General features: G+C 62.1%; 50 protein-coding genes and 2 pseudogenes (1 of these 52 only partly in view). 39 read left to right on the top strand and 13 right to left on the bottom strand.

Annotated features, from left to right (window positions below):
* Positions 1-411 carry the 3' end of a membrane protein insertase YidC gene (gene yidC / locus ACTV8E_RS00260; protein ID WP_443198107.1) on the top strand. 1,266 nt of this gene lie to the left of the window's left edge, so the window shows 411 of its 1,677 coding nt (coding positions 1,267-1,677); its start codon lies off the left edge, out of view; its stop codon occupies positions 409-411.
* Positions 412-486: 75 nt separating this feature from the next.
* A complete protein-coding gene (gene mnmE / locus ACTV8E_RS00255; RefSeq protein ID WP_443198106.1) occupies positions 487-1,854 on the top strand; it encodes a tRNA uridine-5-carboxymethylaminomethyl(34) synthesis GTPase MnmE in 1,368 nt (455 codons plus the stop codon).
* Positions 1,855-1,908: 54 nt separating this feature from the next.
* On the opposite strand, the gene ACTV8E_RS00250 is transcribed toward mnmE, so the two are convergent.
* Entirely contained in the window at positions 1,909-2,910 is a 1,002-nt protein-coding gene (locus ACTV8E_RS00250; protein ID WP_443198105.1) for a GlxA family transcriptional regulator, read from the bottom strand.
* A 128-nt stretch (positions 2,911-3,038) separates the two neighbouring features.
* On the opposite strand from ACTV8E_RS00250, the gene ACTV8E_RS00245 reads away from it, so the two are divergent.
* The 26 genes and pseudogenes from ACTV8E_RS00245 (at position 3,039) to ACTV8E_RS00120 (ending at position 31,745) form a co-directional block, all read left to right on the top strand.
* Positions 3,039-3,917 carry an MBL fold metallo-hydrolase gene (locus ACTV8E_RS00245; RefSeq protein ID WP_443198104.1) on the top strand — a complete coding sequence of 293 codons (879 nt, stop codon included), beginning with the start codon at positions 3,039-3,041 and terminating at the stop codon, positions 3,915-3,917.
* 575 nt (positions 3,918-4,492) lie between these two features.
* Positions 4,493-6,385, top strand: a complete 1,893-nt coding sequence (gene mnmG / locus ACTV8E_RS00240) for a tRNA uridine-5-carboxymethylaminomethyl(34) synthesis enzyme MnmG (RefSeq protein ID WP_443198103.1) — start codon at positions 4,493-4,495, stop codon at positions 6,383-6,385.
* Positions 6,385-7,032: a 16S rRNA (guanine(527)-N(7))-methyltransferase RsmG gene (rsmG, locus tag ACTV8E_RS00235; RefSeq protein ID WP_443198102.1), complete on the top strand. Its 648-nt coding sequence runs from the start codon at positions 6,385-6,387 to the stop codon at positions 7,030-7,032. The genes mnmG and rsmG overlap by 1 nt, the downstream gene beginning before the upstream one ends.
* A gap of 17 nt (positions 7,033-7,049) precedes the next feature.
* Positions 7,050-7,829: a ParA family protein gene (locus tag ACTV8E_RS00230; RefSeq protein WP_251835416.1), complete on the top strand. Its 780-nt coding sequence runs from the start codon at positions 7,050-7,052 to the stop codon at positions 7,827-7,829.
* Positions 7,830-7,838: 9 nt separating this feature from the next.
* The gene (locus tag ACTV8E_RS00225; protein WP_273538592.1) at positions 7,839-8,708 is read left to right on the top strand and encodes a ParB/RepB/Spo0J family partition protein; all 870 of its coding nucleotides are present in this window, start codon (positions 7,839-7,841) and stop codon (positions 8,706-8,708) included.
* 118 nt (positions 8,709-8,826) lie between these two features.
* The gene (locus ACTV8E_RS00220; RefSeq protein ID WP_443198101.1) at positions 8,827-9,225 is read left to right on the top strand and encodes a F0F1 ATP synthase subunit I; all 399 of its coding nucleotides are present in this window, start codon (positions 8,827-8,829) and stop codon (positions 9,223-9,225) included.
* Between the two features lie 15 nt (positions 9,226-9,240).
* Complete coding sequence (atpB, locus tag ACTV8E_RS00215) at positions 9,241-10,095, top strand: F0F1 ATP synthase subunit A (protein WP_251835413.1); 855 nt, start codon at positions 9,241-9,243, stop codon at positions 10,093-10,095.
* Between the two features lie 56 nt (positions 10,096-10,151).
* Positions 10,152-10,379: a F0F1 ATP synthase subunit C gene (gene atpE, locus ACTV8E_RS00210; RefSeq protein WP_037024880.1), complete on the top strand. Its 228-nt coding sequence runs from the start codon at positions 10,152-10,154 to the stop codon at positions 10,377-10,379.
* A 93-nt stretch (positions 10,380-10,472) separates the two neighbouring features.
* The gene (locus tag ACTV8E_RS00205; RefSeq protein WP_251835412.1) at positions 10,473-10,943 is read left to right on the top strand and encodes a F0F1 ATP synthase subunit B; all 471 of its coding nucleotides are present in this window, start codon (positions 10,473-10,475) and stop codon (positions 10,941-10,943) included.
* Between the two features lie 12 nt (positions 10,944-10,955).
* Positions 10,956-11,492, top strand: a complete 537-nt coding sequence (locus ACTV8E_RS00200; RefSeq protein WP_251835411.1) for a F0F1 ATP synthase subunit delta — start codon at positions 10,956-10,958, stop codon at positions 11,490-11,492.
* A gap of 15 nt (positions 11,493-11,507) precedes the next feature.
* A complete protein-coding gene (atpA, locus tag ACTV8E_RS00195; RefSeq protein ID WP_251835410.1) occupies positions 11,508-13,052 on the top strand; it encodes a F0F1 ATP synthase subunit alpha in 1,545 nt (514 codons plus the stop codon).
* A 50-nt stretch (positions 13,053-13,102) separates the two neighbouring features.
* Positions 13,103-13,969 (top strand): F0F1 ATP synthase subunit gamma, encoded by an 867-nt coding sequence (atpG, locus tag ACTV8E_RS00190; protein WP_251835409.1) that lies wholly within the window; start codon positions 13,103-13,105, stop codon positions 13,967-13,969.
* Positions 13,970-13,999: 30 nt separating this feature from the next.
* Complete coding sequence (gene atpD / locus ACTV8E_RS00185) at positions 14,000-15,376, top strand: F0F1 ATP synthase subunit beta (RefSeq protein WP_251835408.1); 1,377 nt, start codon at positions 14,000-14,002, stop codon at positions 15,374-15,376.
* Between the two features lie 74 nt (positions 15,377-15,450).
* A complete protein-coding gene (locus ACTV8E_RS00180; protein ID WP_251835407.1) occupies positions 15,451-15,879 on the top strand; it encodes a F0F1 ATP synthase subunit epsilon in 429 nt (142 codons plus the stop codon).
* Positions 15,880-16,022: 143 nt separating this feature from the next.
* Entirely contained in the window at positions 16,023-17,393 is a 1,371-nt protein-coding gene (gene glmU / locus ACTV8E_RS00175; RefSeq protein WP_443198100.1) for a bifunctional UDP-N-acetylglucosamine diphosphorylase/glucosamine-1-phosphate N-acetyltransferase GlmU, read from the top strand.
* A gap of 168 nt (positions 17,394-17,561) precedes the next feature.
* A complete protein-coding gene (locus tag ACTV8E_RS00170) occupies positions 17,562-18,344 on the top strand; it encodes a DeoR/GlpR family DNA-binding transcription regulator (protein WP_443198099.1) in 783 nt (260 codons plus the stop codon).
* A gap of 11 nt (positions 18,345-18,355) precedes the next feature.
* Entirely contained in the window at positions 18,356-20,191 is a 1,836-nt protein-coding gene (gene glmS, locus ACTV8E_RS00165; protein ID WP_251835404.1) for a glutamine--fructose-6-phosphate transaminase (isomerizing), read from the top strand.
* A 195-nt stretch (positions 20,192-20,386) separates the two neighbouring features.
* Positions 20,387-21,382, top strand: a complete 996-nt coding sequence (gene ubiU / locus ACTV8E_RS00160; protein ID WP_443198098.1) for a ubiquinone anaerobic biosynthesis protein UbiU — start codon at positions 20,387-20,389, stop codon at positions 21,380-21,382.
* A gap of 13 nt (positions 21,383-21,395) precedes the next feature.
* Complete coding sequence (locus ACTV8E_RS00155) at positions 21,396-22,286, top strand: U32 family peptidase (RefSeq protein ID WP_443198097.1); 891 nt, start codon at positions 21,396-21,398, stop codon at positions 22,284-22,286.
* On the top strand, positions 22,280-22,783 hold the full coding sequence (gene ubiT / locus ACTV8E_RS00150) for a ubiquinone anaerobic biosynthesis accessory factor UbiT (RefSeq protein WP_443198096.1): 504 nt from the start codon (positions 22,280-22,282) through the stop codon (positions 22,781-22,783). The genes ACTV8E_RS00155 and ubiT overlap by 7 nt, the downstream gene beginning before the upstream one ends.
* A gap of 314 nt (positions 22,784-23,097) precedes the next feature.
* A pseudogene (locus tag ACTV8E_RS00145) lies at positions 23,098-25,302 on the top strand (ribonucleoside triphosphate reductase).
* Positions 25,295-25,990, top strand: coding sequence for an anaerobic ribonucleoside-triphosphate reductase activating protein (locus ACTV8E_RS00140; protein ID WP_251835400.1), 696 nt, complete (start codon positions 25,295-25,297; stop codon positions 25,988-25,990). Before ACTV8E_RS00145 ends, ACTV8E_RS00140 begins: the two are co-directional and overlap by 8 nt.
* A gap of 69 nt (positions 25,991-26,059) precedes the next feature.
* Positions 26,060-27,244 carry a C17 cyclopropane fatty acid synthase CfaB gene (gene cfaB / locus ACTV8E_RS00135; protein ID WP_443198095.1) on the top strand — a complete coding sequence of 395 codons (1,185 nt, stop codon included), beginning with the start codon at positions 26,060-26,062 and terminating at the stop codon, positions 27,242-27,244.
* A gap of 223 nt (positions 27,245-27,467) precedes the next feature.
* On the top strand, positions 27,468-29,297 hold the full coding sequence (locus ACTV8E_RS00130) for an ATP-binding protein (RefSeq protein WP_443198094.1): 1,830 nt from the start codon (positions 27,468-27,470) through the stop codon (positions 29,295-29,297).
* Positions 29,266-30,618: a sigma-54-dependent transcriptional regulator gene (locus ACTV8E_RS00125; protein ID WP_443198093.1), complete on the top strand. Its 1,353-nt coding sequence runs from the start codon at positions 29,266-29,268 to the stop codon at positions 30,616-30,618. The genes ACTV8E_RS00130 and ACTV8E_RS00125 overlap by 32 nt, the downstream gene beginning before the upstream one ends.
* A 167-nt stretch (positions 30,619-30,785) precedes the next feature.
* Positions 30,786-31,745 carry a TAXI family TRAP transporter solute-binding subunit gene (locus tag ACTV8E_RS00120; RefSeq protein WP_251835396.1) on the top strand — a complete coding sequence of 320 codons (960 nt, stop codon included), beginning with the start codon at positions 30,786-30,788 and terminating at the stop codon, positions 31,743-31,745.
* Here the strand turns inward: ACTV8E_RS00120 and ACTV8E_RS00115 are convergent.
* Complete coding sequence (locus tag ACTV8E_RS00115; RefSeq protein WP_443198092.1) at positions 31,735-32,040, bottom strand: hypothetical protein; 306 nt, start codon at positions 32,038-32,040, stop codon at positions 31,735-31,737. The two genes, ACTV8E_RS00120 and ACTV8E_RS00115, sit on opposite strands and share 11 nt — an antisense overlap.
* Positions 32,041-32,230: 190 nt before the next feature.
* Here ACTV8E_RS00115 and ACTV8E_RS00110 point away from each other — a divergent pair, with 190 nt between their 5' ends.
* From ACTV8E_RS00110 to ACTV8E_RS00085, 6 genes are all read left to right on the top strand, one after another.
* Positions 32,231-33,187, top strand: coding sequence for a TAXI family TRAP transporter solute-binding subunit (locus ACTV8E_RS00110; protein WP_251835394.1), 957 nt, complete (start codon positions 32,231-32,233; stop codon positions 33,185-33,187).
* 77 nt (positions 33,188-33,264) lie between these two features.
* Positions 33,265-35,289, top strand: a complete 2,025-nt coding sequence (locus ACTV8E_RS00105; protein ID WP_443198091.1) for a TRAP transporter permease — start codon at positions 33,265-33,267, stop codon at positions 35,287-35,289.
* The gene (locus tag ACTV8E_RS00100; RefSeq protein ID WP_443198090.1) at positions 35,286-35,675 is read left to right on the top strand and encodes a DUF1850 domain-containing protein; all 390 of its coding nucleotides are present in this window, start codon (positions 35,286-35,288) and stop codon (positions 35,673-35,675) included. The genes ACTV8E_RS00105 and ACTV8E_RS00100 overlap by 4 nt, the downstream gene beginning before the upstream one ends.
* 49 nt (positions 35,676-35,724) lie before the next feature.
* The gene (locus ACTV8E_RS00095) at positions 35,725-36,261 is read left to right on the top strand and encodes a DUF3617 domain-containing protein (RefSeq protein ID WP_443198089.1); all 537 of its coding nucleotides are present in this window, start codon (positions 35,725-35,727) and stop codon (positions 36,259-36,261) included.
* A gap of 69 nt (positions 36,262-36,330) precedes the next feature.
* Entirely contained in the window at positions 36,331-37,296 is a 966-nt protein-coding gene (locus tag ACTV8E_RS00090; protein WP_443198088.1) for a CobW family GTP-binding protein, read from the top strand.
* 52 nt (positions 37,297-37,348) lie between these two features.
* Entirely contained in the window at positions 37,349-38,224 is an 876-nt protein-coding gene (locus ACTV8E_RS00085) for an alpha/beta fold hydrolase (protein ID WP_443198087.1), read from the top strand.
* Between the two features lie 143 nt (positions 38,225-38,367).
* Here the strand turns inward: ACTV8E_RS00085 and ACTV8E_RS00080 are convergent, their stop codons facing one another.
* Positions 38,368-38,781, bottom strand: a complete 414-nt coding sequence (locus ACTV8E_RS00080) for a DUF3301 domain-containing protein (RefSeq protein ID WP_273538611.1) — start codon at positions 38,779-38,781, stop codon at positions 38,368-38,370.
* A 155-nt stretch (positions 38,782-38,936) separates the two neighbouring features.
* Between ACTV8E_RS00080 and pdxY the strand changes: the two genes are divergently transcribed.
* Positions 38,937-39,803, top strand: coding sequence for a pyridoxal kinase PdxY (pdxY, locus tag ACTV8E_RS00075; RefSeq protein ID WP_443198086.1), 867 nt, complete (start codon positions 38,937-38,939; stop codon positions 39,801-39,803).
* An 82-nt stretch (positions 39,804-39,885) separates the two neighbouring features.
* Positions 39,886-40,671 (top strand): N-acetylmuramoyl-L-alanine amidase, encoded by a 786-nt coding sequence (locus ACTV8E_RS00070; protein WP_443198085.1) that lies wholly within the window; start codon positions 39,886-39,888, stop codon positions 40,669-40,671.
* A 17-nt stretch (positions 40,672-40,688) separates the two neighbouring features.
* Here ACTV8E_RS00070 and ACTV8E_RS00065 read toward each other — a convergent pair whose 3' ends face one another.
* Both ACTV8E_RS00065 and algB read right to left on the bottom strand, forming a co-directional pair.
* Positions 40,689-42,470 (bottom strand): ATP-binding protein, encoded by a 1,782-nt coding sequence (locus ACTV8E_RS00065; protein WP_443198084.1) that lies wholly within the window; start codon positions 42,468-42,470, stop codon positions 40,689-40,691.
* A 5-nt stretch (positions 42,471-42,475) separates the two neighbouring features.
* Entirely contained in the window at positions 42,476-43,822 is a 1,347-nt protein-coding gene (gene algB / locus ACTV8E_RS00060; protein WP_251835384.1) for a sigma-54-dependent response regulator transcription factor AlgB, read from the bottom strand.
* A gap of 353 nt (positions 43,823-44,175) precedes the next feature.
* Here algB and ACTV8E_RS00055 point away from each other — a divergent pair, with 353 nt between their 5' ends.
* The 3 genes from ACTV8E_RS00055 (at position 44,176) to ACTV8E_RS00045 (ending at position 46,593) form a co-directional block, all read left to right on the top strand.
* Complete coding sequence (locus ACTV8E_RS00055; protein ID WP_443198083.1) at positions 44,176-44,442, top strand: hypothetical protein; 267 nt, start codon at positions 44,176-44,178, stop codon at positions 44,440-44,442.
* 203 nt (positions 44,443-44,645) lie between these two features.
* A complete protein-coding gene (locus ACTV8E_RS00050) occupies positions 44,646-44,813 on the top strand; it encodes a DUF1328 domain-containing protein (protein WP_251835382.1) in 168 nt (55 codons plus the stop codon).
* Between the two features lie 550 nt (positions 44,814-45,363).
* On the top strand, positions 45,364-46,593 hold the full coding sequence (locus tag ACTV8E_RS00045) for a nucleoside recognition domain-containing protein (RefSeq protein WP_443198082.1): 1,230 nt from the start codon (positions 45,364-45,366) through the stop codon (positions 46,591-46,593).
* Positions 46,594-46,662: 69 nt separating this feature from the next.
* Here the strand turns inward: ACTV8E_RS00045 and ACTV8E_RS00040 are convergent, their stop codons facing one another.
* From ACTV8E_RS00040 to ACTV8E_RS00005, 8 genes and pseudogenes are all read right to left on the bottom strand, one after another.
* On the bottom strand, positions 46,663-47,838 hold the full coding sequence (locus tag ACTV8E_RS00040) for a methyl-accepting chemotaxis protein (RefSeq protein WP_443198321.1): 1,176 nt from the start codon (positions 47,836-47,838) through the stop codon (positions 46,663-46,665).
* 81 nt (positions 47,839-47,919) lie between these two features.
* A pseudogene (locus tag ACTV8E_RS00035) lies at positions 47,920-48,249 on the bottom strand (PAS domain-containing protein); the annotation flags it as partial.
* A 128-nt stretch (positions 48,250-48,377) separates the two neighbouring features.
* Positions 48,378-50,642: a putative bifunctional diguanylate cyclase/phosphodiesterase gene (locus tag ACTV8E_RS00030; RefSeq protein WP_443198081.1), complete on the bottom strand. Its 2,265-nt coding sequence runs from the start codon at positions 50,640-50,642 to the stop codon at positions 48,378-48,380.
* 266 nt (positions 50,643-50,908) lie between these two features.
* Positions 50,909-52,648, bottom strand: a complete 1,740-nt coding sequence (locus ACTV8E_RS00025) for a Na/Pi cotransporter family protein (RefSeq protein ID WP_443198080.1) — start codon at positions 52,646-52,648, stop codon at positions 50,909-50,911.
* A 195-nt stretch (positions 52,649-52,843) separates the two neighbouring features.
* A complete protein-coding gene (locus ACTV8E_RS00020; protein ID WP_443198320.1) occupies positions 52,844-53,737 on the bottom strand; it encodes an AEC family transporter in 894 nt (297 codons plus the stop codon).
* Positions 53,738-53,861: 124 nt separating this feature from the next.
* Positions 53,862-55,808: a DUF7844 domain-containing protein gene (locus ACTV8E_RS00015; RefSeq protein ID WP_443198079.1), complete on the bottom strand. Its 1,947-nt coding sequence runs from the start codon at positions 55,806-55,808 to the stop codon at positions 53,862-53,864.
* A gap of 118 nt (positions 55,809-55,926) precedes the next feature.
* On the bottom strand, positions 55,927-56,244 hold the full coding sequence (locus ACTV8E_RS00010; RefSeq protein WP_251835376.1) for a DUF2388 domain-containing protein: 318 nt from the start codon (positions 56,242-56,244) through the stop codon (positions 55,927-55,929).
* A 159-nt stretch (positions 56,245-56,403) separates the two neighbouring features.
* Positions 56,404-57,066 (bottom strand): NAD(P)(+) transhydrogenase (Re/Si-specific) subunit beta (locus ACTV8E_RS00005; RefSeq protein WP_443198078.1); only part of this gene is annotated, 663 nt, incomplete at its 5' end.

The raw sequence follows: 57,066 nt of genomic DNA, 5'->3' as shown, positions 1-57,066 counted from the left end.
CAGGCGATGATGGAGCTGTACAAGAAAGAGAAGATCAACCCGCTGGGCGGCTGTCTGCCGATCCTGGTGCAGATGCCGGTGTTCCTGGCGTTGTACTGGGTGCTGCTGGAAAGCGTTGAAATGCGCCAGGCGCCGTGGATGTTCTGGATCACTGACCTGTCGATCAAGGATCCGTTCTTCATCCTGCCGATCATCATGGGCGCGACCATGTTCGTGCAGCAGATGCTCAACCCGACGCCGCCGGATCCCATGCAGGCCCGGGTGATGAAGCTGATGCCGATCGTCTTCACCTTCTTCTTCTTGTGGTTCCCTGCGGGCCTGGTGCTGTACTGGGTGGTTAACAACCTCCTGTCCATCGCCCAGCAGTGGTACATTACCCGGCAGATCGAGGCTGCGGCCAAGCAAGCCTGAGCCTAGCCGTTACACAAAACGCCCCTTGACTGGGGCGTTTTGCTATCTACTGTTTGCACTTCGGAGAGCACGTTCATGAACAGCCCACGCGACACCATCGCCGCTATCGCCACCGCCCAAGGCCGTGGTGGCGTCGGCATCGTGCGTGTCTCCGGTCCGGCGGCCCGAGTGATCGCCTTGCAACTGGGTGAGGGTGAGCCAAAGCCTCGCTATGCGCACTATGGCGCCTGGCATGACGCTCAAGGCGAGGTGCTCGATGAAGGACTGCTATTGTTCTTTCCCGGCCCGAACTCGTTCACAGGCGAAGATGTGCTGGAATTGCAGGGCCATGGCGGCCCGGTGGTCCTTGATCTTCTGCTGCAACGTTGCGTCGAGCTGGGTGCACGGCTGGCCCGCCCTGGCGAGTTCAGCGAGCGGGCATTCCTCAATGACAAGCTGGATCTGGCCCAGGCCGAAGCCATCGCCGACTTGATTGAGGCCAGTTCGGCCCAGGCCGCACGCAACGCGGTGCGCTCGCTACAAGGCGAGTTTTCCCGGCGCGTGCACGCGCTCACTGAACAACTGATCCAGTTGCGCATCTACGTCGAAGCCGCCATTGATTTTCCCGAGGAAGAGATCGACTTCCTCGCCGACGGTCATGTGCTGCAGCAACTGGAAGCCGTGCGCGATCGGTTATCCACAGTGTTGCGCGAAGCCGGGCAGGGCGCCTTGTTGCGCGATGGCATGACCGTGGTGATCGCCGGTCGGCCCAATGCCGGCAAGTCCAGCCTGCTCAATGCCCTGGCCGGACGCGAAGCGGCGATCGTCACCGACATCGCCGGCACCACCCGTGATGTGCTGCGCGAACATATCCACATTGATGGCATGCCGTTGCATGTGGTGGATACCGCAGGCCTGCGCGCTACCGAGGACCAGGTGGAGCGCATCGGCGTAGAGCGCGCCCTTAAAGCCATAGCCGAGGCCGACCGTGTCTTGCTGGTGGTCGATGCCAGCGCTCCCGAAGCCGATGATCCCTTCGCCCTCTGGCCTGAGTTTCTCGATATCCGACCGCAACCGGACAAGGTGACGTTGATCCGCAACAAGGCCGACCTCAGCGGCGAGACTGTTGAAATGCACAGCAATGCCGATGGCCACGTGACTGTCAGCCTGTCAGCACGCAACGGCGATGGACTGGACCTGTTGCGGGACCATCTGAAAGCCTGCATGGGCTTCGAGCAGACCGCGGAAAGCGGCTTCAGCGCCCGCCGCCGCCATCTGCAAGCGCTGCACCAGGCTGCTGCGCACCTCGACCATGGCCACGCTCAGCTGACACTGGCGGGCGCCGGTGAACTGCTCGCCGAGGACCTGCGACAGGCCCAGCAAGCACTCGGCGAGATTACCGGGGCGTTCACGTCCGATGACTTGCTGGGGCGGATTTTTTCCAGTTTCTGCATCGGCAAATGAATGGGGCCTGAACCCAAGGACGTTTCCTGCAACGTCAGCGCGCAGCCACCCCTTTTAGCGCGCGCAATAATCGCCCTTGTCTGAGCTGCCTCGTTCAAGCAGGCGCGTACAGAAGGTGCGCCGGTAATCCGAGGGCGTGATCCCCATGTGAGCGGCGAACTGCTGACGCAGCGACAAGGGCGTACCAAAACCGACTTCAGAAACGATGGCCTCAATGGGCATCTGGGTGGTTTCCAGCAACTGCTGCGCTCTGGCTACGCGTTCGGCATTCAGCCATTTTACGAACGTCGTGCCGGTGGTTTCCCGAAAGCGCCGGGTGAAGGTGCGGCGGCTCATACAAGCCACCTCGGCGAGCATGTCGAGCGTCAAAGGCTCGGCCAAATGCTCATGTGCCCATTCCAGCACAGCGGCCAGCCGGCTCTCGCTAGGCAGTTGCGGTACGGGTTGCTCGATGTACTGTGCCTGCCCACCCTGCCGGTGCGGTGGGGTGACCAGCAGCCTGGCCATTCGGTTTGCGGCATCGGCACCGTGGCGCTGACGCAGCAGGTACAGACAGCAATCGATGGCGGCGACCGTACCGGCTGAGGTCACGATGTTGTTGTCCGCAACATACAGCACATCTGGCCGAAAGTGGCTGCGCGGAAAGCGCTTGGCGAATACCTCGCGGGCAAGCCAATGGGTGGTGGCTTCTCGGCCATCGAGCAGGCCGGCATCGCCAAGCACGAAGGCGCCGAGGCATAAGCCAACAATCATGGCGCCCTGCGCATGGGCTCGACGCAAGGCGTCGCTCAGCTCGGCGGGTGCGGGCTGGCTAGGGTCGTTCCAGGCCGGCACGATGATCATGTCCGCGTGGTGCATGACTTCCAGGCCGTCCGTCACCTCGATGATGAGGCCCTGGTCGCTGCGGATTCTGCCGGGGGCAACCGCGCAGTAGCGAACCTCGTAACTCGGTAGGTCCGGCAACTCCTTGGCTGCCGCAAGCACCATACCCGGCACGGAGAGATGGAACAGGCTCACTCCATCAAAAGCCAGAGCGACAACACGAAGCGTGGTCATGATCAGGGTCCAACCGTCGATATTGGCCCGATACTATCGAAGACTGGCATTCGGGTCACTGTTGCGGTCGTCCCCACCCCGCCAGAATGGGCGCTATTGTCCGATCCATGCAACACAGGAGATGCTTCATGCAGATCAGAACGCTCGTCAGCTCTCTGGCGCTGGCCTTGAGCCTTACCACCAGCGGTGTATTCGCCCAGTCAACGTCAGTACCGTCGGAGCCGCTGCAGTTGCAGCAAATCCGAAATGCCACCGTAAAGATCACGTACGCGGACACCACGTTTCTGATCGATCCGATGTTGGCGAAGAAGGGCAGCTACCCAGGATTCGAGAACACCTACCGCAGTGAGCTGCGCAATCCCCTGGTCGATCTGCCGATGTCGGCAGACGAGGTCATTGCCGGGGTCGATGCGATAATCGTCACGCATACCCATCTTGACCACTGGGACGACGCAGCCCAGCAATTGCTGCCCAAGGATCTTCCGCTGTTTGTGCAGAACGCAGCCGATGCCGAACTCATCCGCAAGCAAGGCTTTCGCGATGTACGCATCCTCAACGATCACACCGAATTTGGCGGCGTGACGCTGAGCAAGACCGGCGGCCAGCATGGCACCGATCAGATGTATGCCTTGCCTCAGGTGGCGGAGGCTCTTGGCGCGGCCATGGGCGTGGTTTTCCAGGCGCCCCGGCATAAGACTCTCTATCTTGCAGGCGATACCATCTGGCGTGATGAAGTCGACCAGGCCCTGGCCCAGTACCGTCCGCACGTGGTAGTGCTGAATGCCGGTTATGCACAACTCAGCGGCTTCGAAGGTGCCATCATCATGGGCAAGGATGACGTACTGCGTGCTGCCCAAGCTGCGCCCAGCGCAACCGTCGTCGCGGTCCATCTGGATGCCATCAATCACATGGCTCTAAGCCGTGAACAGCTGAGCGAGTTCGTTGACGAAGCGGGTATCCAGGATCGAGTCGAAATTCCTCAAGATGGCGCCTTGCTGAGGTTCTGAATTACTCGGGTGCGGCTTCAGCCTTGCAATTGACGCATCGGTACGACCCCCTTGCAGCCGAAGGCTCCAAGGGGTTTTTCCTGTCCGAGGGTTACCAACCCGAGACCCATCTGAGCATTTACCCGGCAAAGCAGCCCGTACCTGCATTCTTTTATTGGCGCTTTTCAGCGAGTTGGTACGCCTGAACCCTGTGGAGAACCGGGCCTGAACCCGGTCCGTAACCACGGGACAACCCAGGGCATAAACGCCCCTGTGGACAAACGGCTGATTCATCCACAGCTTGCCTACCGGCTATGCCGAGCTTCCGCGCATCTTCGCCACACGCTTATCATTCGCTGTAACCTAGGCTGCACATGGCGTACAGCTCCTTATCCACAGAAAACGTCCCAACCATTAATAACATTAAAAATAATCTCTTTAAAAAGATTCTTATCTTTATCTATATCTAAGCAATGTGGAAAAAACGGCTGGCCGAACGGCTGATCGTTTTTTGTCCAAGCGCTTCTTTCGCAACGTTGGAGGGCCTATACTTGCCGGCTCTCCAGAATTCCCTGAACACAGGCACGAGGTGCGTGGTGGACTTCCCTTCCCGTTTTGATGTGATCGTGATCGGCGGCGGCCATGCCGGTACCGAAGCTGCGCTGGCAGCCGCACGGATGGGCGTGAAGACCTTGTTGCTGAGCCACAACGTCGACACCCTGGGCCACATGAGCTGCAACCCGGCCATTGGCGGCATTGGTAAAAGCCATCTGGTCAGGGAGATCGATGCGCTGGGCGGTGCCATGGCGACCGCCACCGACCTGAGCGGCATCCAGTTCCGCGTCCTCAATGCCCGCAAGGGGCCGGCGGTGCGCGCCACTCGCGCCCAGACCGATCGCGCCCTGTACAAGGCGGCTATCCGCAGCGTGCTGGAAAACCAACCCAACTTGTGGATATTCCAGCAATCTGCTGATGATCTGATCGTCGAACAAGACCAGGTACGCGGTGTCGTCACCCAGATGGGCCTGCGTTTTCTGGCTGATAGCGTTGTGTTGACCACTGGAACCTTTCTCGGCGGACTTATCCACATTGGCCTGCAGAATTATTCCGGTGGCCGTGCGGGTGACCCGCCGTCAATCGCACTGGCCAAACGCCTGCGCGAGTTGGCGCTACGTATTGGTCGCCTGAAGACCGGCACACCGCCGCGCCTGGACGGGCGAAGCATCGATTTCACCCTGATCACCGAGCAGGCCGGCGATACCCCGGTGCCGGTTATGTCGTTCCTGGGCGATGCAGAGCAACATCCGCAGCAGGTCAGTTGCTGGATCACCCATACCAACACGCGCACCCATGAAATCATCGCCAGCAACCTCGATCGCTCACCGATGTATTCGGGCGTGATCGAAGGTATTGGTCCGCGTTACTGTCCCTCCATCGAGGACAAGATCCATCGCTTCGCCGACAAGGACAGCCATCAGGTATTTCTTGAACCCGAAGGGTTGTCCACAAACGAGTACTATCCGAACGGGATATCCACATCGCTGCCGTTCGATGTACAACTCGACCTCGTGCGCTCCATTCGGGGCCTGGAAAACTGCCATATCGTGCGGCCTGGCTACGCCATCGAATACGATTACCTTGACCCACGTGATCTGAAATACAGCCTTGAAACCAAGGTGATCGGCGGCCTGTTCTTCGCCGGACAGATCAATGGCACCACGGGTTACGAAGAGGCCGGGATCCAGGGCTTGCTGGCCGGGGCCAATGCGGCGTTGCGTGCCCAGGACAAGGACGCCTGGTGCCCGCGCCGTGACGAAGCCTACCTGGGCGTGCTGATCGATGACCTGATTACACTTGGCACCCAGGAGCCGTACCGCATGTTCACCTCGCGCGCCGAATACCGGTTGATTCTGCGCGAAGATAACGCTGACCTGCGCTTGACCGAAAAAGGCCGCGAATTGGGCCTGGTGGACGATGCGCGCTGGGCTGTCTTCGAGGCCAAGCGCGAAGGCATAGCCCGCGAAGAGCAGCGCCTGAAAAGCACCTGGGTACGCCCCGGCACGCCGCAAGGCGATGCAGTGGCCGCCCGCTTCGGCACGCCGTTGACCCATGAGTACAACCTGCTCAACCTGTTGGCCCGGCCGGAAATCGATTACGCCGGCCTGATCGCCGTCACCGGTGGCGGCAGCGAGAATGCGCAGGTGGCTGAGCAGGTCGAAATACGGACCAAATATGCCGGTTATATCGATCGTCAGCAGGACGAAATTGCCCGTCTGCGAGCCAGCGAGAACACACGGCTGCCGGCCGATATCGACTATGCAACGATTTCCGGCCTGTCCAAGGAAATTACCCACAAGCTGAGCCTGGCCCGGCCCGAAACCCTGGGACAAGCATCGCGCATCCCCGGCGTTACCCCGGCGGCCATTTCCCTGCTGTTGATCCACCTGAAAAAACGTGGCGCCGGCCAGAGCCTGGAGCAAACTGCTTGATGTCCCCCTTTTCCCTCCGCCATGCCGAAGAGTTGCAGCAGGGCGCTGCACAACTGGGCGTCACGCTCAGTGACCAGCAACAGGCGCTGCTGCTGGCCTACCTGGCCCTGCTGATCAAATGGAACAAGGCCTACAACCTCACGGCCGTGCGTAACCCTGATGAAATGGTGTCGCGCCACCTGCTTGACAGCCTGTCGGTGGTGCCGCAGGTCGCCAAGGCTGGGGATAACTGGCTGGATGTCGGCTCTGGTGGTGGCATGCCCGGGGTGCCGCTAGCCGTACTGTTTCCCGAGCGACGCTTTACCTTGCTGGACTCCAACGGCAAGAAAACCCGCTTTCTGACTCAGGTGAAGTTGGAATTGGAACTGGCCAACCTGCAAGTTGTCCACAGCCGGGTCGAAGCATTCCAGCCAGCCCAGCTGTTTGAGGGCATCTGCTCGCGAGCCTTTAGCTCCCTGGAAGATTTTGCTAACTGGACACGTCACCTGGGGACTGCGGAAACCCGCTGGCTGGCCATGAAAGGCGTGCATCCGGATGATGAACTGCAGGCGCTGCCGACGGATTTTCGCCTCGAAAGCTGTGAAGTCCTCAAGGTTCCCGGTTGCCAAGGTCAGCGGCATCTGTTGATACTGCGCCGCACGATCTAAGGGAGAGCGCGACAGTCATGGCCAAGGTACTTGCCATTGCGAACCAGAAAGGCGGGGTGGGTAAAACCACCACTTGCATCAACCTCGCCACGTCGCTGGTGGCGACCAAGCGCAAGGTGTTGTTGATCGATCTTGATCCACAGGGTAATGCCACCAGTGGCAGCGGTGTGGATAAGTCCAGCCTGGAACTTTCAATCTATGACGTTCTGGTGGGGAGCAGTGAGCTTGAGCAAGCTCTGCAGTTTTCCGAGCACGGCGGTTATCCACTGCTGCCGGCCAACCGCGACTTGACCGCCGCGGAGGTTGAACTGCTCAAGGTGCCGAACAAGGAGCTGCGCTTGCGCGACGCACTGGCACCGGTGCGTGATCACTACGATTACATCCTCATCGATTGCCCGCCGACCTTGTCAATGCTCACCGTCAACGCCCTGGCGGCGGCCGATGGCGTGATTATTCCCATGCAATGCGAGTACTACGCCCTGGAAGGGCTGAGCGACCTGGTCAATTCCATTCAGCGCATTGCTGCCGCACTCAATCCGGGGCTGAAGATCGAAGGCCTCCTGCGCACCATGTATGACCCGCGCAACGGGCTGACCAATGATGTTTCCGAGCAGCTCAAGGCACACTTCGGCGATCGCCTCTACGATACGGTGATCCCGCGCAATGTGCGTCTGGCCGAAGCACCCAGTTACGGCATGCCGGCACTGGCATATGACAAGCAATCCCGAGGGGCGCTCGCCTACCTGGCGCTGGCGGGCGAACTGTCGCGCCGGCAGAGTCGCCCCGCAAACGCATAAGGACACTCCATGGCGATCAAGAAAAAAGGCCTCGGCCGCGGACTCGACGCCTTGCTCGGTGGCGGCGTGGCCGCCATGCAGGAGGAGGCTGCGCAGGTCGATCAGCGCGAGTTGCAATACCTGCCGCTGGACCTGATTCAGCGTGGTAAATACCAGCCGCGCCGTGACATGGATGCAACCGCCCTGGAAGAACTGGCCCAGTCGATCAAGGCCCAGGGTGTGATGCAGCCGATCGTGGTGCGTCCGATTGGCGAGGGTCGCTTTGAAATCATTGCGGGCGAGCGCCGTTGGCGCGCCAGTCAGCAGGCAGGTCTGGAGAGCATTCCGGCCATGGTTCGCGAGGTGCCCGACGAGGCAGCCATCGCCATGGCACTGATCGAGAACATCCAGCGTGAAGACCTCAACCCCATTGAAGAGGCTGTTGCGCTGCAGCGCTTGCAGCAAGAGTTCGAGCTGACCCAGCAGCAAGTCGCCGATGCGGTGGGCAAGTCGCGGGTCACCATCAGTAACCTGCTGCGCCTGATCGGCCTGCCCGAAGAAATCAAAACGTTACTGTCCCACGGTGATCTGGAGATGGGCCATGCCCGTGCCTTGCTCGGGTTGCCCGCCGAGCGACAAGTCGAAGGTGCGCGACATGTTGTCGCACGTGCTTTGACCGTTCGTCAGACTGAAGCCCTGGTGCGCCACTGGCTGAATCAACCCGACCACACTCCAGAGGCCGCCAAGCCCGATCCGGACATCAGTCGCCTGGAGCAACGGCTGGCAGAGCGTCTGGGCTCACCGGTACAGATCAAACATGGCAGCAAGGGCAAGGGACAGCTGGTGATCCGCTATAACTCGCTGGACGAGTTGCAAGGCGTCCTGGCGCATATTCGTTGATACAAATGCGCACATAAAGGGCGCCAAAAAGGCAATTAGGCGGTTGAGTGCCAAAGGGGAGCGCCCTATACTCGCCACCGCATTTTTTCGGTGGGCTACCGGAGGCGTTGGACATCCGGTGAACATCCGCAACAAGACACCACTGCATCGCTTACCGGTTTTTCGGTTATTGCGAGCCCAGGCGCTCGTAGCAGTGCTGATGGCCGCAACATGCGCGGGTGTGTTTGGTGGGGTGGCGGGGTATTCCGCGCTGTTAGGCGGTCTGATCGCCTTGGTAGCCAACCTGTATTTCGCGTATAAGGCCTTTCGTTTTTTTGGCGCGCGTTCGGCCCAGGCTATCGTCCAGTCATTCTGGGCGGGAGAAATGGGCAAACTGATTCTGACGGCAGCGCTGTTTGCGCTGGTGTTCGTAGCAGTTCACCCGCTGCAGCCGCTTGCCTTGTTTGCCGGCTACGTGCTGGTACTGGGCACCGGAGCGAGTGCGCTGCTGCTGATGAAAAGCAATCCGAAGCATTGAGCATTTGAGGCGTTTATGGCAAATACCCCGGCTGAGTATATCCAGCACCACCTGCAGAATCTGACCCTGGGTAAGTTGCCTGAGGGCTATGTTCGCGCAGACGGTTCTGTTGTTGATCAAGCGACCTGGACCATTGCCCAGACTGGCCTGGAAGCTCGCGACATGGGCTTCATGGCCGTGCACCTGGATACCCTGGGTTGGTCGTTGTTGATGGGCTTCATCTTCATTTTCCTGTTCCGCATGGTGGCCAAGAGCGCGACCAGTGGCGTGCCGGGCAAGCTGCAGAACCTGGTGGAAATGACCGTGGAGTTCGTCGAAGGCATCGTCCGCGACACGTTCCATGGCCGCAATGCGCTGATCGCCCCGCTGGCCTTGACGATTTTTGTCTGGGTGCTGCTGATGAACAGCCTGAAGTGGATTCCGGTCGATTACATCCCGGGTCTCGCGACGCTGATTGGCCTGCCGGCGTTCAAAATCGTGCCGACCACCGACCCGAACGGCACCTTCGGTCTGTCCCTGGGCGTGTTCCTGCTGATCATCTTTTACAGCATCAAGGTCAAGGGTGTCGGCGGTTTTACGAAGGAACTGACGCTCAGCCCGTTCAACCACTGGTCGCTGATCCCGTTCAACCTGTTTCTCGAAGTCCTCGGTCTGCTGACCAAGCCGCTCAGCCTGGCGCTGCGTCTGTTTGGCAACATGTACGCCGGCGAGGTGGTGTTCATCCTCATCGCGCTGCTGCCGTTCTACGTGCAGTGGACCCTGAACGTGCCTTGGGCGATCTTCCACATTCTGATCATCCCGTTGCAGGCCTTCATCTTCATGGTTCTGACGATTGTTTACCTCAGCTCGGCCCACGAAGAACACAACTAACAGTGTTTTAACGCTTTATCGCAAACCTTAACCCCCCTTAGCTTCAGGAGCTTTACATGGAACTCGTCTACATTGCCGCCGCTATCATGATCGGTCTGGGTGCTCTGGGCACCGGCATCGGCTTCGCCATTCTCGGCGGCAAGCTGCTGGAATCCACCGCTCGTCAACCGGAGCTGGCTCCCCAGCTGCAAACCAAGACCTTCCTGATGGCCGGCCTGCTCGACGCCGTGCCGATGATCGGTGTTGGTATCGCGATGTACCTCATCTTCGTTGTCGCCGGCTAAGCATTCACCGGCTTGAGATGGGGTTCGCCGGGCGAACCCCGTTGCCGTGGAAGTGACTCCCGCGTTGAACGAGATAGCACGAGGTAAACCGCTGTGAACATTAACTTGACGCTGTTCGGTCAAACGCTCGCCTTCGCTCTCTTCGTCTGGTTCTGCATGAAGTTCGTCTGGCCGCCGGTAACGGCCGCCATGAGTGCACGTCAGAAGAAGATCGCTGAAGGTCTGGATGCAGCCGGCCGTGCGCAGCAAGATCTGAAATTGGCTCAAGACAAGGTGTCCAACACCCTGCGTGAGACCAAGGAGCAAGCCGCCCAGATTCTCGAGCAGGCGAACAAGCACGCCAACTCGATCATCGAGGAAGCCAAGCAGCAAGCACGCGCCGAAGGCGAACGACTGGTTGCCGGCGCGCGCGCCGAAATCGAGCAGGAAGTGAATCGTGCCAAGGATCAACTGCGCAATCAGGTAGCGGCTCTTGCCGTCGCCGGTGCGGAGAAAATCCTGGAGTCCCAGGTGGACGCCAAGGCACACAACGATCTGGTCGAAAAACTGGCCTCCCAACTCTAAGCGAGGCGAGCGATGATCAATACCCAGACGCTTGCTCGGCCTTACGCCAAAGCTGCTTTCGAGTTCGCCAGTGCCGCCAAGCAGACTGATGCCTGGTCGGCGATGCTGAACCTGGCTGCCGTCGCCGTTGAAGTTCCTGAAGTCGCTGCGTTGCTGAACGACCCGCGCCTGACCAGCGAAAGCAAGGTTCAGGCCGTCGTGCGTCTGTTCGGCAACGACATTGACGACGCCTTTCGCAACTACGTGCTGACCTTGGGCGAAAACGATCGCCTGGCGGTTCTGCCGACCGTGCGCGAGCTGTACGAGGAACTCAAGGCGCAAGCCGAGAAAACGCTTGATGCGCAGGTCGAAACTGCCTTCGAGCTCAGCACCGAACAACTCCAAACTTTGGCTGCCGCCCTATCGAAGCGGCTAGATCGCACCGTCAACCTCCAGCAGGCCGTGAATCCTGCTCTGATCGGCGGCGTAGTGATTCGCGCCGGTGATGTGGTTGTCGACGGTTCGGTCCGCGGCAAACTGAGCCAGTTGGCCGAATCGTTGAAATCCTGATTTGAGGGTCATGGCATGCAGCAACTGAATCCTTCCGAGATTAGTGAAATCATCAAGCAGCGCATCGAGAAATCCGATGTGACTGCCCAAGCCCGTAATGAGGGCACCGTCGTCAGCGTATCTGACGGTATCGTGCGTATCTTCGGCCTGGCCGATGTGATGTACGGCGAAATGATCGAATTCCCTGGCGGCATCTACGGGATGGCACTGAACCTGGAGCAAGACTCCGTAGGTGCAGTGATCCTGGGTGGCTACCTGGGGCTGTCCGAAGGCATGAGCGCCAAGTGCACCGGCCGCATCCTGGAAGTCCCGGTTGGTCCGGAACTGCTGGGCCGCGTGGTCGACGCCCTGGGCAACCCGATCGATGGCAAAGGCCCGGTCAATGCCAAGCTGACCGACGCTGTGGAAAAAGTGGCACCGGGCGTGATCTGGCGTAAGTCGGTCGACCAGCCGGTACAAACGGGCTACAAGTCCGTTGACGCCATGATTCCGGTTGGCCGTGGCCAGCGCGAGCTGATCATCGGTGACCGTCAGATCGGTAAGACCGCTCTGGCCATCGACGCCATCATCAACCAGAAAGACAGCGGCATTAAGTGCGTCTATGTGGCCATCGGCCAGAAGCAGTCCACTATTGCCAACGTCGTGCGCAAGCTGGAAGAGCACGGTGCACTGGCCAACACCATCATCGTTGCCGCCTCCGCCTCCGAGTCCGCTGCACTGCAGTACCTGGCTCCCTACGCTGGCTGCACCATGGGCGAATACTTCCGTGACCGCGGTGAAGACGCGCTGATCGTGTATGACGATCTGTCCAAGCAGGCAGTGGCGTATCGCCAGATTTCCCTGCTGCTGCGTCGTCCGCCGGGACGTGAAGCCTACCCGGGCGACGTGTTCTATCTCCACAGCCGCCTGCTGGAGCGCGCTTCCCGCGTGTCCGAGGAATACGTAGAGCAGTTCACCAAGGGTGAAGTGAAGGGCAAGACCGGTTCTCTGACCGCCCTGCCGATCATCGAAACCCAGGCCGGTGACGTTTCCGCGTTCGTTCCGACCAACGTGATTTCCATCACCGACGGTCAGATCTTCCTGGAATCGGCCATGTTCAACGCTGGCCTGCGTCCGGCGGTCAACGCCGGTATCTCCGTATCCCGTGTAGGTGGTGCCGCGCAGACCAAGATCATCAAGAAGCTGTCCGGTGGTATCCGTACCGCCCTGGCTCAGTACCGTGAACTGGCGGCTTTCGCCCAGTTCGCCTCTGACCTGGACGAAGCCACTCGCAAGCAGCTCGAGCATGGTCAGCGCGTTACCGAGCTGATGAAGCAGAAGCAGTACGCGCCGATGTCCATCGCTGACATGGCAATCTCGCTGTACGCAGCTGAGCGTGGCTTCCTGACCGACGTTGAAGTGGCCAAAGTGGGTGCCTTCGAGCAAGCGCTGATTGCTTATTTCCACCGTGAAAAAGCCGATCTGGTAACCAAGATCAACGTCAAGGGCGACTTCAACGACGAAATCGACGCAGGCCTGAAGGCCGGCATCGAGTCGTTCAAAGCGACCCAGTCCTGGTAAGCCGCAGCGGGAGCCGCAAGGCTCCCGCCTGCTAACCCGATAGGTGTCAAATGGCAGGCGCAAAAGAGATTCGCAGCAAGATTGCGAGCATCAAAAGCACGCAGAAGATCACCAGCGCCATGGAAAAGGTGGCGGTCAGCAAGATGCGCAGGGCACAAATGCGCATGGCTGCAGGCCGTCCCTATGCGGAGCGGATCCGGCAGGTGATTGGCCATCTGGCCGTCGCCAACCCGGAATACCGTCACCCGTTCATGGTGGAGCGTCCGGTCAAGCGTGTCGGCTATATCGTCGTATCCTCCGACCGTGGTCTGTGCGGTGGCCTGAACACCAACCTGTTCAAGGCCCTGATCAAGAGCATGAAGGAGTGGCACGACCAGCAGGTCGAGGCCGACCTGTGCGTGATCGGCAACAAGGGTGCAAGCTTTTTCCGCAGCTACGGCGGCAACGTCGTCGCGGCAATCGGCAACATCGGCGAAACACCGTCGATCAATGATCTGATCGGCAGCGTCAAGGTCATGCTTGATGCCTTCCACGCCGGTCGCATCGATCGCCTGTACCTGGTGTCGAACAAGTTCATCAATACCATGACCCAGAAGCCGACGCTCGACCAGCTGCTGCCCCTGGCAGCCGATGCGAACGCTGAGCCGGTGAAGAAAGGTCAGTGGGACTATCTCTACGAGCCCGACGCCCAGGTTCTCCTGGATGCGCTGCTGGTTCGTTTCATCGAGTCCCAGGTATATCAGGCCGTGGTCGAGAACGGTGCAGCCGAACAGGCCGCGCGGATGATCGCCATGAAGAGTGCAACTGATAACGCCGGTGAGCTGATCAGCGATCTGCAACTTGTGTACAACAAGGCTCGTCAGGCGGCGATCACGCAGGAAATTTCGGAAATCGTCGGCGGCGCTGCCGCGGTTTAAGAACGGTTCAAATATTCTGAGGAACCAAACATGAGTAGCGGACGTATCGTTCAAATCATCGGCGCCGTTATCGACGTGGAATTTCCGCGCGATCAGGTACCGAACGTTTATGACGCGCTGAAAGTACAAGGCGCGGAAACCACCCTGGAAGTCCAGCAGCAGCTGGGCGACGGCATTGTCCGTACCATCGCCATGGGTTCCACCGAAGGCCTCAAGCGTGGCCTGGACGTGAACAACACTGGCGCCGCCATTGCTGTTCCGGTTGGTGCCGGCACGCTGGGCCGCATCATGAACGTCCTGGGTGAGCCCATCGACGAAGCCGGTCCGGTTGCCTGCGACGAGCAGTGGGGTATCCACCGCGCGGCGCCGACCTATGCCGAACAGGCTGGCGGCACTGACCTGCTGGAAACCGGTATCAAGGTCATCGACCTGGTCTGCCCCTTCGCCAAAGGCGGCAAGGTAGGCCTGTTCGGCGGCGCCGGTGTCGGCAAGACCGTGAACATGATGGAGCTGATCAACAACATCGCCAAGGCGCACAGCGGTCTGTCCGTGTTTGCCGGTGTGGGCGAGCGTACTCGTGAAGGTAACGACTTCTATCACGAGATGAAGGACTCCAACGTTCTCGACAAAGTGGCCATGGTGTACGGCCAGATGAACGAGCCGCCAGGAAACCGTCTGCGCGTGGCACTGACCGGCCTGACCATGGCTGAGAAGTTCCGTGAAGAAGGCAAGGACGTTCTGCTGTTCATCGACAACATCTACCGCTACACCCTCGCCGGTACCGAAGTGTCCGCGCTGCTGGGTCGTATGCCGTCCGCGGTGGGCTACCAGCCGACCCTGGCCGAAGAGATGGGTGTTCTGCAAGAGCGCATCACCTCCACCAAGACCGGTTCGATCACCTCGATCCAGGCCGTCTACGTTCCTGCGGACGACCTGACCGACCCGAGCCCGGCGACCACCTTCGCCCACTTGGACGCCACTGTCGTTCTGTCCCGTGACATCGCTTCCCTGGGTATCTACCCGGCCGTTGACCCGCTGGACTCCACCAGCCGTTCGCTGGACCCGCTGATCGTCGGTCAGGAGCACTACGACGTCACCCGCGGTGTGCAGTACGTTCTGCAGCGCTACAAGGAGCTGAAGGACATTATTGCCATCCTGGGTATGGACGAGCTGTCCGAGCAGGACAAGCAACTGGTGGCCCGCGCGCGTAAGATCCAGCGCTTCCTGTCCCAGCCGTTCCACGTGGCCGAAGTGTTCACTGGCGCCCCGGGCAAGTACGTGCCGCTCAAGGAAACCATCCGTGGCTTCCAGGGCATCCTCAATGGCGATTACGACGACCTGCCGGAACAAGCGTTCTACATGGTCGGCACCATCGACGAAGCCATCGAGAAAGCCAAGAAACTGTAATGGGTCGCGCCTGGCAACAGGCGCATATCCAGGGCGGGGTTTACCCCGCCTGACCTGACTACTGAGGCATTTGTATGGCTATGACAGTCCATTGCGACATCGTCAGTGCGGAAGAAGAGCTCTTCTCCGGGTTGGTGGAAATGGTCATCGCCCATGGTCATCTTGGTGACCTGGGTATCCTGCCGAATCACGCGCCGCTGCTCAGTGACCTCAAGCCGGGTCCGGTGCGGGTGATCAAGCAGGGTGGCGACGAGGAAATCTTCTACATTTCCGGCGGCTTCATCGAAGTGCAGCCGAACATGGTGAAGATCCTCGCTGACACGGCTACCCGCGCCAAGGATCTGGACGAAGCCGCTGCTCAGGCCGCCGTCAAGGCAGCCGAGAAGGCCCTGAACGAGAAGGGAGCGGAGTTCGACTACGGTTCCGCCGCCGCTCGTCTGGCCGAAGCCGCAGCCCAGCTGCGCACCGTGCAGGCACTGCGCAAGAAGTACGGCCGGGGCTGATCCGACCGCTTCATGGCGAATGAGTAAAAGGGTAGCTTGGGCTACCCTTTTTCTTTTTCAGAATCAGCAAAGGCTTCGCCGGCGGGATGCCAGCAGGCGAGGCAACGCCGGGATTGCCGGCTTACGACTTTCAGGATCTCTCCATGTCCCTCGATATCGTCATTCTCGCCGCCGGCCAGGGCACCCGCATGCGTTCCGCCTTGCCCAAGGTGCTGCACCCACTGGCCGGCAACTCCATGCTCGGCCATGTCATCGACACCGCCCGCAGCCTCAATCCACAGGGCATTCATGTGGTGATCGGCCATGGCGCCGAGTTGGTGCGTGAGCGTTTGGCCGCAGACGACCTGAATTTCGTGGTGCAGGAACAGCAACTGGGCACTGGCCATGCGGTGGCCCAGGCCCTTCCTGTGCTCAAGGCCGAACGGGTGCTGATCCTGTACGGCGACGTGCCGTTGATCGAGGCCGACACCCTGCAGCGTCTGCTGGCCCTGGTCTCCAACTGCCAGCTGGGGCTGCTCACCGTGAACCTGGCCGATCCTACCGGTTATGGACGCATCATCCGTGACTCCAGCGGCGCGGTAAGCGCCATCGTCGAGCACAAGGACGCCAACGAGGCGCAGCGGGCGATCCGCGAGGGCAATACTGGCATTCTCGCCGTGCCGGGTCAGTGCTTGGGCGACTGGCTGGGCCGCCTGTCCAACAGCAATGCCCAGGGCGAGTACTACCTCACCGACGTGATCGCCATGGCGGTGGCCGATGGCCTGACCGTGGCCACCGAACAGGCGCAAGACGAGATGGAAGTGCTCGGCGCCAACGACCGCATCCAGCTCGCCCAGTTGGAACGCCACTATCAGTACCGCGCGGCGCGCAAGCTGATGGCCCAGGGCGTTACCCTGCGAGATCCGGCGCGCTTCGACCTGCGCGGCGAGGTTACGGTTGGCCGCGATGTGCTGATCGACGTCAACGTGTTGCTCGAAGGCCGCGTGACGATCGAGGACAACGTCGAGATCGGCCCGAATTGCGTGATCAAAAACAGCATCCTGCGCGCCGGTGCGATCATCAAGGCCAACTCGCACCTGGAAGGCGCCGAGGTGGGCGAAGGCGCTGACTGTGGTCCGTTTGCCCGCCTGCGCCCCGGCGCGGTGTTGGGCAAGAAAGCCCACGTCGGCAATTTCGTCGAACTGAAAAACGCCGTGCTGGGCGAGGGTGCCAAGGCCGGACATCTGAGCTACCTGGGCGATGCCCAGATCGGCGCGCGCACCAACATCGGTGCCGGCACCATCACGTGCAACTATGACGGCGCCAACAAGTTCAAGACCATCATGGGCGAGGACGTGTTTATCGGTTCCAACAGCTCGCTGGTCGCACCGCTGAACCTGGGGGATCGTTCCACCACCGGTGCCGGCTCGACCATTACCCAGGATGTGCCCGCGGATGCCTTGGCAGTTGGGCGCGGCAAGCAGCGCAACATCGACGGCTGGAAGCGCCCGGAAAAGATCAAAAATAACCAGTAAATGGCTGGCAGCGGCGCAACCCCCGTTCTTGAGCGGAGCGGGGTGGTGCCCAGCTTGCCAAGGCACACTGACCGCTGGATTTTTTTGAGTATTTTTTATCCAGATCTGCTTGACGCAAACGCTTCATTAGGTTTTGATTCGCGCCTTTAACTTTCGAATCGAAACCTGATGCTTGGCAAACGCAACACTCCACAACGTCGACATGCGATCCTCGCCCTGCTGGCCGAAGCGGGTGAGGTGAGTGTCGATGCCCTGGCCAAGCGTTTCGCCACCTCGGAAGTCACCATCCGTAAGGATCTTGCAGCCCTGGAAAAAAACGGTTTGCTGCTGCGCCGCTATGGCGGCGCGGTCTCCATGCCCCAGGAACTGATTGCCGACGATGCGCCGCAGCCGATCTCACCGTGGAAGCAGGCCATTGCCCGCGCCGCGGTAGGCTGCATTCGCGAACATGCGCGCATCATCATCGACAGCGGCAGCACCACGGCAGCGATGATTCCCCAGCTTGGCCGCAAGCCAGGCCTGGTGGTGATGACCAACTCGCTGCACGTCGCCAACGCACTGTGCGAGCTGGAGCAGGAGCCGGTGCTGCTGATGACGGGGGGCACCTGGGACCCGCACTCCGAGTCCTTCCAGGGCCAAGTGGCCGAGCAGGTGTTACGCAGCTACGATTTCGACCAGTTGTTCATCGGCGCCGCCGGCATCGACCTGGAGCGTGGCACCACCACCTTCAATGAGCTGCTGGGCCTGTCGCGGGTGATGGCCGAGGTGGCCCGTGAAGTCATCGTGTTGGTGGAAAGTGACAAGTTCGGCCGGCGTATTCCCAACCTGGAACTGCCTTGGTCCCACATCCATACCCTGATTACCGACGCGCGCCTCAATGACGAGGCACGCGCCAGCATCCAGGCCCGCGGCGTGAAGCTCATCTGTGCCGCCGCGGCCGACAACCCCTAGGAGAAACGCCCATGTGTGGCATTGTTGGCGCCGTCGCCGAACGTAACATCACCGCCATCCTGATTGAAGGACTCAAGCGCCTGGAATACCGGGGCTATGACAGCGCCGGTATCGCCGTGATCGACAACGACGGGCAACTGTCACGCCTACGCCGCTCCGGCAAGGTCGCCGAACTGGATCAGGCGCAGACGCTTGAACCGCTGAGCGGTCGTCTGGGCATCGCCCATACCCGTTGGGCCACCCACGGCGCGCCTTGCGAGCGCAATGCCCACCCGCATTTCTCCAGCCATGAACTGGCGGTGGTGCACAACGGCATCATCGAGAACCACCAGGCCTTGCGTGAACAACTCAAAGACCTCGGCTACCTGTTCACCTCGGACACCGACACCGAAGTCATCGTCCACCTGCTTCACCACAAACTGCACGAGCTGGGCGACCTGGCCACCGCGCTCAAGGCGGCGGTTCAGGAGCTGCACGGTGCCTATGGCCTGGCGGTGATCAGCGCCAGCCAGCCGGACCGCTTGCTCGCTGCGCGTAGCGGCAGCCCGCTGGTCATCGGCCTGGGCCTGGGCGAGAACTTCCTCGCCTCCGACCCGCTGGCTCTGCGTCAGGTCACCGATCGTTTTGTCTACCTGGAAGAAGGCGACATCGCCGAAATCCGCCGCGAGAGCGTACGCATCTGGGACCTTAACGGCCAGGACGTACAGCGTGAAACCGTGCAACATCAGGACGGCGCGGAAGCCGCTGACAAGGGCGAATACCGCCACTTCATGCTCAAGGAAATCCACGAGCAGCCCAAGGTGGTGCAGCGCACCCTGGAAGGTCGCCTGGGCGATGCTCAGGTGCTGGTGGAAGCCTTTGGCCCGCAGGCCGCCGAGCTGTTCGCCAAGGTGCGCAACGTGCAAATCATCGCCTGCGGTACCAGTTACCACGCCGGCATGGTCGCCCGTTACTGGCTCGAAGGCCTGACCGGCATTCCCTGCCAGGTGGAAGTGGCCAGCGAGTTCCGTTATCGCAAGGTGGCGGTGCAACCGGACAGCCTGTTCGTGACCATCTCCCAGTCCGGCGAAACCGCCGACACCCTGGCCGCGCTGCGCAACGCCAAGGGCGCCGGTTACCTGGCCAGCCTGGCGATCTGCAACGTCGCCACCAGCTCGCTGGTGCGCGAGTCCGACCTGACTCTGCTGACCAACGCCGGGCCGGAAATCGGCGTGGCCTCGACCAAGGCCTTTACCACCCAGCTGGTGGGTCTGCTGCTGCTGACCTTGGCCCTGGGCCAGGTACACAAGCGTCTGGCACCGGGTCTGGAAGCCGAACTGGTCGAAGAGCTGCGCCGCCTGCCCAGCCGCTTGGGCGAGGTGCTGAGCATGGAAAAGGCTGTGGAGAAAGTCGCCGAGCTGTTCGCCGAAAAACACCACACCCTGTTCCTTGGTCGAGGCGTCCAGTATCCGGTGGCCATGGAAGGGGCGCTCAAACTCAAGGAAATCTCCTATATCCATGCCGAAGCCTACCCGGCCGGCGAGCTCAAGCACGGCCCGCTGGCCCTGGTGGACAGCGACATGCCGGTGGTCACCGTGGCGCCCAACGACGAGCTGCTGGAGAAGCTGAAGTCCAACCTGCAGGAAGTCCGCGCCCGGGGTGGCCAGTTGATCGTCTTCGCCGCCGAACAAGCCGGCCTGGAAGATGGCGAAGGTACCCATGTAGTGAGCATGCCGCACTGCCATGAAGTGCTGGCGCCGATCTACTACACCCTGCCACTGCAGCTGCTGTCCTATTACGTTGCCGTATTGCGCGGAACCGACGTCGACCAGCCGCGCAACTTGGCCAAGTCGGTAACGGTGGAATAACGACCCCGCCCCAGCCAGAAGAAGAAGAAAAAATAAAAACGCCGCTTTCCGATTCCGGAACGCGGCGTTTTTTATGGGTGTCGCTCGGCCTGATAGCGGACCTTCCTTACGACTCTTCCTTTGATTGACTGCCATCAAGGCACGCCCCACCGAACTGCCTAGAGTGCGGAGGGTAATTTGCCATGAGGTGTCGACATGCAACTGGTTTGTCCGGCGGGCAGTCTGCCTGCTCTCAAGGCCGCCGTGCGGCAAGGCGCCGACGCGGTTTACGTCGGTTTTCGCGATGACACCAACGCCCGCCATTTTTCCGGCCTGAACATGGACGCCAAGCAACTGGACAACGGGCTGCAGCTGATTCGCAAGGAAGGCCGCAAACTCTATGTGGCGGTGAACACCTATGCCCAGCCAGATGGGTGGCAGCGTTGGCAGAGCGCCGTGGATCGCGCCGCTGACCTGGGTGTGGATGCGCTGATCTGCGCCGACCCCGGCGTGCTGGCATATGCCAGCAAATACCACCCCAGCCTCAACCTGCACCTGTCGGTGCAAGGCTCGGCGACCAACCCGGCGGCGCTAGATCTGTATCAACAGCGTTACAACATTCGTCGCGCCGTGCTGCCGCGCGTGCTGTCGCTGGCTCAGGTACGCGCCCTGGCCGGCAAAACCACAGTGCCGCTGGAAGTGTTCGCCTTCGGCAGCCTGTGCATTATGGCCGAAGGCCGTTGCCACCTGTCTTCGTACATCACTGGCGAGTCGCCCAACCTGTGCGGCGTCTGCTCGCCGGCCAAGGCGGTGCGCTGGGAGCAGAAACCCGAAGGCCTGACCTCGCGCCTCAACGATGTGCTGATCGACCAGTATCAGGACGGCGAGGCCGCCGGTTACCCGACCCTGTGCAAGGGGCGTTTCATGGTCAATGGCCAGCGCTTCCATGCCCTGGAAGAACCCACCAGCCTTAACACCCTGGATCTGATCCCGCAACTGGTCGAGACCGGCATTGCCGCGGTGAAGATCGAAGGTCGCCAGCGCAGCCCGGCGTATGTCGAGCAGGTTACCCACGTGTGGCGCGAAGCGCTCGACGCCTATCAGCGTGCGCCCAAGAATTTCAGCGTGCATTCGAGTTGGCGCGCCGCGCTGGGCGGGCTGTCCGAAGGCAGCCAGACCACCCTGGGTGCCTACCACCGTGCCTGGCAGTGAGGAGACCATGACCATGAAACTCAGCCTTGGCCCGGTCCTGTTCTACTGGACCCGCGAGAAACTGCTGAACTTTTACGCCGAGATGGCCGAACAGCCGCTGGACATCATTTACCTGGGCGAAACCGTATGCTCCAAGCGCCGCGCCTTGTCGCTCGATGACTGGCTGGGACTGGCCCGTGATCTGCGCGGGATGACCGATGCCGAGCTGGTGATTTCCGGCCTGACCCTGGTCGAGGCCGCTTCAGAGCTTTCCAGCTTGCGCCGACTGTGTGACAACGGCGAGCTGCTGGTGGAAGCCAACGACATGGGCGCGGTGCAGTTCATGCGCGAACGCAGCCGACCCTTCGTGGCCGGCCCCGCACTCAATATCTACAACGGTCACGCCCTGGCTGAGCTGATCGACTGCGGCCTGCAGCGCTGGGTACCCCCAGTGGAGTGCGCCGGCGCGCTGATCAAGGACAACCTGGAGCAGCTCGATGCTCTGGGCATCCAGCGCCCCGAAGTGGAACTATTCGCCTATGGCCATCTGCCGCTGGCCTACTCGGCGCGCTGTTTTACCGCCCGGGCCGAGAACCGCCCCAAGGATGACTGCCAGTTCGTCTGCCTGAACTACCCGGAAGGCATTCCGCTGCTCAGCCAGGAAAACGAAGCGGTTTTCACCCTCAACGGCATCCAGACGATGTCAGCCAAGGTCAGCAACCTGCTCGCCGATTATCCACAGCTGATTGCCGCTGGCGGCGACATCCTGCGCCTCAGCCCGCGCGCCGAGGGCATGGACGAAGTGATCCGCACATTCGACGACGTCCGCCGGGGTGCACTGCCACCGTTGTTGGTGGACGGCTGTAACGGGTACTGGCACGGCCAGCCAGGCATGCTGCGCGCCGAGGAGGCGGGTTTATGCTGAACACCCAACGTATTGCTCAACTGACCTTGCGGGTGGGTGAGCCGCTGTTGCCGTTGAGTCGGCACGTCCCGTTCGGCATCCAGAAAAGGGTGCTGGAAAAGGCGGTGGAGCGGCTGTTTGCCGAGCCGCTGGCCGACGGAGCTTTCGACCTGCTCGATGGGCGCTGGCTGCGGCTGGAGGTCAGCGACCTGGGCCTGGCCTGGTGCCTGACGCGCACCCCGGGCGGCCTCAAGCTGCTGCGTGACGCCAAGGCCGATGTGACCATTCGGGGTAACTGGAAGGAGTTCCTGCTGCTGGCAAGCCGCCAGGAGGACCCGGATACGCTGTTCTTCCGCCGGCGTCTGGTGATCGAGGGCGACACCGACCTGGGCCTGGGCATCAAGAACCTGATCGACAGCCTCGACCCCGATGAGCTACCGCCGCGCCTGTGGCAGTTGATTCGCGCCCTCGGCGCAGCGGCTAAGGCTGATGCACCGCCGGTTGCCGCCCAAACCTGACCTCCGGTCATCACTCGCACCACGCGGGCCGTGCCGGCATGTTCGACACGGCCCGCAGCGTTTTTCTCCAATGAACAAACGCGCCTACAGCGATGTTGCGGGCAGTCCGTTCTTAGGCCGCATCCGCTATCGAGTGCACCTGGGGCTTCACGCCCTGTCGCCGTTTTGCCACGCGGTAATGGCTCCTCACTTACAAATACGGCCTATTGATTATTGACCATGGTCAATGGAGAGGATGCACCTTGTCCGTATTGTTCACAGCATCTTGTGTTTTTTGATATAAAAAACACCATATATTGTGATTGGAGTCACGCATGCCCGGCCTGTCATCCGCCCTGTATCCCACCCACTTGCGCAAACGCGATGGCAGCCTGGTGCCGTTCGACCCGAACAAGATTTATGCGGCGATTGCCGCCGCCGGGCAGGCCTGCGGCGAGTTCTCCGACGCCGAGGCCAGCGCCCTGACCGAGGCGGTGCTGCCGCGTTTGCAGCAGGTGCCCGACCTGGAGGTGGAGCAGATCCAGGACTGTGTCGAGCGGGTGCTGATGGAGAGCGGCTACTACGCCACTGCGCGCATCTATATAGTTTATCGCGAACGTCACGGTCGGCGTCGTCGCGATCAGAAGGCCATGGTCGATGTCGCCGCCTCGATGAACGAATACCTATCTCGCGAGGATTGGCGCGTGCGGGCCAACGCCAACCAGGGCTATTCTCTCGGCGGGTTGATCCTTAACGTGTCCGGCAAGGTCACCGCCAACTACTGGCTGGACGAGGTATACAGCCCGGAAGTCGGTGCGGCGCATCGCGAGGGTGACCTGCATATCCATGACCTCGATATGCTGGCCGGCTATTGCGCCGGCTGGTCGCTGCGCAGCTTGCTCAATGAAGGCTTCAACGGCATCCCCGGGCGCATCGAGGCCGGCCCGCCGAAACACCTGTCCAGCGCGCTCGGGCAGATGGTCAACTTTCTCGGCACCCTGCAGAACGAGTGGGCCGGCGCTCAGGCCTTTAGTTCCTTCGATACTTACCTGGCGCCCTACGTGCGCAAGGACCAGCTGAGTTATCCACAGGTGCGACAGGCCATTCAGGAGTTTATCTACAACCTCAACGTGCCGTCGCGCTGGGGCACCCAGACGCCGTTCACCAACCTGACCTTCGACTGGGTCTGCCCGGAAGATCTGCGCGAGCAGATTCCCTACATCGGCGGCGAGGAAATGCCCTTCGCCTATGGCGAGCTGCAGGCCGAGATGGAGCTGATCAACCGCGCCTACATCGAGGTGATGATGGCCGGCGATGGCTTGGGCCGGGTGTTCACCTTTCCGATCCCGACCTACAACATCACCCACGACTTTTCGTGGGACAGCGACAACGCCGAGCGGCTGTTCGAGATGACCGCACGCTATGGCCTGCCTTATTTCCAGAACTTCCTCAACTCGGACATGCAGCCTAACCAGGTGCGCTCCATGTGCTGTCGCCTGCAACTGGATGTACGCGAACTGCTCAAGCGTGGTGGCGGACTGTTCGGCTCGGCCGAGCAGACCGGCTCGCTGGGCGTGGTGACGATTAACTGCGCGCGCCTTGGTTATCGCCATGAAGGCGACAAGACCGGCCTTTACCGGCGCCTGGACGCCTTGCTGGAGCTGGCGCGGCAGAGCCTGGAAGTGAAGCGCAAGGTGATCCAGCAGCACATGGATAACGGCCTGTACCCCTACACCAAGCGTTACTTGGGCACCTTGCGCAACCATTTCTCCACCATTGGCGTGAACGGCCTGCACGAAATGCTGCGCAACTTCACCCACGACCGCGAGGGCATGCATACCACGGCTGGACGGGCCTTTGCCCTGGAGTTGCTCGACCATGTGCGCGCCGCGCTGGTGCGCTTTCAGGAAGACACCGGCCATCTCTTTAACCTCGAAGCCACACCAGCGGAAGGCACCACCTACCGCTTTGCCAAGGAAGACCGTAAACGTTTCCCTGCCATTCTGCAGGCCGGCTCAGCGGAGGCGCCGTACTACACCAATTCTTCGCAACTGCCAGTGGGCTTTACCGACGACCCCTTCGAGGCGCTGATGCTGCAGGACGAGCTGCAGACCAAGTACACCGGTGGCACCGTGCTGCACCTGTACATGGCTGAGCGGATCTCCTCGGCGCAAGCCTGCAAGAATCTGGTGCGCAACGCCCTGAGCCGCTTCCGCCTGCCATACCTGACGGTCACGCCGACCTTCTCGATCTGCCCGGTGCACGGCTACTTGGCTGGCGAACACGAGTTCTGCCCGGCGTGCGACGAGGAGCTGCTGCGAAAACAACAGGCCTGCTGCGCCTGATTACCTGACCCTCTACAAAAGGAGCTTCAACCGATGAACACCATTCAACTGCCGCAAGAGCAACGTCAACGCTGTGAAGTCTGGACCCGGGTGATGGGTTATCACCGCCCGGTAACCGCCTTCAATCCCGGCAAGCAGTCCGAACACCGCGAGCGCCAGCACTTCACCGAAGCAGCGGCCGGGCGGCATGAGTAATGCACTCAGGGTCGGGGGGCTGGTTCCCCTGACCACCCTGGATTTCCCCGACCAACTGGCCTGCGTGCTGTTCTGCCAGGGCTGTGGCTGGCGCTGCCGCTATTGCCATAACCCGCAGCTGATTCCGGCGCGCGGCGAGCAGGAAAAATCCTGGGACGACATCCTGGCGTTCCTCCGCCAGCGTGTCGGCTTGCTGGACGCAGTGGTATTCAGCGGCGGCGAGCCGACCTTGCAGGCGGCCTTGCCGGAGGCCATCACCGAAGTGCGCGCTCTGGGCTTCAAGGTTGGTTTGCACAGCGCCGGGATCAAGCCGAAGCGCTTCGCAAGGGTGCTGTCGCTGGTCGATTGGGTGGGCTTTGACATCAAAGCCGTGCCTGAGCACAGCACGGCGATCACTGGTGTGGAGGGCAGCGGCGCCGCCAACTGGCGCAGCCTGGGGTTGCTGCTGCGCAGCAGTGTGGCCCATGAGGTGCGCACCACGGTGCACTGGCAACTGTTCGATGCCGAGCGGCTATTGGACTTGGCACAGCGCCTGCGCGCCCAAGGGGTCGAGCGATTTGTCGTGCAGTGCTCGCGCAGCATGCGCATGCTTGACGAGCATCTTGGGGATTCGTGCCCGCCCCATGACCACATGCGCCTCTGGCAGCGCCTGGAACAACTCTTCCCGCATTTCATCCTGCGCGGCTAGATAAGCCCGAAAGACCCAGATCAGTGGTCTACGCTTGCTCAGCACACACCCTTTATGAGGAGTTTGAGCATGCAGGCGCATCTTCCTCCCGTTTTGCACGAGCTCCGGCTGCCGTTGCGGCTGCGACTTTGGGATGGCCAAGAACTGGATTTGGGCCCCAATCCACGCGTCACCCTGGACGTGCATGATCCCACTTTGCTGACGCAGCTGGGCAGGCCAAGCCTGGATTCCCTGGGCAGCGCCTATGTCGAGGGGCGCTTCGACCTGCAGGGCCCGCTGTCGGAAGTGATCCGCATCGGCGATGCCTTGAGCCGCGCGCTGGGCGCTGAGAATGAAACGGCACCGGGCGAGCGTGAGGAGCACGACAAGGCCACCGACGCCGCGGCCATTGCCTACCACTACGACCTGTCCAATGACTTTTACGCGCTGTGGCTTGATCCGCAGATGGTCTATTCCTGCGCTTATTTCCCCACCGGCACGGAAACCCTCGAACAGGCGCAATTGGCCAAGCTGCGTCACCTGTGCCTGAAACTGCGGCTTAAACCCGGTGAGCGGCTGCTGGACGTCGGCTGTGGTTGGGGTGGGCTCGCGCGCTACGCGGCCCGCGAGTTTGGTGTCGAGGTGTACGGCATCACCCTCAGCAAGGAACAGCTTAGCCTGGCCCGTCAACGGGTCGAGGCCGAGGGACTGAGTGACCGCGTGCAATTGGAGCTGCTCGATTACCGCGACTTGCCCGCCGATGGCCGTTTCGACAAGGTGGTCAGCGTGGGCATGTTCGAGCATGTCGGCCATGCCAACCTGGGCTTGTATTTCCGCACGCTGTTCAATGCCGTGAAACCTGGTGGTTTGGTGCTCAACCATGGCATTACCGCGTGCACCACCGATGGCCGACCGGTGGGGCGCGGCGCTGGCGAATTCATAGGCCGCTACGTGTTCCCCCACGGTGAATTGCCGCACCTGGCCACGGCCATCGCACGGATGAGCGAAGAGGGCCTGGAAGTGGTGGATGTGGAAAGCCTGCGTCTGCATTACGCCCGCACGCTGCGCTTCTGGAGCGACAACCTCGAGGCTCATCTCGAGCAGGCTGCCACCCTGGTGCCGGAAAAAAGCCTGCGCATCTGGCGGCTGTACCTAGCGGGCTGCGCTTATGGTTTCGAGAATAACTGGATCAACCTGCACCAGATCCTGGCCGTGCGTCCGCGCGCAGACGGTTCCCATGATCTGCCCTGGAGTCGCGCTGACCTTTATGGCTAGGGTGTTGCGTTCGTAAGCCGAGTGGCGGTTTGTCGGTGGAGTGTAGATTCCACCATGGCCCCGCTCGGTTGAACGATGAGGCGCGATCCAGCCTACGTTTCGGCTGGTATCGCGCAACCCAACTGCCAAACAACGTGGGTGGTATCGCCGCGTTCCACGCCACATCAGGTGTCGATACCGACACACCCATGGCACTTGCTCCCTGGCCCCCAGGCTGGCATACATGCAGACCTTTTCTGGGTTGAGCCGTCCCGTGTCTGTATTTCGTCATCCCGTCTTCCTCCGCGTATTGCTGATTGTTCTCGGACTGCTGATCAGCGTCTGGCTGGCCGGGCGGCTGGGCGAACAGCGTGCCTGGCAAGAGCGCAGCATTGAGGGGCAGGGGCAACTGCAGCTGTATCAACAAACCCTGCATACCCTGGTCGAGCGGTTTCGTTCGGTGCCGGCCTTACTGGCCCTGGACAAGGATGTTCGTAGCCTGCTGCGCTCGCCCGAGGATCAGCACCTGCGGCAAAGCCTGAACGAACGCCTGGCGCGTCTGAACCAGGCGGCGGGTTCCAGCGTGCTGTACCTGATCGACCGGCATGGCGACACCCTGGCGGCCAGCAACTGGGATGAGGCAAGCAGCTTCGTTGGCCATAACTACGCGTTTCGCCCCTACTTTCAGGATGCGTTGCAGGACGTCTGGGGGCGTTATTTCGCTGTGGGCGTGACCACCGGCGTGCCCGGGTATTTCCTCTCCCATGCCATTGAACAGGATGGTGTGGTGACCGGTGTGCTGGTGGTCAAACTCGAGCTCGAGGACCTGCAGCGCGATTGGCTCGGCCAACCTGGCACCTTTCTGGTCACGGCCGATGATCAGGTCGTGATTCTCAGCAACCGACCGGCCTGGCGCTTTCGCCACCTCGAGCCTCTTGCGGCCGAACAGCGCGTGCAGCTGATCGATGCACGTAAATATGCAGAGCAGACCCTGCAAGCGATGATCAGCGAGCCGCTACGCCGCATCGACACCTTCAGCGAAGTGCGCCGGGTTGCGGGGCCGGAAGGGTTGCGCGACTACTTCTGGCAGCGGCTGGGGCCGAACCAGGAAGGCTGGACGTTGCATCTGCTCCAGGAGCCGAATGTGGTGATGGGCAAGGTGCAGGGCTATCGGTTGTCAGCGGCGGGCCTCTGGATGACCCTGGCGTTTCTGGTCCTGTTCCTGATTCAGCGGCGTAGGAATCAACATTTGCTGCAGAGCCGGCGCACCGAGCTTGAGCGCCTGGTTGTCGAGCGTACTGCTGAGCTGCGCAAGGCGCAGGACGAGCTGGTGCAAGCGGCAAAACTGGCTGCCCTGGGGCAGATGTCAGCGGCCTTGGCCCATGAGCTCAACCAGCCGTTGACCGCCATGCGCATGCAACTGGGGAGCCTGCGCCTGTTGCAACGCAGCGGGAGGGATGAACAGGTTCAGGAGGTGCTGACGCACTTCGACAGTCTGTTGCAGCGCATGGCCGGGTTGACCAGCCATCTGAAAGTATTCGCCCGGGAAAGCCCCGGCGGCTTGCGCGAGCGACTCAGCCTGGCCCATGTGCTCGACCAGGCGCTGCAGTTGCTGGCGCCTCGCCTGCGCACCGCACAAGTGCTTGTGGATAACCAGGTGGACGTCGAGGCCTGGGTACTGGGCGACGCCATTCGTCTCGAACAGGTATTGGTAAACCTGCTCGACAACGCGCTGGATGCCACCGCTCATCAACCGCACCCTGAGTTGCGTATCCGCAGTCGGCGCACGGGTGAAATCTGGCAGCTCAGCGTCAGCGACAATGGCGGTGGCATTGCCGCCGAGCATCTGCAGCGCCTGTTCGATCCGTTTTTCACCACCAAGCCGGTGGGCGAAGGGCTGGGCCTGGGCCTGGCAATTTCATACGGCATCGTGCGCGATCTGGGCGGCAGCCTGGGAGCGGCGACCAGCGATGACGGAGCGGTCTTCACGTTGACCTTACCGGCAGCCGATACTGAACATCATTCATCCCAGAGGGGGCACCGTGACGGATCAAGTCATCTTCATCGACGATGAGACGGCGATTCGCCAGGCGGTCCGGCAATGGCTGGAACTGTCCGGCCTGCTGGTGCATTGCTGTGCCAGTGTCAGCGAGGCCTTGCCGCTGATTGGTCGCAATTTTCCCGGCGTGCTGGTCAGCGATGTGCGCATGCCTGGCTGCGATGGCTTGCAACTGTTGGAGCGGTTGCTGCACATCGATCGCGATTTGCCGTTGATCCTGGTCACCGGGCACGGCGATGTGAACATGGCGGTGCAGGCCCTGCAGCAGGGGGCCTACGATTTCATCGAAAAACCTTTCAGCCCAGAGCGCTTGCTGGACAGCGTGCGGCGCGCCCTGGACAAGCGTCGCCTGGTAATGGAAAACCGCCGGTTGCGTGAACAGGTGGCCCGCAAGGGAATGATCGAAGGCCAGTTGCTTGGCGTGTCGCGAGGCATGGAACAGCTTCGCCAGCAGGTACTGGAGCTGGCGCCCACCCAGGTCAATGTGCTGATACGCGGCGAAACCGGTAGCGGCAAAGAGCTGGTGGCGCGCAGCCTGCACGATTTCAGCCCACGGGCTGCCAAACCCTTTGTCGCCCTGAACTGCGCGGCGATTCCGGAGAACATCTTTGAGAGCGAACTGTTCGGGCATGAAAGCGGTGCGTTTACCGGAGCGCAGGCCAAGCGTATCGGGCGCATCGAGCATGCCGACGGCAGCAGCCTGTTTCTCGACGAAATCGAGAGCATGCCGCTGGCGCAGCAGGTCAAGCTGCTGCGGGTGATTCAGGAGAAGAGCCTGGAGCGCCTGGGCTCCAACCGCAGCATTCAGGTCGATCTGCGGGTCATCAGTGCGGCCAAGCCGGACCTGCAGGCCGAGGTGCGTGAAGGGCGCTTTCGTGAGGATTTGCTGTACCGCCTGAATGTCGCCGAGCTGCACATTCCACCGCTGCGCGAACGGCGGGAGGATATTCCCCTTCTGTTCGAGCATTTCGCCCGTCTGGCCGCTGAACGCCATGGTCGGGAAAGTCCCGCCTTACTGCCGACGGAAATGGCCCGGCTGCTGGCCCACGACTGGCCGGGCAATGTGCGCGAGTTGGTGAATGCCGCGGAACGCCATGTACTCGGCCTGACCATGCCGTCGGCCACGCCGGTGGTGGCCGAGCAGTCGCTGGCGGGCCAGATGGAGGCGTTCGAGGCCCATTGTCTGCACCTGGCGCTGCAGCGTTGCCAGGGCAGCATCAGCGAGGTCATGGCGCTGCTGCAACTGCCGCGCCGTACCCTAAATGAAAAAATGCAGCGCCACGGCCTGCAGCGCAGTGATTACCTGCCGGCGGGCGGGGCGATCGAGGAGCCTTAGGCTGTCGCCGCTCTGGCAAGCGGCTCAGGCGCGGAATATACGACTTTAGAAGGTCCCGTTTTGAGTTGTTGCGTGGTAAGTTTCGTCAGCTTGCTGCGTCGAATTACCAAGCTGGTTTTCGACGGACAGGCAGATTCGCTTCCAATAAGAACAAACAGGAGCAACCCATGCGCGTGAACCCACGACGTTTCGGTCTTTTCGCGGCGGCCGCCGCTTTTGCAGCCAGCACCTCCGTCCTGGCCGCCCCCACGTTTATCAATGTCCTCACCGGCGGCACCAGCGGGGTGTATTACCCGATAGGCGTGGCCATTTCCCAGCTGTACAGCACCGGCATGAGCGATGCCAAGGTATCCGTACAAGCCACCAAGGCCTCGGTGGAAAACCTCAATCTGCTGCAGGCCGGGCGCGGTGAGCTGGCCTTTGCACTGGGCGATTCGGTGGATGACGCCTGGAACGGCGTAGAAGACGCGGGCTTCAAGGCGCCGCTCAAGCGTCTGCGGGCGGTTGCCGCCACCTACCCGAACTACATCCAGATCGTGGCCAGCCAGGAATCCGGCATCAAGACCTTGGCCGATCTCAAGGGCAAGCGCATTTCGGTCGGCGCGCCGAAGTCGGGCACCGAACTGAATGCGCGGGCGATCTTCAAGGCCGCCGGGCTCAGTTATGAAGACATGGGCCGTGTCGAATTCATGCCCTTTGCCGAATCGGTGGAACTGATCAAGAACCGCCAGCTGGATGCCACCCTGCAGTCCGCAGGCCTGGGCATGGCAGCGATTCGTGACCTGTCATCGATGATGAAGCTGAATTTCGTGCCCATCCCCGAAGACGTGGTGAAGAAGATCGGCAGCAGCGCCTACCTGTCCAAACCCATTCCGGTTGGTACCTATGAAGGTCAGGATGTTGAAGTGCCCACGGCGGCGGTGATCAATATTCTGGTGACCCATGACCGCGTCGATGACGAAGTGGCCTACCAGATGACCAAGCTGATTTACGACAATCTGCCGCGCCTGGTCAGTGCCCACTCGGCGGCCAAGGACATCCGGCTGGAAGAGGCCACCCAGAGTCTGCCGATTCCGCTGCATCCTGGTGCGGAGCGCTTCTACCGCGAGCAGGGGCTTATGCAATAACCGACACGCTAGCCAAGCGTTGAAGTGCTGAAATGCCGTCGCCCCTGAAAGGGCGGCGGCATTCCTTTTTTGCGTATATCGCTTTGGTATCGGATAGGTACCGCGCTTGCCAGGCATTGATCAGCGGAAACCTGCCGATACCTACCCGCGCATAGGCGGTTTCTTGCTTATCGGCGGTGGCCAGCTTCGGTAAAACGCGAGATTCGATCCGCAGATTTAGTTGATGGGTCTGCCGTAACCCGCGCATCGCTTGGGTTTCAGGTGAAGCCTTGACCAGCTGGCGACAGCGTGGCATGACTCCTGCTATTGCTTGCTTTCAGTCGCCTCGCGACCCAGATAAGAACAAGAGGCGGGCCATGACGGTCATCCGGTCTGTAACCCCCCCACACATTGGCTGCCTGTCTATGACGTGTTCGTCTCTTGTGTCTGTGAATAAGTTGAGCTGTGGCTTCGACCATGGCCATAACAATAAAACGGAGCATTTCATGCGCATGAAAAAACGTTTCGGCCTGCTGGCCGCTGCGGTTGCCCTTACGGCGAGTTCCGCGGCATTCGCCGCACCGACCTTCCTCAACGTTCTGACCGGCGGCACCAGCGGGGTGTACTACCCCATCGGCGTAGCCCTGTCCCAACTGTTCAGCAATGGTATCGACGGCGCCAAAACGTCGGTGCAAGCTACCAAGGCTTCAGTGGAAAACCTCAATCTGCTGCAGGCCGGTCGCGGTGAACTGGCGTTCTCCATCGGCGATTCGGTGGACGACGCCTGGAACGGCGTGGAAGACGCCGGTTTCAAGGCGCCGCTGACCCGGCTGCGCGCCATCGCGGCCATCTACCCGAACTACATCCAGATCGTCGCCAGCCAGGAATCGGGCATCAAGACCCTCGAAGACCTCAAGGGCAAGCGCATCTCCGTCGGCGCGCCGCGCTCGGGCACCGAACTGAACGCCCGGGCGATCTTCAAGGCCGCTGGTTTGAGCTACGCCGACATGGGCCGCGTCGAGTACATGCCCTATGCCGAATCCGTCGAGCTGATCAAGAACCGCCAGTTGGATGCCACGCTGCAGTCCTCGGGCCTTGGCATGGCGGCCATTCGCGACCTGGCAGCGATGATGCCGATTAATTTCGTGGAAATCCCCAAGGAAGTGACCGATAAAATCGGCAGCCCGGTGTACCAATCCAAGCCGATTCCGGCCGGCACCTATGACGGTCAGGACGCGGACGTGATGACTGCCGCGATCACCAACATGCTGATCACCCATGAGAACGTCTCCGACGAGGTCGCCTATCAGATGACCAAGCTGATGTTCGACAACCTGCCGCGCCTGGCCAGCTCGCACTCGGCAGCCAGGGACATCAGGCTGGAAACCGCCACCCAGGGACTGCCCATTCCGCTGCACCCCGGTGCGGAACGCTTCTATAAAGAAGCCGGCGTCCTCAAGTAAGCGCCTCGCCGATGCCTTGAAAGCACGCCGCCGGTGTATCGGCGGCTTGTGTATTGCGCAATCAGGAGTTTTTCCCCATGAGTGAAGAAAACGCCTTACACGCCAGTCCGGCGCAGTGGCCAAAGACGCTCTTCTATGTGGCGCTGCTGTTCTCCACCTACCAGATCATTACCGCGGCATTCCATCCCGTATCCAGCCAGGTGCTGCGCGCGGGGCACGTCGGCTTTCTGCTGCTGATGGTGTTCCTCTGCTATCCGGCCAAGGGTCAAAGCCGGCCTTGGCAGCCGCTGGCCTGGCTGCTTGGCCTGGCCGGTATGGCCACGGCCTTTTACCAATGGTATTTCGAGGCGGATCTGGTGCAGCGCTCGGGTGATCTGAGCGATTGGGACATGATCATCGGCATTGGCCTGATGCTGCTGGTGTTCGAGGCCGGGCGAAGGGTCATGGGCACGGCCTTGCCGTTGATCTGTGCCTTGTTCCTCGGTTATGGCCTGTTGGGTGAATACCTGCCGGGTGATCTGGCCCACCGTGGCTACGGCTTCGACCAGATCATCAACCAGCTGTCGTTCGGCACCGAAGGCTTCTACGGCACGCCGACCTATGTCTCGGCTACCTACATCTTCCTGTTCATCCTGTTCGGCGCCTTCCTGGAGCAGGCCGGGATGATCAAGTTATTCACTGACTTCGCCATGGGCATGTTCGGCCACAAGACCGGCGGTCCAGCCAAGGTCTCGGTGGTGTCTTCGGCGCTGATGGGCACCATTACCGGCTCGGGCGTGGCCAACGTGGTGACCACCGGCCAGTTCACCATTCCGCTGATGAAGCGTTTTGGCTACAAGCCGGCGTTTGCCGGGGCGGTGGAAGCCACCGCCAGCATGGGCGGACAGATCATGCCGCCGGTGATGGGCGCAGTCGCGTTCATCATGGCCGAAACCATCAACGTGCCTTATGTCGAAGTGGCCAAGGCAGCGCTGATCCCGGCGATGCTGTACTTCTTCGCGGTGTTCTGGATTGTTCACCTGGAAGCACGCAGTCAAGGACTCAAAGGGTTGTCCAAGGACGAATGCCCGAGCGCCTGGGCGTCGGTCAAGGAGCGCTGGTACCTGCTGGTGCCGTTGTTTGTGCTGGTCTACCTGCTGTTCTCCGGGCGGACACCGATGTTCTCGGGCACGGTTGGCCTGGCGCTGACCGCGATCGTCATCCTCGGTTCGGCGATCATCCTCAAGGCGTCCAGCTTTTGGCTGCGCGCGGCATTCTGGGTGGCCCTCGGCTTGCTGTGCACCGGGTTCTTCCAGCTCGGCATCGGCGTCATCTTCGGGGTGATTGGTGTGCTGGTGGCTATCTGCTGGTTCATCAAGGGCGGACGCGACACGCTGCGCATCTGTGTGTACGCCTTGGTCGATGGTGCACGCCACTCGATCCCGGTGGGCATCGCCTGCACCCTGGTCGGGGTGATCATCGGCGTTGTCTCGCTGACCGGAATCGCCAGCACCTTTGCCGGCTACATCCTGGCCATCGGCGAGAACAATCTGTTTCTCTCCCTGGTGTTGACCATGATCACCTGCCTGATCCTCGGCATGGGCATTCCGACCATTCCCAACTACATCATCACCAGTGCTATTGCCGCACCGGCGCTGGAGCAGTTGGGCGTGCCGCTGATCGTGTCGCACATGTTCGTCTTCTATTTCGGCCTGATGGCGGACCTGACGCCGCCGGTGGCGTTGGCCTGCTTCGCCGCTGCGCCAATTGCCAAGGAAAACGGCTTCAAGATCAGCCTGTGGGCGGTGCGCATCGCCGCGTGCGGCTTCGTGGTGCCGTTCATGGCGGTTTACGATCCGGCGTTGATGATGCAGGGCGACAGCTGGATGGCCACCTTGTACATGCTGGTCAAGACGGTATTCGCCGTGTGCCTGTGGGGCATGGCGGTCACAGGTTTCCTGAATATGCGGATGACCCCGTGGGAACGCCTGCTGGCCTTTGCCGCCGGGGCGTCGCTGGTGTTGGCCATGCCGATCAGCGACGAACTGGGCTTTGCCCTTGGCGCGGTGCTGGTGGCTCAACATGTCTGGCGCGCACGTCGCGCTCAGTTGGCGGTGGCGTGATCGCAGTCTGTCTGGGCCTGGCCGGGGTGGTGTGGGCACAGCTGCCCACCCCGGCCTTTACCCTGGCCTGGGATCACACCATCGAGAAGATTCGCTGGGAAGAGGATTACCGCGTGACGCCGGACGGGCTGGTGCTCGGTGAAGCGCGGGTCAAGGGCAGCGGCGCCGGGATGGAGATTCCCGACGGCGCTACCCTGCATGACGGCAGCTGGCACTACCGCACTACGCTGCCGCCCCTGCCGTTGCTGCGTCTCGGGCGCACGCCCGAGGCCGGCGACTACCAGCTGTGCATCGACCGGCAGTGCCGACCGATGAGCGACTGGCTCGGCCCACCGCGGGCCGAGCAGCCGGCGGTGGAACTGTGGAGCTGCTTACCTCCTGCATGAGTCTGAACATCAACTAGGCTTGCGGCTTTGCTTGCAACGGAAAGCCGCCATGCCTCTCTCGCTTCGCTTGGGCCTCGCGGCCTTCTTGATCATCCCCTCGCTGCCCGCCTGGGCTATGGATATCCTGCCCGGCCTGTGGGAAATCACCCCGCGCGGTGTGCAGTTGGGTGGGCAGACCCTGCCGGATCTGGGCGCTGTGCTGGCTCAGTTGGAAAACCTGCCCCCCGAACAGCGACAAAAAATGCTCGACACTTTGAGTCAGCGCGGCGTGCAGTTGGCCGGGCGCGGTGTGCGTGTCTGCCTGAGCGAAGAAGAGGTGCGTCGCCGGGATTTACCGCTGTACGACGCGCAGAACGGTTGCACACAGACGCACACCGAGCGCAGCGAGCAGCTGTGGACATTCAGCTTCCAATGCCCCGACGCCGCAGGACAGGGCGAGACGCGCTTGCTCAGCGAGCGGGAATTCACCACCACGCTGGACAGCCAGTTCAAGGCAGGCACCATGTTGCCCGACAGTGGACGCCTGGAAACCCATGCGCGCTGGCTAAGCAGCGACTGCGGCACGCTGAAGCCCTCGATGCGCTGATCGGCGAGGTTATCCACAGGTTTTATTTTGCGGCTGGCGCCGCTGCTGAGAAAGCCGCACCATGGCGCCATGCTGAACTATATCCCTACCCATCTGATTGCCGGCCCGCTGGGTGCTGGCAAGACCAGTCTGCTGCGCCAATTACTGGCGCAGAAACCGGCTGAAGAGCGCTGGGCGCTGCTGATTAATGAATTCGGCGCCATTGGCCTGGATGCCGCCTTGCTGGACACCGGCGCCGACGGCGTGAGTCTTGCCGAAGTGGCCGGCGGCTGCCTGTGCTGCGTCAACGGCGCGCCGTTCCAGATCGGCCTGGCTCGCCTGTTGCGTCGCAGCAAACCGACGCGGCTGTTCATCGAACCCTCAGGGCTTGGCCATCCGGCCGAGCTGCGCCGTCAACTGAGCGCTGCCCCCTGGCGGGGCGTGCTGGCCCTGCAGCCGGACGTGCTGGTACTCGACGCCGCAGCTCTGGTCGCCGGACACGAGCTGCCGGACACTCAGCGTGAAGCCGTGGCGGACGCCGGGTTGTTGCTGCTCAACAAGGCCGAGACGCTGGACCAGGCCAGTCGCCGGCAGCTGGCGCAGCGCTGGCCGGGCAAGACGCTGTACTGGACCGAGCAAGGATTTTTGCCGTTGGACGCCCTGCCACAGGTCCTCGTGAGTCTGGACGGACCTGTGGATAACCTGCCCGATGCGTCTGCGCGCCCGCTTGGCAGCCTGTGGAATGCCCCTGACACACCCATCTGCCGGAGCCAGGCCGGACCCGAAGGCTGGAGCATCGGCTGGCGGTGGCATCCCAGTCAGCGCTTTGACACGCAGCGGGTCAGCGATTGGCTCGGTGACCTGGGCTGGCGCCGCGCCAAGCTGGTGTTACACGCCAGCGACGGCTGGTCTGCGGCCAACGCGCTGGACGGCGCGCCACTGCAGTGGCAGCCCAGCGCCTGGCGGCGGGACTCGCGTATCGAACTGATTTTCACCCACGCCCAGGACACTGCTGCCTTGCAGAACGCTCTGGATGCGTGCCGGCTCGCCGACTGAATACCACCGTGGGTAGAATGCCCGTCCCTTTGGTCAGTCCTGTTGTCTGTCTATGAACCTGCACGCCTGGTCCCACCCTTGTTCCGCCGGTTTCACCCTGCGTGGCTGGCACAGCACGCCGTCCGGCAAGCCGTTGCTGCACTTTATGCACGGCAACGGTTTTTGCGGCCGCGCCTATGAGCCCATGCTTAGCCACCTGGCTGAACACTTCGACCTCTGGCTGTGCGATGCCCAAGGGCATGGCGACAGCGACCACGGCGGCGATTTTCAGGGCTGGAACCGCAACGCGGAACTGGCTGTGGAAGCTTTTGAGGCCGGCCGCGAGCGCTTTGGTGATGTGCCGCGCTTCGCGTTGGGGCACAGCTTCGGCGGGGTGCTGAGCAGTCTGATCCTGGCACGCCGACCGGACCTGTTCCAGCGCGCCGTGCTGCTCGACCCGGTACTGTTCACGCCGGGCATGATCGCCCTGAAAACGGTGGCCAGCGCCCTCGGCCTGTACCACAACAATGAAAAAGCCAAGCGCGCTCGCGCCCGGCGCAACCATTGGGTCGATCGCGACGAAGCCCAAGCACGGCTGCGCGGTCGCGGCATTTTCAAGAATTGGGACGAAGCGGCCCTGCGCGCCTATGCGCAACATGCCCTCAAGCCCGCCGAAAGCGGCGGGGTACAGCTTAAATGCCATCCGCACCGCGAGGCGGAGGTCTTCGGCAGTTGTCCACAGGGCCTGTGGCGATCGCTGCGCCAGGTGCAGACGCCCAGCGTGGTGATCTATGGCCGCGACAGCTATCCCTTCGTGGTGAAATCGGCGCAGCGCTGGCCGCGGGTCAACCCGCGCGTGCAGGCCCAGGCTGTGGATGGCGGGCACTGCTTTATGCAGGAACGCCCGCAATCGACGGCGGAACAGGTCACGGGCTTGTTGCTGGATTAGTACGCTGCTGGGATTCTGTCCACGGTGCTGTGCCCGAACAGCTTCGGCCCGAGGTCGGGCCTGCGAAAGGTTGGGTACCGGCACGGATCCAGTGTGGGAGTGGTGACCTCGCCGCGAAGGCGCGGCCTGTATCAAGGCTCTCGTTATTCGCCTGACTGGCGGCGTTTCCACGTATCCAAGTGAATGACCTGGCCGCTCCTGGCCGGTGGCACCTGATCAATCGTCGTGTCTGCGGGCGGCGTAGGGCAGGGATGGGGTTCAAGCTGGATGCCGCCCGGATGCACGCCGAACATGACGATAGTGCCGCGATGGCGTTGTTCGCCGGTCACGGTGAACTCGAAGCCATAAATACGCCCCAGGCGCTTGCGTCCGCGTGCATCCGCCACCAGGCCGATCTTGCGCAGGGCAACGTTGTCGTCGAGCAATTGCACCTGTTCGCGCTCACAGTGACGCTTGACCAGCAACAGGGCGCGTTCGCGAATGCCATGGCCATGCCAGAGCCAGGTCGCGAAGGCGCTTACTACCATCAGCATGAACAGGTTGCCAAGGGTCAGCATTGAAGCTCCGGTACAAGGGCGGAAGGGCAGCTTACCGCACCTTGCCGTGCGGCTCTAAGGGCACCGGCCCCGGCCTGAGAAAATGCCGCCGCCGGGTCTGCCTGAGGAGAATATTTTGCGCGATACTGCGCGCCTTTGCTCCACAGGAATTCGTAATGAAACGCACCCCCCATCTGCTGGCCATCCAATCCCATGTCGTGTTTGGCCATGCTGGCAACAGCGCGGCGGTTTTTCCCATGGCGCGCCTGGGGGTCAATGTCTGGCCGCTGAACACGGTGCAATTCTCTAACCACACCCAGTACGGGCAATGGACGGGTGAGGTGTTGGCACCGCAGCAGATTCCCGCGCTGGTCAACGGCATTGAGGCCATTGGCGAGCTGGGCCATTGCGATGCGGTGCTCTCAGGTTATTTGGGCAGCGCCGCCCAGGGTCGGGCGATTCTCGAGGTGGTGCGGCGCATCAAAGCCATCAATCCGCGAGCACTGTACCTGTGCGATCCGGTGATGGGCCATCCGCAAAAAGGCTGCATCGTCGCTCCGGAAGTCAGCGATTTCCTGCTCAACGAGGCGCTGGCCGTGGCTGACGTGCTGTGTCCCAACCAGCTGGAACTGGACAGCTTCGTCGGGCGCCGACCAGACTCGCTGGCCGATTGCGCGCAGATGGCGCGTACCTTGCTGGCCCGTGGACCGCAGTCGGTACTGGTCAAGCACTTGGACTATCCAGGCAAATCCGCCGAGGACTTCGAGATGCTGCTGGTCACCGCCGAACAGGCCTGGCACCTGCGCCGCCCGCTGCTGGCTTTTCCGCGCCAGCCGGTGGGTGTCGGCGACCTGACCTCCGGCCTCTTCCTGGCGCGCCTGTTGCTGGGCGACAGCTTGCTGCAAGCCTTTGAATTTAGCGCGGCAGCGGTGCATGAAGTGCTGTTGGAAACCCAGGCCTGCGGCAGTTACGAGCTGCAACTGGTACGTGCCCAGGATCGCCTGGCGCAGCCGCGGGTGCGCTTTACTGCCGAGCCTGTGTAAGCACAGCGGGCACCCGCCCGTCGTGATGGGGTCCCAGTCTATGCTCTCGAATCGCTCGTTCAGCATGGAGTCCTGTCGCTGTATGAAACAGAGTGCCCTGGTTCTGCTCCTGATGCTGCTCGCCGGTTGCACCGGCCTGCGCATCGATGACAGCCATACCGCGCGCGGGCAAAGCAGCCGGGTGCAGTACATCGTGCTGCATTACACCTCATCTGACCTGCCGCGCTCACTGCAGCTGCTGACCCAGACCGAGGTCAGCAGCCATTACCTGCTCGGTGCGCGACCGGCGACGGTCTATCGCCTGGTGGACGAAAACCGCCGTGCCTGGCACGCTGGCGACAGTGCCTGGCAAGGGCGTACCTGGCTGAACGCCAGCAGCCTAGGAATCGAACTGGTGAACCAAGGCTATGAGGAAGACCCCGACGGAACCCGGCGCTGGTATCCCTATCCCGAGGAACAGATCGAGGTGCTGATTGCCTTGCTCAAGGATCTGGTGGCGCGCCATGACTTGCCGCCGGGCAGCATCGTTGGCCACAGCGATATCGCCCCGCAGCGCAAGGTTGACCCCGGCCCGCTGTTTCCCTGGCGACGGCTCGCCGAGGCTGGCTTGATTTCCTGGCCGGATAGCGCACGCGTTACCCACTACCAGACGCTGTTCGAACAGGGGTTGCCTGAGGTGGCGTGGTTCCAGCAGCAACTGGCGGAAGAGGGTTACCAGGTCCCGCTGCACGGTGAACTCGACGACGCGACCCGCAAGGTGCTGCGGGCCTTCCAGATGAAGTATCGCCCGACGCGTTACGACGGCGATCCGGATGCCGAAACCGCCGCGTTGTTGCTGGCCTTGCGCCCGATGGTGGGCGCGGAATAAGACGCGCCTGGCGCCCGTTACGACAACGGCAGCACCAGAAAAAACACCGCGCCCTGGCCGGGGCGCGAGTGCACACCGAGTCGGCCGCCGTGCATGCGGACGATTTCCTTGCACAGCGCCAGGCCCAGGCCGACGCTGCCCTGGCGGTGTCCGATCTGCACGAAAGGCTCGAAAATACGTTCCTGCTGGCTGTAGGGAATTCCTTCGCCGCTGTCCTCGATGCTGATGATCAATTGCTTGCCATGCTGGCGCGCCTGCAGGCGAATGTGTTCGCCGCTGGGAGTGTGACGTAGGGCATTGTCGATCAGGTTGTCCAGCACCCGGTCGATCTGCAGGCGGTCGAGTTGCAACCAGGGTAGCGGGGGATGCAGGTCCAACTGCAGCGTGATATTGCGCTCGTCGGCCTGGCTGGCGAAGCGCTGGTAGGCATTTTCCAACAGCTCGCCGGGGTCGCTGAGGGCCAGTTGGGGTTGCTGCTGGCCGCTCTGGTAACGGGAGAAGTTCAATAGGTCGTTGATCAGCTGCAACATGCGACGCATCTCTTCATTGATGGTACGCAGCAGCTCACTCTCGCGGCTGTCCGGGGCAACGTGCAAGCGTTCGTGCAGCAGCCCGAACGCCATGTGGATGCCAGTCAGCGGGGTGCGCAGCTCGTGTGAGGCGCGCAGCACAAACTCGTTGCGCACCCGCTCGAACGCGCGCTGCTCAGTGACATCGCGCAATACCAGCACCGCACCGATGGTACGACCATCGGCATGACTGACCGCCGACAGTCGCCAGCTGAGCAGGCGCAACTCGCCCTCGGCCTGGATTGCCAGGTCCTCTTGCAGGCCTTCCACGGGCTGATTGTCGAGGACCCGCTGAACCGCCTCGTCCAGCATCGGGGCCTTTAGTACATCACCCGGGGCGCGTCCGAGCAGGCTGGGACTCCAGGCCAGCTGCCGCTGGGCCACCGGGTTGGCGTGTTCCAGCAAGCCCTGGCGGTCGATGACCAACAGGCCATCGTCGATGCTGTCGAGCAGGGCCTGCAGGCGCAGCTGCCCGCCGAGCAGGGCCTCGACGTTGCTTTCCTTGGACTGGCGCAGCGCTTCGCCCATCAAGCTGAAGCGGCTGATCAGGGCGGACAGCTCGGCAGTCGGCGAGTGCGGCAGGTCCAGGTTGAAGTCGCCCTGGCCGATCTGGTCGGCGGCCTGGGCGAGGCGTTCGATCACGCCGCTGAAACGCCGGGCGAACCCATGGGCGGTGAGAAAACCGATCAGCAGCACGCCGCAGCCGACCAGACCGAGTAGGCTGGCAATCAGCACGGCGCGCTCGCGGTTGTCCTGTTCCGTCTCGGCCAGCGAGGTAATGGCATGCTCTTGCAGTTCGATGATCGGGTTGCGCACGTTCAGGTAGGCGGTGTTAAGCGTTTGGCGGGCGAAAATCTGCTCCGGATCGGCACGCAAGAGCGAATAATATTCCTGCAGATAGTCGTCATGGGCCTGGGCAATGGTGTTGACCAACTGGCGGTCGTAGCGCGTGCGGACCAGCGCATTTGCCTGCTGCAGTTGCCGAGCGAAGTCCTGGCGCAGCGTCGCGACATTGGCCAGCTCTTGTGGGGTGCCGAAATTCAAGGTCATCTGGCTGCCGATGGCCTTGCGCATTTCCTGGGTAATGGTCAGCAGGCTGTAGTGGTAATGGGTGGACTGGCGTTGTTCGCGTGCCATCTGCAGCACGCTGAACACGCCGATGCCCAGGCCGATGAGGGCCACCACCATGACTGCCGAGATGCCGATGAGCAATTGGCTGCGTAACTTCATGGGTGTTACAAGCCGTATTGTTTGCGTTTGCGATACAGCGTCGAGGCATCGATACCCAGAGTGCGCGCCGCCTGATCGAGGGTCTCGCTGCTGGCGATCAGCGCGGCGATATGGGCTTTTTCCAAGGCTTCCAGGCTGAGGGTTTCGCCGACGCGTGGCGCGCCACTGCCGGGCTGACTGGTCAGGCCAAGGTGGCTGACCTCGACGTACTCCTGTGTGCAGATGATGCTGGCGCGCTCGATCACGTTGCGCAGTTCTCGCACGTTGCCCGGCCAGGCATATTCGCTGAGCAGCCGGCGGGCCTCGGCGCTGAGTGCGCGTGCGGGGCGGCCGTAGCTTTTCACGAACTGCATCAGGAAGCGCTCGGCCAGGGGTAAGACATCTTCGGGGCGTTCGCGCAGCGGCGGAATGGTCAGGGTAATCACATTCAGGCGATACAGCAGGTCTTCGCGGAAGCGACCGGCGCGCACCATGGTGTCCAGGCTGTGGTTGGTGGCGGCCAGAATGCGCACATCGGCGCGTCGGGTCACCGGATCGCCGACCCGCTCGTATTCCTTGTCTTGAATGAAGCGCAGCAGTTTGGATTGCAGGGGCAGTGGGAAGTCGCCGATTTCATCCAGAAACAGGGTGCCGCCATCGGCCTGGCTGACGCGGCCGAGGGTACTTTCCACTGCCCCGGTGTAGGCGCCCCGCGTGTGCCCGAACAGCTCGCTTTCCATCAGCTCGGCAGACAACGACGGGCAGTTGATGGTGACGCAGGGCCGGCTGGCACGGCCGCTCCAGGCATGAATGCTGCGCGCCAGCTCGCCCTTGCCGGTGCCGGACTCGCCGAGCAGGAGGATATTCGCGTCGGTGTCGGCCACCTGTCGCGCGGTTTCCAACACGGCCATCATCGCCGGGCTGTTGGAGTCCAGGCCAGGGCTGCGTTGGGCCATTTCATCTTCAAGGGCTTCCAGACGCGCCGCCAGCTGGCGCACTTCCAGCTGCTTGGTCGCGGCCAGGCGCAACTGTTCCGGGCTGCAGGGCTTGACCAGGTAATCCGCCGCGCCCAGACGAATGGCATCCACTGCCGTGTCCACCGCCGAATGCGCGGTAATGATCACTACGCGCATCCAGGGCGCCAGCAGGCGCATCTGCTGCAACACAGTGAGGCCATTGTCATCGCCCAGCCGCAAGTCGAGAAAGCACAAGTCGAAGACCTGGCGTTGCAGCAGGGTTTCGGCTTGTGCCGCGCTGTTGGCGGTAGACACCCGGTAACCATCGTCTTCCAGGCAATAACGGAACGTGCGCAGAATGGCAGCTTCGTCGTCGACCAGGAGGATTCGTCCGCTGATGAGGGGCGTGTGTTCCATGGAATTCTCCACTATCGCCGATTAGGCGCGTCGAACAGGCAACTGCATGAACAGTCTGGTCGATCCTTTGGCTACTTGCCGATTTGCCGATTTGCCGATTGGCAACAGGCCAGACAAGTCTGATCGTTTTCTGACCCTTAAGTTTTCTCTTCTAGCAGTTTAGTGCCGTGCAATGTGCATGGTGGCGCGCGGCCAATCATGCAGTTTGCCGTGTCGCTTGCCCGTCTGTGCCCGGCAAGTATTTGATTTTGTTGAAGTTAACTAACCCGCTCCGGCTGGCATGGCCGCTGCAACAGATGCTATATGGATGCGCCTTACATCGGCTTCGGCCTGTTGCATTGGGAGGAAAGGATATGAACAAGCCTTGGCAATCGAGCCTGTTAGGAAGTGGATTATTCGTGTTGGCTGCGCTGCTGGTGTCGCCTGTGAATTCGCCCAGTTTTGTGGAAAGACCGCAAAGCGCCGTAAAGACCGAGCCGACGCAACCACGGCTTCAGACGCTGGTCAAAACCGATATGCCGGTCATCACGCCGCAGCGTGTTGAGCCTCTCTTAGATGACCAACAGCCTGGCGAGCAACCGTGGCATAACCTGCCGAGGCGTGCGAGCTGGGTGTTCTAAAGGAGGGTTATGACTGTATTGAGTGTGCTATTCGTACTTTTACTGCTGGTAGCAATGCTGTGTTTCGCGTGGGTCGTTGGTCCCTTGTTCCTTGAATGGGGTCGTCGGCGCACCACGTTAAGCTCGGCCCGTCGCCAGCAACTGTCGGTCAACTCCCGAGAAGAGACTGGCAAAGCGCGCTAACTCACGAAGAGGAAATGCTTATGTTGAGCTGGGCCATTACCTTCCTGATCATTGCCATCATCGCCGGTGTGCTCGGCTTTGGCGGGATTGCCGGAACCGCAACGGGCATCGCCAAGATCCTGTTCATCATCTTCCTGATCTTGTTTGTGGCGTCCTTTCTGTTCGGTCGCTTTCGCGGACCGCGCTGATGCTGGAGGCATGTGCCACCTGCCGCCTGTATTTATGTGAAGCGCACGGCCAATGTAGCCAGGTGCTCCCCATTAGCTCGCCAGTGCCAGCTCTATTTTCACTGGGCTGGCGGGTGCCATTACCCGCGGCGCTGGTCGCCGCACCATAGGGTGAAGCACCGCGCAGTTCGCGGATATCGGTAAGCTCTGCGGCGCTGTACTCCAGGCCGGCGATGGATGCCGTGTGTGCCAGGGTGTTCCAGAACGAGGTGATGGTGGTTTCTGAACGCCCGCCGGTGCTGGTGGAAAACGCTGGCCAATTCCCCAATCAGCGGCCCTCTGTACCGGCACGTGCTTGAGCGTGACCTCGACGCCAGGCACATGCCATGCTCCCTCGGCCGCTCCCTCCGTCACTACAGCAGTTGTATTGTTCATTTCGCATTTCCTCGGGTGGGCCTGTTCGACGGTGCCTATGGCATAGAAGCGTGGCTGCACGGCAGCGGCGCTGCGCTTATGCTCTTCAGCGGCTTGATAAGATGCCCGCCGAGTGGCGCTGCTGACGGAGTTCCAAATGCTTAACGGCCTGTGGCTGGGTTTTTTCCTGATAGCCGCGCTGGCGGCGCTGGCCCGCTGGTTGCTCGGCGGCGACCCGGCGGTATTCGCCGCCCTGGTGCAAAGCCTATTCGACATGGCCCGATTGTCGGTCGAGGTGATGGTCCTGCTGTTCGGCACCCTGACCCTCTGGCTGGGTTTTTTGCGCATCGCCGAGAAGGCCGGGCTGGTCGATTGGCTGGGGTACATGCTCGGCCCGCTGTTTTCCAGGCTGATGCCCGAAGTACCGCGCGGCCATCCAGCCTTGGGCTTTATCACCCTTAATTTCGCCGCCAATGGCCTGGGTCTGGATAACGCCGCCACGCCCATCGGCCTCAAGGCGATGCGCGCCCTGCAGGACCTTAACCCCAGCGCCACCACCGCGAGCAATGCGCAGATCCTGTTTTTGGTGCTCAACGCGTCGTCGCTGACCCTATTGCCGGTGTCGATCTTCATGTACCGCGTGCAGCAAGGCGCTCCAGACCCGACGCTGGTCTTCCTGCCGATTCTGCTCGCCACCAGCGCCTCGACGCTGGTGGGTCTACTGTCGGTGGCGCTGATGCAGCGTCTGCGCCTCTGGGACCCGGTAGTGCTCGCTTATCTCTTGCCCGGCGCACTGCTGCTCGGCGGCTTCATGGCGTTGCTGGCGACCTTGAGCTCCGTGGCGCTGGCTACGCTGTCCTCGTTGCTGGGCAACCTGACGCTGTTCGGCTTGATCGTAATGTTTTTGTTGATGGGCGCGGTAAAGCGCGTACCGGTGTACGAAAGTTTCGTTGAGGGGGCCAAGGAAGGCTTCGACGTGGCGAAGAACTTGCTGCCCTATCTGGTGGCCATGCTTTGCGCGGTGGGGGTGTTGCGGGCCTCGGGTGCGCTGGAGTTCGGGCTCGACGGCATCCGCTGGCTGGTCGAGTGGGGCGGCTGGGACAACCGTTTCGTTGATGCGTTGCCCACCGCGCTGGTCAAGCCGTTCTCTGGCAGTGCGGCGCGGGCGATGCTGATCGAAACCATGCAGACCCACGGTGTCGACAGTTTCCCGGCGTTGGTAGCAGCTGTCATGCAAGGCAGCACCGAGACGACCTTCTATGTACTGGCGGTGTACTTCGGCGCGGTCGGCATCCAGCGCGCCCGCCATGCGGTCGGCTGCGCGCTGCTTGCCGACCTGGCTGGAGTGGTTGCGGCGATTGGTGTGTGCTACTGGTTCTTTGGCTAGCAGGCAGTTGTCTTGGCTGCCTCGCCTTCGGTTACAAGGCTGATAGGCCTGACAGTCACGCCTCCCGGGTCAAGAGAAACGTTTTTGCCAGAACTGCCGGGCCAGCAAACGCAGCTGACCGGCCTGGCGACTGACTTCGCTGGCCGCCTGGTGGCTGTCATTGCCGTGCTGCACGCTTTGGCCGGTGGCCTGACGAATCACCTCGATGGCCTGCTGGATCGCGGCGCTGGCGCTGCTTTGCTGGTCCACGGCGCTGGCGATCTGCGCGCTCATGTCGCTGATGGCGCTGACCCTGGCGTGCACACCGCCCAGGGCCTGGGTGGCCTGTGCGGCCTGGGCTTCACTGTGCAGGGCCTGTTCGCGGCTGTCATGCATGGTCTGCACCGCAGCGTTGATCTCCCCCTGCAGGGCACCCAGCATTTGCTGGATCTGTGCGGTGGAATCCTGGGTGCGCACCGCCAGGTTGCGCACTTCGTCGGCGACCACGGCAAAACCGCGTCCGGCCTCGCCGGCCCGCGCGGCCTCGATGGCGGCGTTGAGTGCCAACAGGTTGGTCTGTCCGGCGATGCCTTCGATCACCTCGATCACGGCGGTGATCTGACTGCCGCGTGCCTGTAGCCGTTGCACGGCCTCGGTGGCGCGCTGTACCTCCTGGGCGAGGCTTTCGATGCTGCGTCCGGTGGCGGCGACCTGCCGCTCGCCAGCCCGTGCCGCATCATCGCCCTGCTCGGCCGCCTCGGCGCTGTGCAGGGCATTGTTGGCCACTTCGAAAATGCTGACGCTCATCTGCTCAATGGCACTGGCGACCTGCTGGGTTTCCTGTTGCTGCTGGCGGGTGCCCAAGGCATTGCGCTCTACGGCCGCCTGCAGGCGGGCGGCATGTTCGGCCAACTGACGAGCTGCTTCGCCCATGCGCCCGACGATGGCGCTGGCTTCCATGGCCTGCATGCGCAAGGCGAAGGCAATGGCGCCGAATTCGTCGCGCCGCCCGCTGTAGATCCATTGACCCACCGGGTTGATGGCGATTTTGCGCACCTCGGCCAGCAGTTGGCGCCAAGGTGTCAGGCTGTGCCAGAGCCCTGCAGCGCACAGGGCCAGGGCCAGCCCTGCGCACAGCAGCGCGGCCAGCGGATCGAAGCCGAAGGCCAGGCTAGCGCAGCCGAAGCCGACGGCCAAGGCGCCGGCACACAGGCCGAGCAGGCGGCCGAACAGGCTCACCCGTGGCCGACGCAAGACGCGTGGCATGCGTTGGCCAGACAGTTGGGGATAGAGCTGCTCGGCAGCGGCCACCCAGTGCTCGGTCGGTTTGGTGCGTACCGACTGGTACTCGATGATCCGGCCGTTTTCGATGATCGGTGTGACGTAGGCGCTGACCCAGTAATGGTCGCCGTTCTTGCAGCGGTTCTTGACCACGCCCATCCAGGAGCGGCCGCTTTGCAGGTTTTTCCACAGCTGTGCATAGGCCACCGGGGGCATATCGGGATGGCGCACGATGTTGTGCGACTGGCCGAGCAATTCCTCTTCGGAAAACCCGCTGGTTTCCACCAATTCAGGGTTCACATAGGTGATGAGTCCCTTGAGATCGGTGGTGGAGAGTATGTTGATATCGTGAGGCAGGTCGAGGGCGCGACCGCTGACGGGTAGGTTGATTTTCATGGCTGGGCACACCGCGGGCATGGCTGCGTCCGCCCGACTCTGCGGCGACCTGTGCTAACGCATGAAAGATCACCCAGCGGTGGTGCGGTTCGAATAACGTCCATATGCATCCTCCTTGAAACAACCCGTCATGACAGTTCACGGCGGGATAAAGCCTGGTTGACCGGGACTGCGGGCGTGGCATGCCCTGCCAACAGGCCGCACGAATCCAGCGTATTGAAAAGCTGTTGCATGTCCTGCGACGAGCAGGGCCGGGCAAACCAGAAGCCCTGGGCATGCTGGCAGCCTTCATCCAGCAGGAATTGCCGGTGTTGTTCGGTTTCCACACCCTCAGCGATCACCTGCAGGCCCAGGCTCTTGCCCAGGCCGATGATGGCGCGGCAAATGGCGCTCTGCTCGCGGTCCTGCGGCAGACCCATGACGAAGCTCTTGTCCACCTTGAGAATGTGCAGAGGAAAGCGCTGCAGGTAGCCCAGCGAGCAATAGCCCGTGCCGAAATCGTCCAGAGCCAGGCGCACCCCCAGGCGTGCCAATGCGCGCAGGTTGTGGTGCAACTCCGGGCTGTCCTCCATAAGCAGGCCTTCAGTAATTTCCAGCACGAGAAACTGCGCCTCCAGGCCGCTGGCCTGGAGAATAGCGGCGACCCGCGCGGCGAATCCTGCCTGGCGCAATTGGCGGCTGGAGAGGTTGACTGAGCAATACAGGTGCGACTGCCCCGTCTGTTGCCAGACGCGAACCTGCCGGCAGGCCTGTTCCAGCACCCAGTCGCCGACCGGCAGGATGTCGCCGGTCTCTTCCAGCGCCGGAATGAACTCCTGGGGGCTCACGGACTGGTCATTCAAGCGCCAGCGCAACAAGGCTTCTACGCCGTATACCGTGCTCTGTTCACCCTCGAGCTGATAAATCGGCTGGTAATGAACGACAAATTCCTTGCGGGCCAGGGCCTGGGCCAAGGCGCTTTGCAGCTCCAGCCGGTGCTGCGCGGCGCTGTGCATGTCATGGGTGTAGCGCGCGTATTGCGACTTGCCGGCGGCCTTGGCGCTGTACAGGGCGATGTCGGCGGCCTGCAGCGCTTCGCCGGGTTGTGCCTGGCCGTCCAGCGCGGCGATACCGATGCTGGCGCTGAACACCAGCTCATGGTTGTGCACGTACACCGGTTGCTGCAGGGCGTCGAGCATGCGCTGGGCCAGGTGTTCGGCATCATCCTGGCAATCCAGCTCATCAAGCAATACGACGAATTCATCGCCCCCGAAGCGGGTCAGATGGTCGCCGGGACGCAGGCACTGTTTCAGGCGCTGGGCCATTTCCACCAAGACCAGGTCACCCACCGCGTGGCCCAGGCTGTCATTGATCAGTTTGAAGCGATCCAGGTCGATGAACAGCAGCGCGGCTTCGCTGGCGAATTTGCGTTGCCGTTGCAGCGCACGGTGCAGCAACTCATCGAGTCGTGTGCGATTGGCCAGGCCGGTCAGCGGATCGTGGCGGGCTGCCCGGCGCAGTTCAGCTTCGGCTTGTTTGCGTTCGCTGATGTCGGTTTGCGAACCGGTCAGGCGTACCACACCCTGGCTGTCGCGTTCGGCCACGCCACGCACCAGTACCCAGGTGTAGGTGCCGTCAGGGCGGCGCATGCGGTATTCGAGATACAGCCAGGGGGTCTCGCCGCGCAGGTGCGTATCGATGGCCTGGCGCAGCGCCGGTAAATCATCGGGATGCACGCGTTGGAACCAGTGCTGGCCACGTTCGCCTAGGCTGTCGCGGGACAGGCCGAGCATGCTGGCCCAGCGCTCCGAGACGTACAGGCGATCAGAAGCGACATCCCAATCCCAGACCCCGTCATTGCTGCCGCGCAAGGCCCGGGCGAAACGCGCCTCGCTGTCTTCCAGTGCGTGGCGGCGGGCGGACGAGTAGGCCTCGACCGCCAGCGACATGTCGAAGAACACCACCTTGAGCAGGCTGGCGTATAGCTCGCGGTTCTCATCGGCGGGAAACAGGTTGGCCAGCATGGCGTCGAGGTGCAGTCGATAGGCGCCCAGGTACCATTTCAGCTCCAGGCCGACACGCTCATGCACCATGCCCACGCGCAGACGGTCATGCACGTACTGGTAATCGTAGGGGCCGTTGAGCAGTTGCTGGTAGTAGGTGATCTGGCTGCGTTTGAGCCGGTCCAGGGTGGCCGGGTCGCTGAGGATGCGGGCCAGCGGGTCGAAGCCGCGCAGGTAGTCGTACAAGTCATCGACGAATTCGATATGCGCCGATTCCAGCCTGGCGGCATGGCGATTCAGGCGACGCCCGTCGGCAGGGCTCCAGTCGAGGTAGCGGCACCGAGCATGAATTTCTTCCCGATCCAGACCAATACTCTGGAACAGCGGTTTCAATTCGGGCTCGGGGCTCATGGGTGTCTCTCCTCGACAGCTGAGCCACCCAAAAACGACTACGCGGACCGTGCGGACGTCGCCTTTCGGCGTCCCGCTGCAGCCTTGCCAGTGTTTTTCAGCGTGTTCGCGTTAGCCACAGGCTGTGGTCAGCGACATTAGTGGCGTTGAGCTATTAGCGTAATCGCTGCCAAACGCCGAGCCTTGATCTGCATCAATAAGCCGGCCCGCTGAGGCATACAGCGGGCGCGCCGTTAGGTTGCGACGGGATTATTGCCAAGGCCGCGTCATCGACCATCCGGGTGCGCGGTCGGCGGCAAGGCTGTCGCGCTGTCGTTGGCCGAGGTGAGGTGGACCTCGGCCGGGCCGTGCCGGTCTGGCGTGCCCTCAAAGCTGTCCGAGACAGACAGCGCACCGGTCTCCTCCTGCTCCAGAATCGCATAGGCGCTGGCGCAGAAGATCGAGTTGAGACGCTTCATATCGGCGATCAGCTCCAGGTGTACGGCACTGCTTTCGAGGCTCTGCACTACTTTGTTGCCAAGCCGGGTGACGTGAGCGTGGGTCAGGCGCCGCTCGCGAATGCGGAAACGGCGCTTTTCACGCAGCAACTGACGGGCGTTGGCGCGGTCGCCGGTAAGGAAAACCGACAGGCCCAGGCGCAGGTTGGCCTGCAGTTGGGCATGCAATTCGGTCAACTCCTCCAGCCCCGAGTCGGAAAAGGAGTGCAGGCGGGCTTTTTTGTGGCTCTGCAGTTTGCTGAGCATGTGTTCCACCAGATCACCTGCATGCTCCAGGTTGACCGTCAACTCGATGATCTCGGCCCAGCGCCGGGCTTCCTGTTCGGCCAGGTCTTCGCGCGGCATCTGCGCCAAGTAGAGTTTGACGGCGCTGTGCAAGGCATCGACGTCGTCGTCCAGACTGCGGATCGTTTTGCCAGCCTCCTGGTCGTCGTTGTGCAACACCGCCTTGAAGTGCTCGAGCATCTGCTCAACCAGATCGCCGATGCGCAGGGTTTCGCGCGCCGCATTGGCCAGCGCCAGGCTGGGCGTTTCCAGGGCGGCACGGTCCAGGTGGCGCGGCCGCGCCACGCCACCGGTGTCCGGCCGCTCGGGCAGCAGCCAAGTGCACAACCGGGCCATGGCGTGCACGGTGGGCAGCATGAGCAGGCAGCGCAGCGTGTTGTAGAGCAAATGGAAGCCGATCACCAGGCTGGCGTTGTCCAGCGGCAGGCTGGTGATCCAATCCACCAGCACGTCGAGCACCGGCATGATCAGCAGCAGGCCGATGATCTTGTACAGCAGGCTGCCCAAGGCAACCCGGCGGCCGGCGGCGGATTGCAGGCTGCTGTTGAGCAGCGCCAGCACACCGCTGCCGATGTTGGCGCCGATCACCAGGCCGATGGCCACGGGCAGGCTGACCAGGTCGGCGCTGGCCAGGGTTGCGGTAATCAGCACGGCGGCCAGGCTGGAATAGCTGAGCAGGGCGAACACCGCGCCGACCAGCGCATCCAGCAGCAGGTCGCCGGTGAGTTCGGCGAACAGCACTTTGATGCCGTTGGATTCGGTGATCGGTTGGGCGGCGGCGACGATCAGCTGCAACGCGAGCAGGATCAAGCCGACGCCGATCTGTACGCGGCCGAACTGGCCCAGGCGGGTCTGCTTGCGTGACAGGAACAGGATCACGCCGAGGAAGATCAGCAGCGGCGACAACCAGGACAGCTCCAGGGTCAGCACCCGTGCCATCAGCGCCGTGCCGACATCCGCGCCGAGCATGATGGCCAATGCCGGCGCCAGCGCCATCAGCCCTTCGGCGACAAAGGAAGTGGCCAGCAAGGCCGTGGCATTGCTGCTTTGTACCAGCGCGGTCACCGCGATGCCGGCGGTGAAGGCCAGGGGCAAATTACGGGTGCTGTGGCTGAGCGCAGTGCGCAGTTGTGAGCCGTACACGCGCATGATGCCGGTACGTACGATGTGCGTGCCCCAGATCAGCAGAGCGACGGCGGAAAGCAGATTAAGCAGAGTGAGCATCGAGCAGAACTCCCGGACAGCCTGGGATGGAACCAAAAAGGGGGTGTTATGGGGTGGACTCGCTGCCGCGGCGTGTGTTCGTTGCACCACCGGGTAAATGCCGGACCAGGCTCGTCAGGCGGGTGGTGCGAACATGATGTTACAAACAGATGACAGCTTAAGCCAGTGGCTGCCCGTTGCAGTTCAGCGTCCGGTTTAGACGCCGAGAACCACCAGTAGAAGGGGTAGGCTGGCGGCTGCCAGCAGGGTCTGCAGGGTGATGATGCCGGCCATCAGCTGGCTGTCGCCGCCCAGTTGGCGGGTCAGCACATAGGACGTCGGCGCAGTGGGCAATGCAAAAAACACGATCAGCAGAGTGGTTTCCAGAGCAGGCAGGTTCAGCCCGCGCGCTACGCCCCAGGCCAGCAGGGGCATTGCCAGCAGGCGCAGGACGCTATTCCAGCCCAGGCTCGGCACTTCGCCGCGCAATTCCTTCGGTTGCAGAGCCGCGCCCACGCAGAGCAGGCCCAGCGGCAGACTGGCGGCGGCGAGTAGGCCGAGCAGTCGATCGCTGCCGCCGGGCAGGCCAAGGCCACTGAGGTTGATCAGCACGCCGGCCAGGCAGGCGAGGATCAAGGGGTTCTTCATGATGGGTAGCAGCAAGGTGCGCAGACTCAGGCCGCGCTCGGCGGTCAGCGCCCACACCGACATGATGTTTACCGTCGGCACCATCAACGCCAGCATCAGGGCAGCCAACCCCAAACCTTCGGCTCCAAACAGACTGCCTATCATGGCGAGGCCCAGATACGTGTTGAAGCGCAGCACGCCCTGGCTGATAGCGCCGAAACGCGCCGCCGTCCAGCCGAACAGGCGGCGGGCCAGCAGCAGCGCCAGCCAGGCCAGCCCCAGGCCTAGCAATACCGCGACGGCCAGGCGTGGCAGCGCGGGATTGTCCAGCGGCGCAGTCGCCAGGCTGTTGAACAACAGGGCGGGAAACAGCACGAAATAATTGATGCGCTCGGCGCCTGGCCAGAACGTGTCGCTGGGAAATTGGGCGCGGCGCATGGCCTGACCAGCAACGATAAGTGCAAACAGCGGCCATAGGGCCATTAACAATTCCAGCACGCGGTCACCTGATCAGCCAAACCATAAGCGGACAAAAGCGCTCTATCTTGGCGGTCACAGCGAAGCGGTGCAAGGCTGTGGCGGTGCGACTTGAGGCGAATAAAAAAACTTAGGGTAATTGCACCCCGCCTGCGGCCCGGTGGAGGCTGCGCAGGTGTTCGGCCAGTTGCGCCAGGTTGGTTTCGTTGGCCTCCAGTTCCTCGCGTCGTTCGGGACTCAACAGCAGGCGCAAGTCCTGATCGAGTTCGACACTCCATTGGTTGAGTACCTGCTGGCGTTGCCGGGTGCGTTCCTCGAGTTGTTGCCATTCGGCCTGTTGCGGCAACCCATAGCCGCTTTCCAGCAGTTCCGCCGGCCGGCTGAGAAAGCCGCTGTTGGCGAGTATTTGCTCCAGGGCCTTGCCGGCCTTGTCGAGGGTCGCATCCGTAGCCCGCTGGCGGCTCAGGTAACGCTGCTTGAGTTCATCCTGGGCCAGGAGCAGTTGCTGGCGTTGCGCGGCCTGCTCGAGCAACAAGAGCGCGGCGCTGGCTTGCAAGTCGGCGCGGGCCAGCCACGGCCGGCGGGACTCGGCCGGCAGGCTCAGCCAGTCCTCGACCCGTTTTTGCTCAATGGGCAGACGCTGGCGCAGGATGGCGAACATGGCTTGATAACGCTCGCGGAACGAATCGAAGCGATAGCCCAGGCGCAGCGCCTGTTGCGGGTCTGCCAACGGACCGAGGTCGGCCAAACCGCGAGCCACCAGCGAATCGAGCAGGGCGCTGGGCATGATGCTGTCCAGGCTGGTCAATTCGCTGCGGTTGGTGCCGCTGCGCAGCAGGTTGAGGGTCTCCACGGCGCAGTTGTTGGACAGAAAGTAATAGTCGCCGTCGTAACTCCAGTGCAGTTCGACGGCGCGCAGCAACAGGGCCTGTTCTTCGCTGCGGCTCAGGCGTAGGGGTATTGAGGACAGGCTGCGCAGTTCCAGTTTGGTGTACTCATCGACCACCTGGCCCAGCGGCAGAATGAACAGCCGCGAGGGGTAGGCGCCGGTCAGTCCGTCCCAGCTGGAAAGCTGGAGATCGCCGACGAAGGCCCGGTAGGACAACACCAGGTGATGGTCCAGATCCAGCCGGCACTGCTCGCTGCGCGGGCGCCCCGGTGCGCAGATCACCAACCGCAGCATGCTATGGCCCCAGCGGCTGACCCAGTTGTCGTTGGCATCGGCGAACAGGTAATCGATTGCGTAGACCTGCTCGGGGTTGATCCAGCCCAAGGGCTCGCGGTCGTAATTGCTGCCGGCGTTCAGGTAAGGGAAGCGTTGCGGGCAGGGATCGCTGTGTGCTGGCGCCCAACCGAAGTGCTCGCTCCAGTAACGGTGCAGCGAGGGTCGACGACAGGCGTAGCTGGGATCGAGAAGAAAATACTCCAGGTTCACCGCGACGAATTCGCGAGGGTTAGCCAGCTCATAGGCATCGGGACTGCGGTCCACCTGGCCGTTGGTGATTTCCCGTTCCCCGCGTTGGCCGATGGCCTGATACCAACCGGCTAGATCCAGTAGGCGCGGGTCATCGGATAGGGTGAAACGCCGTTCGGTCTGACCGCGACACTGCTCGGGCAGGCCGACCGGGCCCAGGCTGCCGGCCAGACTGCGGCAGCGGCGTTGCGCCAACCAGGTCTCGGTCGACCACACACGGGCACGGTCATACAGGTGGGTGAGTTCGTGCAGGACAGTGGCCAGCAATTCGCGGCGTACCGTGCCATGGGGACGGGCCGTGCGGGTTTGTGCGGCGGAGCCGTCGCTCAACGCTGGCAGTAAGCGGGCATTGAGAGTCAATTGAGAGTGGCTGGTCAGCCGTCCGTAGACGGTTTCGGGCAGTTCGCCCCAGCGTACGGAAACCTGTCGATCCAGGCGTTCGATGAAGCGGGGCGGCAGCGCGCGCAGCGCTTCGTCGAGCAGGGTCTGACTGGCCTGACGCTGCTGGTTGTCGAGCGAGGTGGCGTCAAGCTGAAGTTGTAAATGGGCCTGGGCACCGCTTGCCAGGCAGAGCAGGAGCGCCCAGAGCAGAAAACGACTCATTGGGTTTCTCCGCAGCGGTACATACAGAATAGCGATCACACGACCGTGCCTGCGCATCGGCTCGATAAGAAGGGCTGACAGCGTTCGCGCCGCGGACACGGCGCGAAAACCGGGAGCGTTAGAGCGCGAGGATTGCCTCGGCCAGTTGCAGGTCGCTGGCGTTCAGCTGCGGTGCCTGGGTGCGGATGTGCTGCAGGGCTGCATGCAGACGAGCACCACGAATTTCACCCTGGCTGGCGACAAAGCTGGCGGCATCGTCACGGGCGGCCAGTACGATCTTGTCGTCTTTGAGCGACGAGCTGAGGTCGGAAATACCGTCAGTGGTGGAGATCAGGGCGCGACCAATCATATCGGTGGTGCCCACAAAGCTGGTGGCGCTGGCCATGGAGGACAGGCTGAGCAGGGCGGCTAGGCCAAACAGTCGAATCGCAGTCATGAAAAACCTCGGATCATGGGTTGAGACTGCGAGTGTAACGAGGTTTGCCGGGCTGCACTATGCGTGATGGCAATGTGCTAGTTATGTGTGAGGCTGGGGACAACGGCGAAACAGCCCACCGCCATGCTGGGTTGCCAGCGCAGCGGTGGGCCAGAGCGGTTAGTCGACCGCCTTGACCATGTCTTCAATGACTTTCTTGGCGTCGCCAAAAACCATCATGGTCTTGTCCATGTAGAACAGCTCGTTGTCCAGGCCGGCGTAGCCGCTGGCCATGGAGCGTTTGTTGACGATCACGGTCTTGGCCTTGTAGGCCTCGAGGATCGGCATGCCGGCGATCGGCGACTGGGGATCGTTCTTCGCCGCCGGGTTGACCACGTCGTTGGCGCCCAGCACCAACACCACGTCGGTCTGGCCAAACTCGGAGTTGATGTCTTCCATCTCGAACACCTGCTCGTAGGGCACCTCGGCCTCGGCGAGCAATACGTTCATATGCCCCGGCATACGCCCGGCCACCGGGTGGATGGCGTACTTCACGTTGACGCCGCGCTGAGTCAGCTTTTCGGCCAGCTCCATCAGGGCATGCTGGGCACGGGCCACGGCCAGGCCGTAGCCGGGCACGATCACCACGGTGTCGGCGTTGGTCAACAGGAACGCGGCGTCATCGGAGGAACCCGACTTCACGCTGCGCTGCTCTTGCGAACCGTTGGCAGCGCCCGCATCGGTATCGCCACCGAAGCCGCCGAGGATCACGTTGAAGAACGAGCGGTTCATCGCCTTGCACATGATGTAGGAGAGGATCGCGCCTGAGGAACCCACCAGGGA

The sequence above is a fragment of the Pseudomonas sp. B392_1p genome, from assembly GCF_052245235.1.
Taxonomy (GTDB): Bacteria; Pseudomonadota; Gammaproteobacteria; order Pseudomonadales; family Pseudomonadaceae; genus Serpens; species Serpens gallinarum.
The sequence above is the reverse complement of the archived record's forward strand: the minus strand, read 5'-3'. Positions and strand labels throughout refer to the sequence as shown.

Bases quoted from the DNA above. Each gene is read 5' to 3' on its own strand.
- mnmE (WP_443198106.1), top strand. From the start codon at position 487: ATGAACAGCCCACGCGACACCATCGCCGCTATCGCCACCGCCCAAGGC.
- ACTV8E_RS00250 (WP_443198105.1), bottom strand. From the start codon at position 2,910: ATGACCACGCTTCGTGTTGTCGCTCTGGCTTTTGATGGAGTGAGCCTG.
- ACTV8E_RS00245 (WP_443198104.1), top strand. From the start codon at position 3,039: ATGCAGATCAGAACGCTCGTCAGCTCTCTGGCGCTGGCCTTGAGCCTT.
- rsmG (WP_443198102.1), top strand. From the start codon at position 6,385: ATGTCCCCCTTTTCCCTCCGCCATGCCGAAGAGTTGCAGCAGGGCGCT.
- ACTV8E_RS00230 (WP_251835416.1), top strand. From the start codon at position 7,050: ATGGCCAAGGTACTTGCCATTGCGAACCAGAAAGGCGGGGTGGGTAAA.
- ACTV8E_RS00225 (WP_273538592.1), top strand. From the start codon at position 7,839: ATGGCGATCAAGAAAAAAGGCCTCGGCCGCGGACTCGACGCCTTGCTC.
- atpB (WP_251835413.1), top strand. From the start codon at position 9,241: ATGGCAAATACCCCGGCTGAGTATATCCAGCACCACCTGCAGAATCTG.
- atpE (WP_037024880.1), top strand. From the start codon at position 10,152: ATGGAACTCGTCTACATTGCCGCCGCTATCATGATCGGTCTGGGTGCT.
- ACTV8E_RS00200 (WP_251835411.1), top strand. From the start codon at position 10,956: ATGATCAATACCCAGACGCTTGCTCGGCCTTACGCCAAAGCTGCTTTC.
- atpA (WP_251835410.1), top strand. From the start codon at position 11,508: ATGCAGCAACTGAATCCTTCCGAGATTAGTGAAATCATCAAGCAGCGC.
- atpG (WP_251835409.1), top strand. From the start codon at position 13,103: ATGGCAGGCGCAAAAGAGATTCGCAGCAAGATTGCGAGCATCAAAAGC.
- atpD (WP_251835408.1), top strand. From the start codon at position 14,000: ATGAGTAGCGGACGTATCGTTCAAATCATCGGCGCCGTTATCGACGTG.
- ACTV8E_RS00180 (WP_251835407.1), top strand. From the start codon at position 15,451: ATGGCTATGACAGTCCATTGCGACATCGTCAGTGCGGAAGAAGAGCTC.
- glmU (WP_443198100.1), top strand. From the start codon at position 16,023: ATGTCCCTCGATATCGTCATTCTCGCCGCCGGCCAGGGCACCCGCATG.
- ACTV8E_RS00170 (WP_443198099.1), top strand. From the start codon at position 17,562: ATGCTTGGCAAACGCAACACTCCACAACGTCGACATGCGATCCTCGCC.
- glmS (WP_251835404.1), top strand. From the start codon at position 18,356: ATGTGTGGCATTGTTGGCGCCGTCGCCGAACGTAACATCACCGCCATC.
- ubiU (WP_443198098.1), top strand. From the start codon at position 20,387: ATGCAACTGGTTTGTCCGGCGGGCAGTCTGCCTGCTCTCAAGGCCGCC.
- ACTV8E_RS00155 (WP_443198097.1), top strand. From the start codon at position 21,396: ATGAAACTCAGCCTTGGCCCGGTCCTGTTCTACTGGACCCGCGAGAAA.
- ubiT (WP_443198096.1), top strand. From the start codon at position 22,280: ATGCTGAACACCCAACGTATTGCTCAACTGACCTTGCGGGTGGGTGAG.
- ACTV8E_RS00140 (WP_251835400.1), top strand. From the start codon at position 25,295: ATGAGTAATGCACTCAGGGTCGGGGGGCTGGTTCCCCTGACCACCCTG.
- cfaB (WP_443198095.1), top strand. From the start codon at position 26,060: ATGCAGGCGCATCTTCCTCCCGTTTTGCACGAGCTCCGGCTGCCGTTG.
- ACTV8E_RS00130 (WP_443198094.1), top strand. From the start codon at position 27,468: ATGCAGACCTTTTCTGGGTTGAGCCGTCCCGTGTCTGTATTTCGTCAT.
- ACTV8E_RS00120 (WP_251835396.1), top strand. From the start codon at position 30,786: ATGCGCGTGAACCCACGACGTTTCGGTCTTTTCGCGGCGGCCGCCGCT.
- ACTV8E_RS00115 (WP_443198092.1), bottom strand. From the start codon at position 32,040: ATGCCACGCTGTCGCCAGCTGGTCAAGGCTTCACCTGAAACCCAAGCG.
- ACTV8E_RS00110 (WP_251835394.1), top strand. From the start codon at position 32,231: ATGCGCATGAAAAAACGTTTCGGCCTGCTGGCCGCTGCGGTTGCCCTT.
- ACTV8E_RS00105 (WP_443198091.1), top strand. From the start codon at position 33,265: ATGAGTGAAGAAAACGCCTTACACGCCAGTCCGGCGCAGTGGCCAAAG.
- ACTV8E_RS00095 (WP_443198089.1), top strand. From the start codon at position 35,725: ATGCCTCTCTCGCTTCGCTTGGGCCTCGCGGCCTTCTTGATCATCCCC.
- ACTV8E_RS00090 (WP_443198088.1), top strand. From the start codon at position 36,331: ATGCTGAACTATATCCCTACCCATCTGATTGCCGGCCCGCTGGGTGCT.
- ACTV8E_RS00085 (WP_443198087.1), top strand. From the start codon at position 37,349: ATGAACCTGCACGCCTGGTCCCACCCTTGTTCCGCCGGTTTCACCCTG.
- ACTV8E_RS00080 (WP_273538611.1), bottom strand. From the start codon at position 38,781: ATGCTGACCCTTGGCAACCTGTTCATGCTGATGGTAGTAAGCGCCTTC.
- pdxY (WP_443198086.1), top strand. From the start codon at position 38,937: ATGAAACGCACCCCCCATCTGCTGGCCATCCAATCCCATGTCGTGTTT.
- ACTV8E_RS00070 (WP_443198085.1), top strand. From the start codon at position 39,886: ATGAAACAGAGTGCCCTGGTTCTGCTCCTGATGCTGCTCGCCGGTTGC.
- ACTV8E_RS00065 (WP_443198084.1), bottom strand. From the start codon at position 42,470: ATGAAGTTACGCAGCCAATTGCTCATCGGCATCTCGGCAGTCATGGTG.
- algB (WP_251835384.1), bottom strand. From the start codon at position 43,822: ATGGAACACACGCCCCTCATCAGCGGACGAATCCTCCTGGTCGACGAC.
- ACTV8E_RS00055 (WP_443198083.1), top strand. From the start codon at position 44,176: ATGAACAAGCCTTGGCAATCGAGCCTGTTAGGAAGTGGATTATTCGTG.
- ACTV8E_RS00050 (WP_251835382.1), top strand. From the start codon at position 44,646: ATGTTGAGCTGGGCCATTACCTTCCTGATCATTGCCATCATCGCCGGT.
- ACTV8E_RS00045 (WP_443198082.1), top strand. From the start codon at position 45,364: ATGCTTAACGGCCTGTGGCTGGGTTTTTTCCTGATAGCCGCGCTGGCG.
- ACTV8E_RS00040 (WP_443198321.1), bottom strand. From the start codon at position 47,838: ATGCCACGCGTCTTGCGTCGGCCACGGGTGAGCCTGTTCGGCCGCCTG.
- ACTV8E_RS00030 (WP_443198081.1), bottom strand. From the start codon at position 50,642: ATGAGCCCCGAGCCCGAATTGAAACCGCTGTTCCAGAGTATTGGTCTG.
- ACTV8E_RS00025 (WP_443198080.1), bottom strand. From the start codon at position 52,648: ATGCTCACTCTGCTTAATCTGCTTTCCGCCGTCGCTCTGCTGATCTGG.
- ACTV8E_RS00020 (WP_443198320.1), bottom strand. From the start codon at position 53,737: ATGGCCCTATGGCCGCTGTTTGCACTTATCGTTGCTGGTCAGGCCATG.
- ACTV8E_RS00015 (WP_443198079.1), bottom strand. From the start codon at position 55,808: ATGAGTCGTTTTCTGCTCTGGGCGCTCCTGCTCTGCCTGGCAAGCGGT.
- ACTV8E_RS00010 (WP_251835376.1), bottom strand. From the start codon at position 56,244: ATGACTGCGATTCGACTGTTTGGCCTAGCCGCCCTGCTCAGCCTGTCC.